We start from the raw sequence: 57671 nt of genomic DNA, 5'->3' as shown, positions 1-57671 counted from the left end.
TGACCGATAACAACAGTTGAAATAAGCACGGGCATAAAGAAAACTGTAAGGTAGAAACGCTCGCCCTTAGGTTTTCTTCCAAGTATAAGTGCAAGCAACAATGCAAGCGGTAACTGTATAAATACTGAAAATAGTGCCAATATAAGCGAGTTCTTCAATGAGATCATGAATTTAATAGATCCGTTGGTGAACAACTCCTGATAGTTGGCTAATCCTATGAATGTTCCTTCCGTAAACCCATTCCAGTCAAACAAACTTTTGTACAAAGAAACTGCAATGGGAGCAATTAAAATACTAACGAATAAAAGTAATCCGGGAAGCAGAAATACAAAGACTGCCAGTCCCTTTTTCAACTCCTTATTCCTCTTCTGATTTAACGCACTCTTATCTCTTTCCATACAAAATAACCTTCCAACAAAATACGGTTCCCCCTATGCTTCCCATTGGAAGCACAGGAAGAACCAAAATAAAATCAATTTAGATTAACAAACTCTTCAAAAAAGAATTACTTAATATCCTTAGCAAGACCTTCGATGAATCCTTTTCCATCGATCTGGCATCCATAAACCTGATCAACATATGAAAGGTATGTCTGAGCCTTATCTGCTGCCATAGCTGTATCTCCGAAGAGAACCATGTAATCAGACTTCTGAACGATATCTGCAACAGCCTGTGTAAGAGGATTTACAGAACTTGTGTCACCGTAAGGTGTCCATGCAGGAAGTCCGCAACCATCAAGGTAACCGTAGTGGCAGATAAGCTTACCAAGCTCGAATGTGTAATCAGCAGCTGCTGCAGCGTTAGGTGATGAAGCTGCAACTGCAAGTGTATCAGAGGGTCCACCGATGAGCTGGCCAAGCTTTGACTTGTCAGCGTTGATTACAGGGAACTCACCAACCTTAACCTTAGGTAAGAAGTCTGCATTTGCTGCAAAGTCTGCACAGTTCCATGTACCATTCATGTAGAATGCGTACTTGCCTGCCATGAAGTTAGCCTTAACTTCGTCGTTTGAAAGACCGATTCCTGAAGGATCGAAGTATCCGTCTTTGATGAGCTTCTGGAATGTATCAACGGCATCAGCAACGTCCTGATTGTTCCATGAATCAGTTCCTGCGAAGATAGCATCAAGTGTAGAAGCACCTGCGCTCTTCTCGATGATAGACTCAAGATACTCTGTTACGCACCATGTTTCCTTGCCGGCACATCCGAAAGGAATCTTGCCCTTAGCCTTAAGAGCATCACAGCACTTAATGAAGTCTTCATAAGTTCCGGGAATCTCATCATATCCTGCTTCTTTAAGGATATCCATGTTAGCGAAAAGACCTACAATATTCATTGTAAGCGGTACACCGTAGTGCTTTCCGTCAAATGTTGTGTTCTTAAGCATAGCTTCAGGAAGCTCATTCTTATACTTCTCGTATGCTTCGTCAAGGCACTGTACCTTTCCTGCGCTTACGAAATCACCAAGGAATGCACATGACCATGTAAAGAAAATGTCAGGCATTTCATTAGCTGATACTGCAGCTTTGATTTTTGTCTTGTAAGACTCGTTCTCAAATGCTTCCCAGTTAAGAGTTACATTAGGATGATTTGTCTCCATATCCTTAATAGCATTCTCGTAAGACTTACGGTTTGAATCACTCTCTGTAGCGATACACCACATGTTAAGAGTAATAGGTGTGCTGTCATCCAATCCAGCACCTGCTGCACTTGCTTCTGCTCCTGCATCTGCTCCTGCGTCTGCTCCTGCCTCTGTTGCTGCAGCTGCACCGTTGTCACCTGATTCTGCAGGTGCTGAAGCTGTATCTCCGCATCCAACAAGAGAAAGAGTCATTACGCCCGCCAATAACATTGAAACTAAACGCTTCTTCTCCATTTCATACCTCTCCTTCTTAATAATGGTTTTTGGCAGTCTTACTGCCATGATCTATCGTAAACGCGCCATGCGTTTCGATTACGTTGTACCCTCATCCTTCTTGGTCGTGTCTTTCTCCTGAGTCTTAACTAAAGGCCAGGGATAATCGATTGTAAGTTTCTTGCCGTCCAAAGAATAATAGAAAGTCGCATCCGGAATAGGTGCATCATACATAAGTTTCACACTGGAATTTGCTTCATCCACTGAATAGTGGCCATAGAAAGCATCCTCCTCACTAAACTCCAATTTAGGCGCGGGTAAAAATCTGAAAACATTATTACCGCAAGCCCAATTCCCAACAATTCCATCAGGATCCCCTTCATCCTGATAGTCATAAACCGATGCTATATAAAAAACCATTTTTTCATTATCCATGTAGTATCTGTGTTCTATCGAATTACCATCTTTATCGGTAAGGGTGATACTGTCATCATCCTTAACATATGTATAATTCTTACCTTCGCAAACAGCCTTTCCGTCATCATAAAGAGCAAGATACTCTTCACTCGGCTCATAATCCTTTGCCCAGGATTCAATTTTGTTTGCGGAACCGCAACCTGTGGGGATAAGCATCACCATAATCAAAGCAAGTATAATAGAAGTCTTTTTTAAATTTTTCATGCTTATCATCACCTCGGTGTAATTTTGATACTACTGATAATAATATAAACGATTAAGTAAATATTCTGAACATATTTTTTTTTACTTCATCAAGCACTTTTTTTACTTCTTGACCATAAATCATAGATTTTTCATGTTTTATTTGTGCATATTGCCATTGGTAGCGCTTCCATTTTGTCTAAAATGGATAAAAATAGACGTATGATTCTTACCAAAGTAAAAATCATACGTCATTTTGACACTTCTGTTAAATTATCACTTTTTCGAGAAATATTTCTGATAGACTTCCATAAGTCCCTTAGCGGTAACTTCGGGATCCTTGCCTACAGTTACGCTGCTCCAAAGCTTTTCGTTGAGCTGTTTGTTCAGTGTCGCGACAAAGCTGTCATACTTCTCACCGAAAACTTCACGTTTTCTCTCCTGAACGATCTTAACCTTATTGGCTTCGGTTTCCTCAAGATTGAATTTGCTGATGCACTTGATTATCGCATAACCTTCACTTGTCGCAAAGACACCGCTCACCTCACCGCCTCCGAGATTAAACGCAACGCTCTCATAATCGGGTTGTTCGCCGCCTTTTCCAAAAGAGAGTTCCGATTTATCGGACTCGTTATATTCAAGCATAAGTTCTTCGAAACTTGCTCCCTCGTCTTTAATCCGTCTGTATATACCGTCAGCTTTAGACTTGGCTGCCGCCTTGTCGGCCTCATTGAATTCTACCTTATTTCCGTTAGCGTCAAGCGAATACGTCTTTATCAAAATCTGCTCAATCGTTATCGTTCTGGCTTCGTCATCGCTTATCTCCGGATTTATATCTTTGATGATATCGTTGTAAAGCTTGTCTGCAAGAGCCTGATCCTTGTATATGCCCGCAATATCTTCCTGCGTTATTCCATCCATAGCCGCAATATCGGCTTCTGAAAGTGTAGCATAATACTCAGCCGCTGCTTCTTCAGCTTTTTTGTTCTCTTTGTCATCAAGCACAATTCCGTTATCCGCTGCCAGAATATCCATTGTCTTAATCTGAGCAATCTTCGCAAGAACAGAGTCTTTTAACCTGTCCTCGACAGTCTCGCTTCCGGTCTCGCGCCCCCATATCTCTTCTCCAAAGCTTGCCTCATAACCCTCCTGGGTATTTATGAGATATGCCTTGGCCTCCTTGAGGGTGCACACCGAATCTTCTATCCTGAATACTTCATCCTTTGCAAAACCCGTGGTAAAAACTATCTTTACAGGCTTTTCGGATGATCCGCATCCTGTTATAAAAACTAAGGAACAGGCGGCGACTGTTGCCGCAATTCTTTTTGCAATTTTTTTATTGTTAAGTCTACCGCTCTGCCTTTTGTTTTCCACTCTTTTTTCCTGATCCGATCTTTATTTTTCGCTGCAACGATACTGAACGGGAGTCATTCCGAATCTCTCTTTAAAGAGACGATTAAAATGTTCAACGTTCTGGTATCCGGATGCCTCAGCTACTTTCTCGACCTTCATGTTTCCGTTTCTCAAAAGAGTACTTGCCTTGTTAAGTCTTATCTGCTTTACATTCTCACCGAAAGTCATTCCCGACTTGTCTTTGATGAACTTGGACAAATAAGGCTTTGAAAGGAAGAACTGCTTGGACAGATCTTCAAGTGTGATAGTGAGATAATTCTCCTGAATATAATTCATGATCGCGTTGATCCTCACATCTCTCACATCCTTGTTGTTCTTAACGGCATCAAGCTGGTTAACGGCAACAACAAGAGCGTTAATTGAAGATTTGATAATATCCTCGTCAATTCCAACTCCCCAGTACTTCTTGCCTTCAACGGTGATTCCGACATATGTACATGCCTTGGATGAAGAACCTCTTGAAAGAGCGTGCTCCTCATATGTTGAAAGCTCGTATTTTATTCCAAAGTACTGCTTGATGGCATTACTTACAGCGTCAAGACGTCCGTTTCCGTTTGCCTCAACAACCTGCTGGGCGTCAAGATGATCTAACTTAACCTCTGCAAGTATTCCCTCTTTCTGCTTGAAGTGACATTCATCAATCTTAAATACATGATTGTTGTGAACGTACTTATCCTCAAAGATCTGATAGATACGCATGGGAGAAAGCTCCGCATGCTCTCTGTCGGAAATGTCTTTGATCGTGTAGCTGACATCTTCCTGCATTTCTCTGGGAACCATCATACCATAATTATTCTTAAGAATATAGCTTACGCCACCTTTTCCTGACTGGCTGTTGATTCTGATAACGTCTCCGTCGTACTCTCTTCCGATATCCTTGGGATCGATGGGAAGATAAGGAACCGACCAGATTCCGTTGTCTTTCTTAAGTTCATGCCAGTTGAATCCCTTGGAGATCGCATCCTGGTGAGAACCTGAAAATGCAGTAAAGACAAGCTGTCCTGCATAAGGCTGTCTCTCGTAAATACGCATTCTTGTAAGTTTCTCATATGTCTCACCGACCTGTGGAAGGTGTGAAAAATCAAGCCCCGGATCTACACCGTGCGAATACATATTAAGGGCAAGTGTAACGATATCAACGTTACCTGTTCTCTCACCGTTTCCGAAAAGAGTTCCCTCAATTCTGTCAGCCCCCGCAAGACATCCGAGCTCCGCATCACCGACGCCGGTTCCTCTGTCATTATGAGGGTGAAGAGAAAGAGTTACCGCATCACGATACTTAAGTGAATTGTGAATATACTCAACCTGTGTAGCAAAAACGTGAGGCATTGCATTCTCAACAGTTGTAGGAATGTTGATTATTACCTTGTTTTCTTTTGTGGGCTTCCACACATCAAGAACAGCGTTACATACTTCAACAGCGTAATCAACCTCTGTTCCGGGGAAGCTTTCGGGTGAGTATTCAAAAGAGAAGTTTCCTTCAGTCTCTTTTGCGAGCTTATCGAGAAGCTTTGCTCCTTCAACAGCGATCTTCTTGACCTCATCCTTATCCTTTTTGAACACCTGCTCACGCTGTGCTACGGAAGTTGAGTTATAAAGATGGATGATGGCTCTTGGAGCCCCCTTTACAGCCTCAAATGTTCTCTTGATAATATGTTCTCTTGCCTGTGTAAGAACCTGAACCGTAACATCATCAGGAATCATATTTCTCTCAATCAAAGTTCTCGCAAATTCATATTCTGTAACAGAAGCTGCAGGGAAACCAATCTCAATCTCCTTGAAGCCGAGCTTAACAAGCATTGTGAAGAATTCAAGCTTCTCCTCAAGACTCATAGGCTCAATAAGCGCCTGATTTCCGTCTCTTAAGTCAACACTGCACCAAATGGGGGGAGTCTCGATATGATCCTTTGTTACCCAATTGTATGTTGCCTTAGGAGGCATATAGTACTGACACTGATACTTCTGACAATTATCCATTATTCATCTGCTCCTTGATTTCTTGATATTTTTTATCATAATCGAATTAAAATATCTCAGTTTTGTTGATGGATATTATGATATCACATTTTTTCACAAATAAAACATGGCAAAATTAATCATTTTACTTGATGTTTTTTGCCATGTCGCTATACTTTTCAGTTTTTATCCCAATATATCAATATACTCTCCGTTAAGAGCTTTGTTCATGCTTCGTACCGCACAGAACTTACCGCACATTGAGCATGTATCGTCAAACTCGGGAGACCTTTCGTCTCTTATCTTCTTTGCAGTCTCGGGATCAAGTGCGCACTCCCACTGCTTATCCCAGTCAAGCACTCTTCTCGCATCACCCATCTTGTTGTCCACATCCATTGCATGAGGAATCTTCTTTGCAATATCAGCTGCGTGAGCTGCAATCTTGGAAGCAATGATTCCCTGCTTAACGTCGTCGACATTTGGAAGTGCAAGGTGTTCAGCGGGTGTAACGTAGCAAAGGAACGCTGCTCCCGATGCTGCAGCGATAGCTCCTCCGATAGCGGATGTGATGTGATCGTATCCTGGTGCAATATCCGTAACAAGAGGGCCAAGTACATAGAAAGGAGCTCCCATACAGATTGTGTTCTGAATCTTCATATTGGCTTCTATCTGATCCATAGGCATGTGTCCGGGACCTTCAACCATTACCTGAACATCTTTTTCCCAAGCTTTCTTGGTAAGCTCGCCGAGCCTTACAAGTTCCTCTATCTGGCAAACATCGCTCGCATCCGCAAGGCATCCGGGTCTGCACGCATCTCCGAGTGAGATTGTAACGTCATACTCTCTGCAGATCTCAAGAATTTCATCATAATACTCATAAAAAGGATTCTCGTTACCCGTCATACACATCCATGCAAATACAAGAGAACCACCTCTTGATACGATATTCATTTTTCTCTTGTGCTTCTTGATCTGCTCAATCGTCTTTCTTGTAATTCCGCAGTGAAGTGTGACAAAGTCAACTCCGTCCTCAGCATGAAGTCTTACAACATCGATGAAATCCTTAGCCGTAAGCTCAGCAAGATCTCTCTGATAATGAATAACGCTGTCATATACGGGAACCGTTCCGATCATTGCAGGGCATGATTCTGTAAGCTTTTTTCTGAAAGGCTGTGTATTTCCGTGGCTTGAAAGATCCATAATAGCCTCAGCACCCATGTTTACAGCGGCCATAACCTTTTCCATCTCAATATCATAATCCTTGCAATCTCTTGATACACCAAGGTTTACGTTGATCTTGGTTCTGAGCATTGAACCAACGCCCTCAGGATCGATACATTTGTGATTCTTATTTGCGGGAATCGCAATCTTTCCTTCCGCAACAAGTGCTCTTATGAACTCAGTATCACGATACTCTTTTTTGGCAACCGCCTCCATCTCCTTGGTCACGATTCCTTTGCGCGCCGCCTCCATCTGTGTTGAATACTCTCTCATTAAAACCTTCTCCTATTCTGATTTTTTATATTTATGGTGTAATAAACTGATTTTTCCATGTTTTATATTCGAATCGCCCCGTTTCTTCAAAGTTCTCACGATTCTATATCATACGTATACGTAGTCGTTGTAAACCGGCTGAAGCCCTTCGCTTTCAATATCCTTATACATTCTGTTAAGGCTTCGTCCGTCCGATATTTCAAACTGCTCATCTCCGGCCTCTTCACCTTTTTCTTTTCCCGAATACTTCTGTTCGTGATCGCCGATTCCCGTCGATACTCCCGCAGAAACCTTGGTAGCAGCAATCTTCACAATGCCGTTTCTAAATTCCGCCGTTTCCCTCGATGAAACCGTTATTCCGCAGAACGGCAGGAATATTCTGTATGCGCAAAGTATCTGGCAAAGCTGTCTCTCGCCTACATCAAGCGGATTTATGGTCTCGTTGTTGATGATGGGACGAAGCCTTGGGCATGACAAAGACATCTCGGCGTAAGGATATTTTCTTTGCAAAAAATATACATGAAGCGCCGAAGCTAGCGCATCCTTCCTGAAATCCGAAAGCCCCAAAAGCGCAGAAAAAGCTACGCCGCGCATGCCGCCCATAAGTGCCCTCTCCTGTGCATCGAACCTATACGGCCAGACTCTCTTGTTTCCCATAAGATGCAGCTGTTCATATCTGACTGTATCGTAAGTTTCCTGAAATACAGTGACGTAGTCCACACCGCACTCGTGAAGATACTTGTAGTCTTTAACATTCACGGGATAAATCTCAATTCCGACCATTCGGAAATACTTCCTCGCGATCTTACATGCCTCTCCGATATACTCAATATCCGAATTGGCGGGGCTCTCTCCCGTAAGGATCAGGATTTCCTCCATTCCGCTGTCTGCTATAACCTTCATTTCATGTTCAATCTGCTCGTATGACAGCTTCATTCTCTTAATTCTGTTATAGCAGTTGAATCCGCAGTAAACGCAGTAGTTCTCGCAATAATTCGCGATATATATCGGGGTAAAAAGATATACCGTATTCCCAAAGTGCTTGCTCGTCTCGCGCTGTGCCTTCTCAGCCATCTGCTCCAGAAAAGGCTCCGCCGCAGGTGAAAGAAGTGCTTTGAAATCTTCAATCGAACATCTCTCGCTATCAAGAGCTCTTCTGACATCTTTCGCCGTATACTTGCTGTAATCATATGACTCAAAGTGCTCCATTACATTCTTGCAAACATCGGATTCGATCACGTCCATTCCGGGCAGATAAGCCATGTGATCCGTCCTGAACGAAGGATCGTTCTCAATCCTGTGTTTGCGCTCAAGCCCTGCCTCGGACAATTCATCCGAATCAATCAAAAAATGATTTTCCATATCTTCCTCCTTAGTGTTGCTGTCCATTCTGTACAAAAATCGAAATATCTTACAACAGCATCACTAATGCAAGAATCCTATCAAAGGATCGGATGCGCTGGCTCCGCGGGTCAAAACTCTTCCGACTCCGGCAAGATATGCCTTTCTTCCGGCTTCAATGGCATCTTTAAATGCTGATGCCATAAGAGTCAGATTTCCTGCTGTCGCAAGCGCTGTGTTTGCCATTATCGCAGCAGCTCCCATCTCCATTGCTTCGCAGGCCTGCGAAGGTCTTCCGATACCTGCGTCAACGATTATCGGAAGATCTATCTCATCTATAAGAATCTGTATAAATTCTTTTGTAGCAAGTCCCTTGTTGGAACCTATAGGCGATGCGAGCGGCATGATTGACGCTGCTCCCACTTCCTTAAGCTCTCTTGCAACATTGAGGTCCGGGTACATGTAAGGCATTACCACAAATCCTTCTTTTGCAAGTATCTCCGTCGCTTTGATAGTTTCATAATTGTCGGGCAAAAGATATTTCGTATCGCGCATGATCTCAATCTTTACAAAATCACCGCATCCAAGCTCTCTTGCAAGTCTGGCTATACGCACTGCCTCTTTTGCATCTCTTGCTCCGCTCGTATTTGGAAGGAGCGTAACATTCTTGGGAATAAAATCCAGAATGTTCTCCTCATCCTTCGTATTTGTTCGTCTTACTGCAAGCGTGATTATCTCAGCGCCCGCATCACGTGTTGCAGCCTCGATAAGTTTCATCGAGTACTTTCCCGATCCGAGAATGAATCTCGAATTAAATTCTTTTCCTCCGATAATAAGTTTGTCTTCTGTCATTTTCCTTCTCCTACCCGATGTGCTGTAATATTGCCGATCTGAATATTTCATTGTCTGCTAAAACTCGGCTTGTCAGCTCATCAAATCATTCACGTTTCCGTTTCTCCCATCAATATGCGCAGCGCCATATGTGCTTCGTGTGCTGCACACACCATCACTCTCGAAGAGATCAATCCTATGCCGTCATTTACGTCACTAACGGAATCTCCGGATAAAAAGAACCTTTTCGAGATCTTTTTTGTCTTAATAAGATTGGCACTTCCAAAGCCCGCCATTCCGGAGCTTGATACAAGGTACTTTTCGGGAGCATTTTCAAGTATCGCATTTACAAGCATTGCTTTGTTCTCTGCCTTATCAAATGCCTCGCAGACTAAGTCTGCGTCTTTTGTAAGTTCGATGACATTTTCTTCTGTGACTTTCGTGTTATGCGTCTCGATGGTTATATATGGATTTATTTCTTTCAGATTATCCGAAAGAGCTTGTGTCTTCGGTATACCAACCTGCGCAGCCTTGTACTGCTGCCTGTGAAGATTGGATATATCAACCTTATCAAAGTCGATAAGTATCAGCTTTCCAACGCCTGCTCTTGCAAGGCATATCGATATATTTGAACCGAGCCCTCCAAGTCCGCAGATTGCCACTGTCGCCTTGTCAAATTTCTTTTGATTTTCGGCTCCGTGCCGCTCTATGAGCGCATTGTAGAACTCCTCTCTCGTCGGTGTCATATCAGCCACCTCCCACAAAGCTCACAACTTCTACGATATCTCCGTCCTTAAGAACAGTAGCATCGTAACATACCTTTGGTACGATTTCTTCATTGATCTCAACAGCAATCCTGGCCTTGTCGTAATTAAGTTCCTCAAGAACCGCAGTCAGCTGCTTGTTTTCATATTGGTATTCTTCTCCGTTTATTTTGACCATATACCCTCCTGCTTACTCCTATTTCATAAATCCACCATGTGATCAAGTGGTCCCGAACCCTTGCCCAGATTAAGTCCCGACGCGATTGCATCAGAGATATATGCTTTTGCATTTCGTATAGCATCTTCGAGATTCAAACCAAGTGCAAGGTTTGAAGCTATCGCGCTTGAGAGTGTGCATCCCGTTCCGTGAGTGTTGCTGCTCTCAATTCTTTTTCCCTCGAACCACGTAAGCTTCCCGTTCTCATAAAGAACATCGCTGGCATCTTCTATGCTGTGGCCGCCCTTTAAAAGAACCGCACATCCGCTCTCATTTCCAAGTTCTTCCGCAGCTTTTTCCATATCTTTTCTCGATGTTATCTTAAGTCCCGTAAGTGCCTGAGCTTCAGGTATGTTGGGCGTTATAACACGGCTTATGGGAAAAAGAAGCCTCGCCATAACCTCGGCTGTCGAATCCTTCATAAGGCTGCTGCCGCTTGTAGCAACCATCACCGGATCCACAACAAGATTTTTTACCTTATACTTGGTGAGCTTTTCGTGCACCACCTTAACCTGCTCTGCAGACGGAAGCATTCCGATCTTAGCCGCATCGCACGGAATGTCACTAAGGCAAGCTTCAATCTGCTCCCCAAGAAAATCGGGACTTGACTCCATAATATCCGTAACTCCTGTTGTATTCTGGGCTGTTAGCGCCGTTATCGCAGTCATCCCATATACCTTGTGTGCAGTCATTGTCTTAAGATCTGCCTGAATGCCGGCTCCGCCGCTACTGTCGCTTCCCGCTATAGATAAAACTACTTTCATTGAAAACCTCTCCCGATCGTATAATTTCTGATATGCAATAATCTGCATTTTTCATTGATAAATAGCTTTTATTCGCATTTATGTATAATCACAACTCTTCAATCGCTTTAATCAGTCCCTGCGCCGCTTCCCTTGGCGACTCAGATTTCATGATCGCAGACACTACGCAGATTCCGGCGATTGGAATGCCTTTTAATACACCAAGGTTGTCTTTATTTAGCCCGCCTATCGCATTTGCCGGAATCGGTACCGCATTGCAGATATCATTTAAAGTTTCAGTTGAAGTAAGAATCGTTTTTTACCTTTGTCGTTGTCGGATATATCGCACCCACACCCAGATAATCCGCACCTGCTTTGTACGCTGCAAGTGCCTGCTCGACAGTCTTGGTTGTTGCGCCAACTATCTTGTCTTTTCCCAGAATCTTTCTTGCCGTCTCAACAGGCATATCCTCTCTTCCGACATGTACTCCGTCTGCGCCTGTCGCAAGAACGACATCAACTCTGTCATCAACGATAAGCGGCACATTGTGCTTTCTTGTGATTTCAAGCGCCTTACTTACGAGATTTATATACTCCGCTGTCGACTTATTTTTTTCCCTGATCTGGACAAAGGTAACACCGCCTTCTATCGCCTCTTCAAGAGCTTTAAGGAATTCTTCGTCGCTCTTATCCGTGCTGTCCGTGACAAGGTAGAGCTTAAGCTGCTTTCTGTCTAGTACCATGTAACTTTCTTCCTTTCTTCAATGATGTCGTCATTTATTTCCGCGATAGCGTCAAACAATCGCATCAGGAACATGTTGCCCTCTGCGTTCTCTCCGCTTATCCCAAAAGCCGACGTCGCATTCACAACCGCTTCAATACTTGTATCTACCGCAAAAAAACTTGCGCACACTGCTCCGAGCATACATCCCGTTCCGGTTATGCTACCGAGCTTTTTCGTTCCGTTCTCGATAACCGCCGTTCTGCTGCCGTATGTTACTATGTCTTTTTCTCCGCTTGCAAGAACTATGGCATTAAGGTTATTTGCAAGTTCCTTGGCGATGTTGATTGTCTCTTCGAATGTGAGCTTCTTATCCGCATCAACTCCTGATGATTTATAGTCGATGTCGAAAAGAGCCCGTATCTCAGAGTAATTGCCTTTTATCAGCATCGGAGCTTTAGGATTTCTTTTACCTGTCATCTTTTTTACGATGCTTCTTCGAAGCTCCGAGCATGCAACGCCCACCGCATCTATGACAACGGGCAGCTCTTTTTGCATGGCCTCGTCATACGATATCGTCATTGCTTCCAGCCTGTCTCTCGTCACGTTTCCGAAGTTGAGCAAAAGAGCTTTCGCACTTGCCGTAATCTCACGAACTTCATCGGGATGCTCCGCCATTATCGGTCTTGCACCAAGAAGAAGCACGGCATTGGCACACTGCATTATTGAGATTGGGTTAGTGATGCAGTGAATTAGGGGCGATTGTTCTTTTAGTTGTTTGCAGATGTTTGTTTTCATATAAGGCTATCCTGTATCTTTCTAAGCATTCCTGTAGCGGACAGTCTCTTCAGAAGAAGGTACGCAATGCTTCCACCTATCAGCGTTCCCATGATAAATGAAGGGACATAGAAGAAAAGTGTTAGCCCAGTTTTGCCCCAAAGATAAGTCATAACGGGATATGATACGATCGCGCCGATAATTCCGGTTCCGATGATCTCGCCGATAACCGCTGCGATAATCTTGCCCTTTGAAAGCTTATACAAAATTCCGGAAAGAGCTGCGCCAAACACCGCACCCGTAAGCGCAAGCGGCGGAATCCCCATCGTCGTCATTCTTATCACGCCGATCAAAACCGCACATGTAAAGGCATACACAGGCCCCATAAACACAGCGCACGTGATATTGATAAGATGCGCCATAGGGCACATTCCCTCAACACGAAGTATCGGAGAAATCACAACTCCAAGCGCGACAAACATAGCAAGCGTAACCATTTTCAGCAATACTTTTTGATTTTTCATATCAATCTCCTTTTGACGGGCCTGAAAATCAATGCACGATAGTGCTTTAGCATCCGGCGGAGGCATCTTTTTTTTGCATCAAAAAAGCGGAAGCTCCCGTCCGGTAAGCTTCCGCATAAATCTCCTATTTCTACAAGGCATCCCTACGTTGGCATTATCCAAATCAGGTTCTCGGTCGAAGGTCACACCTTCCTCTCAGCCTGTAATACAAGCTCCCGTCTGTTTAATTTTTATAAATATGGTTATACACCATTATGAATGGAATTACAATATGGCGTTTTCTTAATTGATTCCGTTAATTTTTCACTCACTCCAGCTCATACACAACCTTCCGAATCTCCTCATTAAGCTCCTGCCTCCTGTCATTCAAAAGCAGTATCTTATTATATTTGTAATACGCTTCATTTCCCGTCTCGCGAACAAACTTAAGGCTGTAGTAAGCGTTCGAAAGCTCTGTAAGAAAAATGACCATCTCCTGGCTTCCCGAAAGAGACTCCTCATCGCCAAACACGCGATTTATAAATTCAAGGCTGTTCGTAAGATGCCTTCCGGCTTCTTCGCTTGCGTTTTTTCCTTGCAAGCTCGCGGCTGTTGAACCACTCTTTCACCACTGAGACAGGATTCTTATCGCAATCCTTGGCAATAATCTCTGCGCAGTTCTTTAGCTCTGCTGCCGCAATTCGCCTGTACTTCTCGTCATCGCGGCTCACCATTCCGGTCTCGACATCCTTCTTTAAAATCTCCAGCTCCTCATCAGCTTTTGACAATAAATACTCCGAAGCAGCATCGGCTTTTAAGGCATTCTTTTCACAGCAACCAAGAAACTCCTTCAAGACTGCGAACAAGCTCTTCTGAACCGCTTGATCTTTGGCATAGTCCCTAAACTCTTCCATCAGTTTATCTGTAAGAAGCCCGATAATACTGAGCTTTTCATCAAAGCTTCCGTTTCGAAGGGCATCCCTGTCCTCAAACGCCTCTCCCTCAAGAATCTTGGGAATCTTATAAAGCTCTCTGTACCTGTGATAAAGCTCATAATACGTTGCAAAATCAGAAGCAATATCCGCATTCTGAATATACTGACTGACAAGATTCTCATCCACAACAACGCCGAGTTTCTCATGAACCTTGATAACTCTCGATAAATCCTCCCAGCCTCTTGCGGTCACAAAACTTCTTTTCTCGAGCTCAGTCCTGATGCTGTAGAAATTATCTTTTTTAATCTCCAGATAAGCGAGGATCGCACCGTGAACGCCTGCCTTATATGCATATTCCTTCCACGCCTCAAAGTCCTCTTCAATATCAATCTGACGCACTCTGTCGAGAGTTACTATATCGAAATCTCTGACCGACTTGTTATACTTCGCAGGATTTCCGGCAGTCACAATTATATATCCGTCAGGAAGCTTATGTGTTCCGAAAGTCTTGTACTGAAGAAACTGAAGCATCGTAGGTGCAAGCGTTTCCGAGACGCAGTTTATCTCATCAAGGAAAAGAATTCCCTCTTTTACCCCGGATTTCTCTATCTGATCGTAAACAGCCGCTATTATCTCGCTCATAGTGTATTCGGTTACCGAATACTTCTTCCCACCATACTCTTTCTCAGAGATCATCGGAAGTCCGATGGCGCTCTGCCTCGTGTGATGAGTTATCGTATAAGATACAAGACCTATTCCAAGCTCCCACGCAATCTGCTCCATTATCGCAGTCTTACCTATTCCGGGAGGTCCCATAAGAAGAACGGGTCTCTGCCTGTTTACGGGAATCTCATACTGCCCGCTCTCATCTTTCGTAAGATATGCCCTAACGGCATTTTTCACTTCCTCTTTTGCTTCATTTATGTTCATGGTCAATCCCTCATCTATTGTTATGCAATTATCTTAAAAAAGACGTGTTTCAATTTACGCAGCATATTTCATAATCAAATGTATAAATCTATGCGCCATACTCAAAACCACTTTCTTATACATAGAGCTTCAGCGCCCACTCCGGCACCTTTGTATCATCGATGTCACCATCCTTCGGAAACGCAAACGCAACATCGTAGTCAGGGCTCTTTTCCGGATACTCTCCATACCCGTCGGTAAAATATATTAGCCCCTTCAGATTCTCAAACTCTCCCTTTTCGCGCAAGTTCTCGACATATTCAAACACAGGCCTAAAGTCCGTTCCAAAGCCGCCTTCAACCGTAATCTTACCGATGCGCCTCTCCATATCTTCAACGGATTCAATAAGCTCATCCTTCTGCACCCTGTCGTCGCACTCGATAAGATGCACCTTGATCTTCTGAAAAAAGCTCTCCTTGTCCAAAAGAATTTTCGCCGCCTCTCGAAGAAATCCCTCAAGCAGCGTATCCGTACAGGACGCCGAAGTATCCACCGCGATCACCAGCTCTTTTAACCGCTTAACTTCCCTGAACTCGTTCTCTTCAATAAGCGGCATATTTCCGTAATGCGTCATCCCAAAGGAATACATCCCGTAGTCGAAGCTATCAAGGTCGATACCGCCCTCTTCCCTAAGTATCATAAACCTCTTTAAAAATTCCCGGTAATCCGTCCTTGACGTATTCTGTATCTGCAGAAGAAAAGAGAGCTTCCCGACCTTATCCGACGCCCTGCTTGAAAGCGCATCTATCTCGCTCTGAAGACGTTTTGCCTCTTTCTCCCAGTCTTTTTCTTTATCCTTAATCTCCCTTAAAACAAGCGGACTTATCAGCTTTTCCTTAAGCTTCTCATCTTCGTCGTTTTCTTTCTCCGGCTCATCCTTCGGAATCCTTCTGAAAAAACCGTGATCATCAAGCTTAAACTCCCGCTCTGCCCGTTCAAGCTCATCTATCGAAAGTTCTTTTCCCTCAACAGAAAAAAATCTGTATAACTTCTCCACAGTCAAAACCTTGAGTTCATCCTCTAAAAGCGCATACATCCTGTCCCTGTAATCCGACGTAACCCTGTAGATGCAAGGATAGTCCATACCGTCGAGAATCGATTCGACCACGATATCGGCGCACAGATCAAAGAGTCTCTCATCCTCATAGAACGCTGAGGTGTACATATGCCTGAATATGCAGTGAAGTATCATGTGCAGATACGTTCTGTTAAGCTTCCCCGGCTCCTCGACAAAGAGCTTTAATATATACGAAGGATTGTACCTGATGTTCACCGCATCCGTACCTACTGTAACCGTCGAAAGATCCATCTCATACCGAAGGCTCATAAGCGCTGCCCCCATGAATCTCATAGCAATATATAGTTCCGTTCTCGAAGCCTCAAGTGCCTTTACACCTACAGCCTCAAGCTCCCTTCTTTTCGCACTTCCGGAAGTACCTTGATCCATGTCTTTCTCCATCTCAGCCTCCGCCTTTTACAAAAGATTGAATTCCTCGAAATTCCCACCGGGCTTTCTGCTCCGCTCGACAATAACCGCGCACAGCAAAGTCTTTCCGGCATCCGTAGCTCTTTTTATCCCCTCTTCGATATGCTCATCAAGGAAAAGAGCTCCGGTCGCACCCATCCTGTAATCAAGGAGCTTACCGATATACTCAAGATTCTCTTCAGTCTCAGATGCCTCATCTATCAATCTGTTAAAAATGCTTCCAAAATTATCGGAAACATACTCCTCATACTTTTCTCTGAATCTGTCTTCAAGTTTAAGCGGATACAAAAGCCTCCCCATAGCTATATCCTCAGCGATCTCGCTTCCGTCTATTATCGCCTTTTCAAAGAGCTTGTCATACTCCCTGAAATTGATGAAACTCCTGTCAACGCACTCCCTGTACGCATAGCCCGATCCGCCTATAGAGAACTGGATCGTCCTCGCCATTGTATTCTCATTGAAATCATAAAGAAACTCAGGAAAGGTCAAAAGAGCTTCTTCAACGTTTCCATCCTCTTGATGAATCTTTATCCAAAAGCTCAGTGTCCTGTCCACATCCGCGAGAAAATTTCGAATTATCTCGTATCTTCCGCTTTTTATAGTCACATCTATTTTTCTGAGACTGTCGCACTGCCTCAAAACGCCGTCGTAATAATCGATTATTCCATCGTACACGCTTATCTCTTTAAGCGACTTACAGTTGTGAAAAGCAAATCCGAAAACAGTCTTAATACTCTTGGGAAGTACAACACTTTCGATATCGTCTCTTCCTGAAAAAGAGTGATTTCCTATTTCCTCAACCAAGGCGCCGTCAATCTTATGAGGTATCACAAGTTTCCTGATGCTGCCCTCATATCCCGTTATCGCAATATATTCATGTCCGTCTTTTTTATGATTCTTTTTCTCATACAAAAACATTTCGCTTTAAAGTTCCTTCCTGCACTACTCGAAGTTTACCAAAACCACTACCTCGGCGCAACATTGTGGTCACAACGCTTTAAAACTTGTATATACAACTTACGTTTAATCGGTGATAAAATACATATATTATCTCAAGCTTATTATAAAGGGGAGCAATCATGGATAACCCAAAATCAACATCGCTTAAATATCAGCAAATAGAGGAAGAACTAAAGCAACTCATCTTGGAGGAAAAGATAAAACCCGGAGAAAAAAATGCCGTCCGAGAACGTGCTTACCGCAAAGTATGGCGTAAGCCGTCAGACAGTCAGAAAAGCCATCTCCAACCTGATAAATGAAGGCTTTGTATATGCGGTTCAGGGAAGCGGCACTTACTGCTCCGATGCTTCAAGATTTAAAAAAGACTCAAAGGATATCGCCGTTGTGATGACGTACCTTTCGGACTACATTTTCCCGAAAGTCATAAGCGGTATCGATTCCGTTCTTTCTGAAAACGGGTACAGTATTGTGCTCAAAAATACAAACAACTCAAGGACAAGAGAAATAAAGTGTCTGGAAGAGCTTATTGAAAAAAATATCGACGGCATAATCATAGAACCCAGTAAGAGTAACGTTTTTTGCAAGCACAAGTATCTGTATGACAAGCTTGATTCTTACGGAATCCCCTATATCTTCATTCAGGGCGCATACTCCGTTATGGAAGACAAACCGCATGTCATCATGAATGACGAGAAAGGCACATATCTTTTGACAGAGCACCTGATCAATCTTGGACACAGGAATATCCTCGGGGTATTTAAAAGCGATGACACGCAGGGGCAAAACAGGCACAAAGGTTATGCCAAGGCTCTCGCCAAAGCAGGAATCACATATGATCCGGAAAATGTCATATGGTTCTACACAGAAGACAGAGCCGTGCACCCCTACACCACTCTGCAGAAGATGATCAAAAGCGGTAAAAAAGTCGACGCCATCGTAGCCTACAACGATCAGATAGCCTTTCACCTCATCAAAGCTATACGCGAGCTCGGCCTTAAGGTTCCTGAAGACATTTCGATCACAGGATATGACAACTCGCAAACTGCAAGTAACACAGACATTACCCTCACAACCATAGCCCACCCCCAGCAGGAACTCGGCAAGATTGCCGCAGAGGCACTCCTAAAAATGATTCGCGGCGAAGAAGTCGACAAAACAATTGTCATAGAACCCAAGCTCATCGTCGGCAACTCCTGCAAAAGCATGTAAAAATTAACCCCTAAACGGTAACCCGCGCAGAATGTTTACAACTTGACCACTCGTACGTACAAGTTTGAAAATCAGATTATAACGTATTGTCTTTTTTGTGAGAAGGGAAAGCAATACATGGGGTAATAACGCTATATTTTTAAGGAGGGTTACACATGATCAAAACAAAGTCATACAAGTTTTGGTTTTGCACGGGCTCTCAGGATCTTTATGGGGATGAAGTCCTGAGACACGTTGCCGATCATTCAAAAGAAATTGTTGAAGAGCTCAACAAATCCGGAATGTTACCGTACGAAGTTGTATGGAAACCGGTTCTTATAACAAACCGGCTCATCAGACAAACTTTCAACGAGGCAAATGCTGACGAAACATGCGCAGGCGTCATCACATGGATGCACACATTTTCACCTGCAAAGTCCTGGATAATCGGACTTCAGGAGTTCAGAAAGCCTCTCCTTCACTTGCACACTCAGTACAATGAAGAAATTCCTTACGATACAATTGATATGGACTTCATGAACGAGAACCAGGCTGCACACGGCGACAGAGAATACGGTCACATCGTCAGCAGAATGCGTATTGAGCGCAAGGTTATCGCAGGATATTGGAAAGACACCGAAGTAAGAAGCAGGATCGCATCCTGGATGAGAACCGCTGTCGGCGTCATGGAATCAAGCCACATCAGAGTTATGAGAGTTGCCGACAACATGAGAAATGTTGCGGTTACAGAAGGTGATAAGGTTGAAGCTCAGATCAAGTTTGGCTGGGAAGTTGATACTTATCCCGTAAATGAAATTGCAGACAGCGTAGCAGCTGTAAATGCTGCCGACGTAAGCGCACTGCTCGATGAATATTATGACAAGTACGAGATCATTCTCGACGGAAGAGATCCCGATGAATTCAAGAAACACGTAGCCGTTCAGGCTCAGATAGAACTTGGTTTTGAGAGATTTCTTGAGGAAAAGAACTATCAGGCAATCGTAACTCACTTCGGAGACCTCGGTTCACTCGGCCAGCTTCCCGGACTTGCAATCCAGAGACTTATGGAAAAAGGCTACGGATTTGGCGCAGAGGGTGACTGGAAAGTTGCCGCAATGGTTCGTCTTATGAAGATAATGACCGCAGGCATGAAAGACGCTAAGGGTACTTCAATGCTTGAGGATTACACATATAACCTTGTAAGAGGAAAAGAAGGAATACTCGAAGCTCACATGCTTGAGATATGCCCTACTATCGCAGACGGCCCTATCAGTATCAGGGTTAAACCTCTTTCAATGGGTGACAGGGAAGATCCCGCAAGACTCGTATTTACTTCAAAGGAAGGAAAGGGTGTTGCCACATCACTTGTTGACCTCGGAAACAGATTCCGTCTTATCATCAACGAAGTTGAATGTAAAAAGACAGAAAAGCCCATGCCTAATCTTCCGGTTGCAACAGCATACTGGACACCGTATCCGGATCTTTACACAGGTGCTGAAGCATGGATTCTTGCAGGCGGCGCACACCACACAGCATTCTCTTATGACCTCACAGTAGACCAGATGGCTGACTGGGCTGAGATCATGGGAATTGAATCTGTAATAATTGATAAGAACACTTCTATACCGGCGTTTAAGAGAGACCTTAAACTCGGTGAAGTATTCTATAGATAACCCCACAAACCTCTTTTTTTCAGGGAAATACCGACCATTACAGTATTTCCTTAACCACTTCGCGGGATGCGCAAAACGCTTCATCAGCGCTTCCCAAAATTGCACGACTTATGCAAAAGGCTGACGCTTAGGTACCCCCATAGCGTCAGCCTTTTGCTTTATTAAATTAATTCTTTGTCCTTATAGTTATGGCTTTCTCGATAACAGATACATCCGTTTCCTTGTAGGATCCGCCATATTCGCCGTCCAAAGTCCATTCTACTTCTTCCGAAGCCTTGAACGTAACATGCTTAACCTGCTTATATGTAAGGTACGGGTTATCGGGCTGCTTCATCGCAAGTGCCGAGATTATTGAATTAAACTCAGCAAGATTCTTGGGCGCGTGTATAAGAATAAGCTCCATCTGTCCGTCATCCTGCTGTATCAGCTCATCTCCAAAGAGCGTCATTCCCGCAACAGATGATGAGTTGCTCACTGCTCCGAAAACGTAGTCACCGCTCTCTTTTACTCCGTCCGCTTCAATTTCCATATGACAGCTGTATCCGATATTCTGCGGAAGTTCTGCAACCGCACTGAGTAAGTATGCCGCATAACCAAGAACATTTTTAAGTTCCTGATCCGTTGCATAACTTACTTTAGAAAAAGCTCCGAACGCCGCAACATAATTAAAATACGTGCCATTCATCTTTCCTACATCATACTTGAACGGCTTTCCGTCTACCGCGGCCTCGATTGCCCTTGCTCTGACTCCCGGTATTCCCAGTCCCTTTGCAAAATCATTGGTACTTCCCGCCGGTATATACGACAAAACAGGCTTATTGCACATACGCATTATTGCATTTACAACATGATTGAGCGTACCGTCTCCGCCGCTGCACAGTATGGCGTCAACACGACCGTCATACTGATAAATGATAGTTTCCGAGGTAATATCATCCTCAGGCAAAATAGGGAATACAACCGGCTCATATCCTGCCTTCGCAAACCTCGTAACTATGTCCAAAGTATAATTTCCTGCTTTTCCAACCCCCGCAGTTTTATTTATCAAAATAAGAACTCTTTTCTCCATATGCGTTACCCCCGTTGTATCTTTATTTCTTTTTGTATGTCCTGTACGTATATGTTATGTCGAAATAAATCTGTTCCTCACTCTCTTCTACAAGTTCCCAGGCAGTGTTTTCATCAAGATTAGGGAAAAAACTGTCTGCCTGATATTCCTTATCGATAAAAGTGACAATCGCTGTATCACACTCATCAATAAATTCATTATACACGCTTGCTCCACCAATGATAAATATATCATCAGAAGGCACATCTTTTAAAAGCTCAGCAAGCTCTTCCTTATTGTGCGCAACAACAGCATCCTTTACTTCATAGTCTTTTCTTGTTGAAAGGATAATGTTATTTCTTCCGGGAAGCACTACCCCTCGAGGAAAAGTCTCAAGAGTCTTACGACCATACACGATAGTCTTTCCCATTGTTAAATTCTTAAAATTCTGCTGATCGGCTCTGATGCTCACCAAAAGGCGTCCCTGATATCCGATTGCCCAATTCTTATCCACTGCTACTATTGCTTTCATATTCTCCTCCAAAATAGAAGGGCTGCAAAATATTGCAGCCCTCATAGTCTATTATTTTATTACTTTACAGTAAGTGAATCCCATGTATCAGCCGGAACAAGTGTGATATATGTCTTACCAGTGTTGATCTGAATCTCTTCACCCTTATCGTCATAGTACTTAGTTACATGTGTCTCTCCGTCCTTAACCCATGTAATGTCCTTGGCAACACCGTTTGTGATATACCATCCGGGCTGTCCTGCTGCGATACAGTTATAAATAAGATAACCGTGATCATCATACTGATGGAAATCACATTTCTGGATAATTACGTTCTTGAAGCTGAGGGGCTCATTGTCCTCTCCGTCCTCATGACGTGAACCGTACTCATAATACTCATATTCCTTAGTCTCATCGTTATACTTAAGTGTTGAAGTATTGTGCCAGAAAGGAAGTGCAATCTCAGTTGCAGGATATGTTCTGTCATAAACCTTTGTAAGGTCTACTTCCTTACCGTAAGGAGCAAAGTTGAAGTGACTTCCTTCGTTCTTATACTCTGTATAAGTTGTTGAATATGCTGAATCACTCTTCTTGCTTGAGAAGTTCTTATCAAGGTCTCCCTCGCAAACATACTCTGTAAATTCTCTGGGCTTTCCGTTCTTTACTCTCTGGAATGTTCCTGAGAAATGCTGTGCCCAAGGATTCTTCAAATACTCATCGATATAGAAAGGGCCACCGTCATGGCAAAGAACCGCATTCCACTCAGCTGCAAGAAGAATGTTTGTGGGACGTGTACTTCTTACACTTCCCATCTGTTTAATCTGACCCCAATCCTTAACGATACACATAAGTCTTGTGATTCTGTCATTCTGTGTGCTGTTCATAAGCTCATAAACAACGTCTGCTTCCGATGTTCCGAAATGAGGAAGCGCTGTCTTCTCATTATCAACCATTACAGCGATTGGACGCTGATCTTTAAGTTCTTCACTGATAGGCTCACCTGTGATCTCACTGAGGTACATTCCTTCAGGAACTTCAAAGTTCTCTGCCTCTTCTGTAGAAGCCTCTGAAGAAGCCTCAGTTGTAACATCCTCAACCGAAACTGAGAGTGATGAATCATCAGCTCCCTTATCTTTTCCACAAGCTACAACGGAAAAAGCCATAGCTGTGCACATTGCAATCGCAATAAATTTTTCCTTTTTTTTCATAGTAAACATCTCCCAATTTTTCTTAACTAATTAAGTCAATGCAATTATTTTACCAAATATCGCCTATTTTTTCCACAAAGAAATTATGATATGCTATTTGAAAGGGGGAAACGCCATGAAACTTACCTTTATCGGCGCTGACCACGAAGTAACGGGCAGTTGCCATTTACTTTCCGCTTGTGGAAAAAATATTCTTATAGATTACGGAATGGAACAGGGCAAAGATTATTTCGAAAATGTTCCGATTCCCGTTTCAGCTCCCGAAATCGATTATGTATTTCTCACCCACGCTCACGTGGATCATTCGGGAAATCTTCCTCTTTTATACGCCAAAGGATTCAGGGGAAAAATATACTCAACCGACGCAACCTGCGATCTGTGCAACATTATGCTCAGAGACTGCGCACATATTCAGATGCAGGAAGCCGAATGGCGTAACAGAAAAGCTAAGCGAAATAAAGAAATAACGCGGATGGAGCCCACCTATTCCATGGAAGATGCAGAAAAGACGATCAAGTCTTTTATCCCATGTAAATACGGAGATGAGATATCTGTCTGCGACGGTATAAAGATACGCTTCACCGACATCGGCCACCTTCTCGGTTCGGCCAGCATTGAAGTATGGATTACGGAAAAAAATATCAGCAAGAAAATTGTCTTTTCCGGCGACATCGGAAACAAAGATCAGCCACTGATAAAGAATCCACAGCTTACAGATTCCGCAGACTATGTTCTGATAGAATCAACCTACGGTGACAGACTGCACGGAACTGAGAAACCCGATTACATAAAAGAACTGTCGGAAATTCTTGACAGAACTTTTGCAAGAGGCGGAAATGTTGTCATCCCCTCTTTTGCCGTCGGAAGAACTCAGGAAATGCTATACTTTATCAGGAAAATAAAAAAGGACGGACTCGTAAGATCCTTCCCGAATTTCCCGGTATTTGTAGACAGTCCGCTCGCCGTTGAAGCAACTGAGATATTCGATGAAAACCGCTACGAATGCTACGATGAAGAGGCTATGGAACTTGTAAAGCGCAAGATAAATCCCATAACTTTTCCGGGACTTAATCTTGCCATCACAACAGAAGAATCACGAGCCATCAACGAGGATCCTGAGCCAAAGGTTATCATCTCTGCATCAGGCATGTGCGAGGCAGGCCGTGTAAGGCACCACTTAAAGCACAACCTCTGGCGTGAAGAATGCACGATTTTGTTTGTCGGCTACCAATCGATCGGCACAACGGGAAGAACTATCATTGACGGCGCCGAACAGATAAAACTCTTTGGCGAAACTGTTGATGTCAAGGCAGATATCTGCAAGCTTGAAGGACTTTCGGGACATGCCGATAAAAACGGACTTATTGAATGGATAAACGGATTTAGCAAAAAGCGTCCCAAAAAAGTATTTGTCGTACACGGTGAAGACAGCGTATGCAACTCTTTTGCCAAACTCCTACGAGACGAGTACGGATTCGATACATATGCACCTTACAGCGGAACCGAGTTTGACCTTGTGTCCGGAACATTCATAAAAGAAGCTGTTCCCATTCCCAAGAAGACCAAGGAAGCCACTCTCGTATCCGATGTCTATGCAAGACTCAAAGCAGCCGGTGCAAGACTTGTCGGCATAATCGCAAAGAGCGAAGGCATGACAAACAAAGATAAAGCAAAATTTGCAGATCAGATAATCGCATTATGCGACAAATGGGGAAAATAACGTTATATAAATTTAGGAGGAACGGTATGTCAAAAGCCGATGAAATTTTTATTTCCATGTGCAACGATATCATGGAAAACGGAACATCAACAGAAGGTGAGAAGGTTCGCCCCCACTGGCCGGACGGAACTTCCGCTTATACCATAAAGAAATTCGGTGTCGTGAACAGATACGATCTTTCCAAAGAGTTTCCTATCATGACTCTCAGAAAGACCGCACTTAAAAGCGCAACCGACGAGATACTTTGGATCTACCAGAAAAAGAGCAACAACATAAACGATCTTCACAGCCATATCTGGGATGAATGGGCCGATGAAACAGGCTCAATCGGAAAAGCCTACGGCTACCAGATTGCTCAAAAAAGCATATACAGAGAAGGCGAGTTCGACCAGATCGACAGAGTCATCTATGACCTAAAAAACAATCCATTCAGCAGACGTATCATGACAAACACTTACGTGTTCTCAGATCTTCACGAAATGAACCTGTACCCCTGCGCTTACAGCGTAACTTACAATGTCACCCAGAAAAAGGGCGAAGACAGACTTACGCTCAACGCTGTACTCAATCAGCGCTCACAAGACGTGCTTGCCGCAAACAACTGGAATGTTGTTCAGTATGCAGTTCTTGTTCATATGTTGGCTCAAGTCTGTGATATGAACGTCGGCGAACTTGTACACGTTATCGCAGATGCGCACATCTACGACAGACACATTCCTCTTGTAAAAGAGCTTATTAAGAGAACTCCTCTTCCCGCTCCTAAATTCACATTAAATCCGGACATAAAAGATTTCTACGAATTTACAAGAAATGACGTGTCACTTGAAAACTACGAGGTTGCCGGAGAGCAGCTCAAAGACATTCCTATTGCAATCTGACGAGGCTGACTTAAACTAATGGACAATTTTGCAAGTTTCCGCAAATTATCAGGAAACACACTAAAAATAATAGCTTGCGTGACAATGCTTATAGACCACATAGGTGCAGCTATAATTGCTCCACTGGTAGAAGATGACATTTTACCCGTGGGGATGTCTTTTGACACCCTTAACACGATATATAAGGCGATGAGATTTATAGGAAGGACTTCTTTCCCTCTCTTTATCTTTCTCATCGCAGAAGGATTCCTACATACTTCAAGCAGACTAAAATACGCAATTAGTCTGCTTGTTTTTGCATTAATATCAGAGCTTCCTTACGACTATGCCTTTTACAGCGGACTACATCTTGAAAACAATAACGTATGCATAACTCTTTTTATTGCGCTTATCACGTTATGGAGTGTAGATGCCGTAAGTAATTATTTTCAAAAAAAGAATCTGAATGCCACTTATGCAATGGTCGCAGGCATCATCATTATCCTGCTCACATCCGGCGCTGCCGCTTTCATGCAGAGTGACTACAAATGCTATGGGGTCTTTCTTGCAGTGATATTCTGCTTCTTTAAGCCTCTTTTCCCTTTAAATGTACTTGCCGCATATTTTGTTATTGCTTCATACAACACAGAATGGCAAAGCTTTCCCGCCTTTCTCCTCATATGTCTGTATAATCAAAAACAAGGTAAAAAGCTTGGCAGATATAAATATCTGTTCTACGCTTTCTACCCTGTTCATCTCATCATTTTATACGTGATAAGGCTCCTTATCGCCGGTGCACTTTCAAACTGATTCAATTACCTGCAATGCCAGCCATAGCTTCCTGTGCTGCAGCAATATTCGTTGTAGACAGAGTATATGTCTGCAACATATCCGTTGAAAATCTGACAGTATTATACTTATCTACGGTAACAACCGCATATTCCGTATAACCCGAATCCTTATCTCCGGTAAGTATATAGACCTCATCGCCCTTTAATACATCCATCTCAACTTCAACGGTAGCCTTGTTTGGCAATAGATCATTCTGATTAAATGATATCTCATATGTTCCCGGATAAAATGAATCCGTATCTTTTGTTATCGTTCCGCTGTATGGGAGCATCTCATCATTATCGTCTTTAACCGTTACCCTCTGAGTAAACCTGCTGTTTGTAGACAAATCTGCAACTATTTCTTCGTCGCTATTGGAAGCATCATCCTTTTTTTCATCGACGCCCAAATACTTAAGAAGTGTTTCTTCTGCGGCATAGTATGCATCTTCGTTATCAGCTGCCTGCTGATTCGAACCGTGTCTGTTATAAACATGCAGACATACGGCTGACAAAACAGCTACAAATACCACAGCAAGAACAATAACCACCCATCTTGCTCTTTTCATCTTCACCTCAAAACAAACTTTATACTTTTTTAACCTTTATTTCACAGAATAAACTAAAGTTTATCACAATTTGGACACAGATTCCAATAGATTTTTTCAAAAATATTGCAAATTTTATTCAATTTCTCTACAAATGCCTTATCTACGCCATGTTTTAGGTTTCATGATAATAAATATCGGCAAAAGTTCGAGTCTTCCCGCCAACATATCAAACATAAGAACCAATTTGGACAAAGCAGAGAACTCTGAATAATTGCCCATGGGACCTACCATTCCAAGTCCGGGTCCTATATTGTTAAGAGTAGCCGCAACTGAGGTTACTGTGGTCTGAAAATCAAAATTATCAAGTGCAACGATTATTGTTGAAACAATAAATGTCATAACATACAGGCCAAGATACGCAGAAACAGACTTGACCGTGGTACCTTCAACCGTATGTCCGTCCATATATACTCTCTTGATAGCTTTGGGATGAACAATAAAGTTAAGTTCATTCCTAAAGTTCCTTACTACGATAATGGCTCTCGAGAATTTGAAACCACCGCCCGTCGAACCGGCACACGCTCCGACAAGCGACAAGATACACAGGATCATCTTGGAAAACATCGGCCACTTGTCAAAGTCAAGTGTTCCGAAACCTGTCGTAGTCATAACGGAAACAACCGCAAAGAGCGAATGGTGGAACGAAAGTCCTGCGTTATTAAGAACTCCCGCTCTGTAAATATTCACAGCAATAAGTGCCGCCGCTATAAACATTGTTCCGAAGTAGAATTTTACTTCGTCTATTGCAAAAGCCTCTTTTGGCTTCCTGTTTAAAAGGAAATAGTAAACGGTAAAGTTTACTCCGCAAAGTGCCATGAATACAATGATTATGGCCTGGCTTAATACGGAATATCCGCCCACACCGGCGTTATTAACAGCAAATCCGCCTGTACCAACGGTTGAAAAAGATATTGTTATCGCATCGTAAAGCGGCATTCCCGAAAGGAACAGGCATATGATCTCAACAACCGTGATTCCGAAATATATAAGATAAAGAATTTTAGCAGTATCTTTTACCTTGGGAACAATCTTACCTACAACAGGCCCCGGGCTTTCCGCACGCATAAGGTGCATACTGTAGCCGTCCGCCATCGGAACGATTGCAAGAAGGAATACCAAAACTCCCATTCCACCGATCCAGTGAGTAAATGTCCTCCAAAACTGTACACTGTATTCGATACCGTCAAGACTCGTGAGAATACTTCCTCCGGTTGTCGTAAGACCTGATATTGTCTCAAACACAGCATCAATGTAATTGGGAATAGCTCCGGTAATAACAAAAGGAACCGCGCCCAAAAGACTCATAAGTATCCATGCCACGGCCGTAATGGAAAAGCCTTCTTTTGCATAGATAACCTTGTTTGAAGGTTTTTTACGAGAGCCAATGACTCCGACAATCATGGCAACTGCCGCGAGCGCCAGGAAAGACACTGCGCTGTCGTATTCCTTATAGATTATTGCCACCACGAACGGCAACATAAACAGACATCCCATGACTCTCATAAGTCTGAAGAGAATGTATCTGATCATTGAATAATTCATTTTTTAGTTCTCCAAAATATCATTTATGTCTTTTAATCCTGTTTGTGTCGTAACAACGATAACAGAATCTCTGTCCTTTATCACACTTGCACCTGTCGGAGATATGATCTCTCCGTAGTGATTAATGCAGGCAATAAGAATACCTTTCTTAAGATTAAGCTGTGCAAGAGGAACTCCTATTACAGGGCTTCCGTTTCTGACAATAAACTCAAGTGCTTCTACACGCTCATCGTTGAGCTTGTAAAGTGTCTCGATATTACTGTCTTGGGAAGCAGACATTCCTCTTACGAACTGAACAATCCTGTCCGCCGTAATATTCTTGGGATAAATGACACTTCCTATATCAAGTGAACCGATTATATCGCCATAATTTACCCTATGAACCTTGGTAATGATCTTTGCCTTGGGATTTATGCTCTTAACATACATTGAGAGCATAATATTCTCCTCATCAAGATTTGTAAGAGCTACAAAAGAACCGACAGAAGTAATACCCTCTTCAAGAAGCATATCTTTGTCTGTTCCGTCTCCGTTTATTATAAGTGCCTGAGGAAGAAGCTCTGAAAGCTCCTTGCATCTTACAGGGTCTTTTTCAAAGAGCGTAACTTTGATTCCGATAGACATGAGCTCTTTTGCCAGATAAAAACCTGTCTCTCCTCCGCCTACGATTATCGTCGAAGGAACCTTTGCTGTCGGAAGTCCGAGTTTTCTAAAGAAAGCAAGTGTATTTCTGCCGGAACCGAAAATTGTTATCTCATCCCCTGCCCTTAATATAAAGTTACCATCAGGAATGAATACTTCATTGTCACGTGATACCACGGAGATAATGACCTGTTTCTTAAGGTCGTCTGGGATATCTTTCAAAGCCTTATCGCAAATTCTTAGATTCTTGGTAACGATAAACTTTACGAGCTCCGCTCTTCCCCTTGAAAAAGTTTCAACCTTCGTTGCAGACGGGAACTTAAGAAGTCTGTCCGCTTCTCCCGCCGCCGCTTCCTCGGGATTGATTACCATTGAAAGACCAAGTTCTTCTTTGATGAAATTGATCTCTTTTTTATAGATCGGATTACGAACTCTGGCTATTGTATGGCAATTACCTGCTTTCTTTGCTATAAGACAGCAAAGAAGATTAAGTTCATCCGACTCCGTAACAGCAATCATAAGATCCGCCGACTCAATACCTGCGTCCTTCATTATGGAATAGCTGGCACCATTACCCACTATTCCCATGACATCATAACTGTTAACCACATACTGAAGAACATTGCTGTTCTCCTCTATGACCGTTATATCATGTCCCTCCTTGCTAAGTTGTTGAGTAAGCGTCTGGCCGACATTTCCACAGCCAACTACTATGATCTGCATATAATTCCTCCATATAAAAGACTAAAAGGTTGCTCCAACAAAAAAAACCTGAGCAACCTCTATTATTATATTGTTTAATCAGATAATAATCAACCTGCGCAAAAAGCGCTAAAACATGGTTTTCTTGAACATAAAGGTCCTGAAAGTCGCTGTTTTATCGTTTTTTTTATAATAATTTCCCCTTAAGTTCATTGTATATATAGCATTCTGACAGTACAATTATGATGTCGGTGAAGTTTTTTTTACACCGACTTTTGTATATAATTTCATAATAAGGAGACCGAAAATGAGAAATATTTTCTCCCAATTTTTCCAAGGACGTTACGGTTCCTACGGAATGGACAAACTCACAAGGTTTCTTTTGATATTGTCAGTAATAGCTTTGATCGTCTCGCTTTGTTCACCATTTGGTTTCTTATACTATGTTGCCTTTGCGTTATTGATCTACTCATATTTCAGGCTTTTATCGAAAAATATCACTAAGAGATACAAAGAAAATGAGAGTTTTATCAAGGCCGAACAAAAGATCCGTTTATTCTTCGGAAAGAAACACAACAAAATTATACAGTACAGACACTATCACATTTATACCTGCCCGCAGTGCAAACAAAAGATACGCATACCAAGGGGCGCCGGAAACATTATGGTTCGATGTCCCAAATGTATGACAGAATTTAAGAAGAAAGCTTAACATGAAAAAATATCTGGTAGTTTACGCCAGTGAAACAGGAAACACCCTTATGCTGGCAAAAGAAATTTATAATGCCATAGCTTGTCCAAAAGATGATAAAGCGCTTGTGGACATAAGATCATGGAACGGGACTCTGGATGCAGAGCTTTATTTTATAGGTTTCTGGATTAACAGAGGTTCATGCAGCCTGGAGATAATTGACCTTATCTCCTCTCTGCATGGCAAAAACGTTGTTTTCTTCGGCACATGTGGTTTGGGTGACAGCTACGCGTACCATAAAGTTCTTGAGCAAAATGCCAGAGCATGGCTCGCTGCTGACAATAATTTTCTGGGTTCATTCTTTTGTCTTGGAAAAATGCGTCAGGAAATCAGAAACAAATATGAGTCTCTTCGCGGAACATGTGAAGATGTTCAGATAGATATAATGCTTAGTATGCTTGACGATGCATCAAATCATCCCGATAACCGGGATCTTTTGCAGGTAAGACTTTTTACGGATGAAATACTTGTGAAAGCCGAGAATTATACTGCGGCTTATATCTGATTTTTTTTAGAGTATATTAGTGAACTCTTATCGTACTTGCGCTTATCTGAAAGCTTTCTTCGCATTCATCGTCGGCAGCTCTCTGATAGGTTATTGTGAACGTACGATACTTGGATCTGATAATATACACAGTCTGATAAACAGCTTGAGAGCCTTCGGGTTCATAGTGGGCGTCTATCTTGTAACCGGGATAGCCGTCTATTTCTATGCGTTCAAAAGATTCCACTTTAAAACCTACATCTCCTCCATATTGTGCCGCATAACCGGCCGAAACAAGAGTTTCGTACTTATGCTTATCAAGCTTAGCCAAGCTGTCTATAGTCTTTTCGCCGCTTGCCTGCTCAGCTTTTTCCCTGTTTGTAAGCATAAAATCGTTGCTGTTATTGTGAACAACATAGCTTACGGAAGATGATTCCATAGGTCTGTACTTATTTACATAATAGCCTTTAACTCCGGCCGGAACAAATTCGGGATTAAGGACAAAAGTACAGCCGGTCGCTTCCTTAAGTTCCTCTCCTGCCGCCAGTTCAAGGCATAGAGCGTTAGTAACAAAAATGGCAAATGCCATTGATGCCGCAAGTATTACATTGAATAAAATTTTCTTTTTATTCATAAACATGACGCCCCGTTTCATTAAATGACCTGACCACATTACATGGCCAGGTCTTCAAAATATCTTTTACCAAAAATGTAAACTATCAAGCCTCATAACTGTCAATAAGCTCAAGAGTATGTTCTTCGTTCATCTTCTTGCACATCTCAACGAGCGCATCGAGAGGAACATTCTGAACCTGCTTGTTGGAACCGCGAACATTGATAGATACAGTATTCTCCTGCGCTTCCTTATCACCGACAACGATGATGTACGGGTCTTTGTAGTTCTTGAACTTTTTGATCTTCTCTTTCATGTTGTTGTCTGAGTAATCAGCCTCAACACGAATTCCTGCATTCATAAGAGCAGTTTCAACCTTCTTGGCATACTCATTGTGCTCAACACGGATGGGTACGATACCAACCTGATAAGGGCTGAGCCAGAACGGGAATACTCCCTTGAAGTTCTCAATAATGATACCGATGAATCTCTCAAGTGAACCGTAGATAGCTCTGTGAATAACTACAGGCATCTGCATCGTTCCGTCCTGCGCCTGGTATGTAAGGCCAAAATTATGAGGAAGCTGGAAGTCAAGCTGTACAGTACCGCACTGCCACTCTCTTCCGAGCGCATCCTTGATCTGAAGGTCGATCTTAGGTCCGTAGAACGCACCGTCACCTTCGTTGATCTCATATCCACCCTCGCCGTACTTCTCATCGAGGATTTCCTTAAGAGCAGCTTCTGCTCTGTTCCACACTTCAATATCACCCATGAAGTCTTCAGGTCTTGTTGAGAACTCGGCTCTGTAAGTAACACCGAATGTTGAGTAGATCTCATCAGCGATTGCGATAACATCGGCAATCTCTTCTTTTATCTGTGACTCCATTACGAATGTATGGTCATCATCCTGACGAAACTCCTGAACACGGAAAAGACCGTTCATCTGGCCTGACTTTTCTTTACGATGAAGAACATCATATTCACTGTAACGGATAGGAAGCTCTTTATAAGAGTGATTTGTTCTCTTATATGTCATCATCGCATTAGGGCAGTTCATAGGCTTTGCAGCCATTGTGTCGTCCTGCTCACGGTTATAAACAACAGAACCTGCCTGAATCTTAATATTCTTAGGCTCTTCTGTAGGTTCGTTGATATTCTCAAGAACTCCGGGAATCTCGGCATCTGCCTTGAGCCATCCCGAAACACCGGGAACCATGAACATGTTATTTACGTAATGAGCCCAGTGTCCGCTTATAAGCCAAAGCTTTTTATTATTTACAAGAGGAGCTGCGATTTCTGTATATCCGTGTCTCTCCTGTACTTCTCTTGAATATTTAAGAAGTGCCTGATACATCTTCCAGCCTCTGGGAAGCCAGTAAGGCATACCGGGTGCAGTCTCATCAAACATAAAGAGGTCAAGCTGTGCACCGATCTTCTTGTGATCGCGCTCCATTGCCTCCTGGATCATCTTGATGTGCTTTTTAAGCTCATCCTTGCTTGGGAATGCATAGAGATAGATTCTTGAGAGCTGATCTCTCTTCTCATCACCTCTCCAATACGCGCCTGAAACAGCCTTGATCTGATAAGCTGCGTTCATAAGCTCCTGCGAGTTACCTACGTGAGGTCCGCGGCAAAGATCAACATAATCATCGCCTGTATAGTAAACCGTCAAAATCTCATCTTCAGGAAGGTCCTGAATAAGCTCGGTCTTGAATTTCTGGTCTTTGAACATTTCAAGTGCTTCTGCTCTTGAAACTTCCTTGCGTGTAAAATCTTCTCTTCTCTTGATGATCTCGCGCATCTTATCTTCGATGGTCTTGAAATCATCCTGTGTCACAGCCTTGGGAAGTACAAAATCGTAGTAGCAACCGTCATCAATCTGAGGTCCGATTGCGTACTGTACTTCTTTTCCGTAAAGCTCGATAACAGCCTTAGCGAGAATGTGTGCCAATGAATGGCGGTAAACTTCTAAATATTCTTCTTTTGTCATTTCAGCTCCTTCTGCTATACCTACCGGGTACAGCCATGCTTTTTTTATTGTTAGGCGAAAAGGCCTGCTCTGTGGTCACGGCATAATGTGCAAAATCTTGCACATTATTGCCTTATGACCACAGAGCGGTCCTTTTCGCCATCTACTACTTCTTTATCATTCCCCAAATGGATTGATTATATTTTTGAATGTGTATTATGCGTTCTTGCCACAGCACTTCTTGTATTTCTTTCCGCTTCCGCACGGGCAGGGATCGTTGGGGTAGATCTTGACTTCTTTTCTGATTGTGTGAGAAGCCTTCTCTTCTTTGTAGAGGGCCTTTCTCTTATCCTCATCAAAGATCTCTTCCCATTCAGGAAGGTTGTAGAGCCAGTCTGCGCCGGCATTTACCATATTCTTGTAAAGGAGTTCTTTCTCGAAACCAAGGTTAACCTCAGTATCCTCCTCCATCTCTTCAATAGGGTTCTGCACCTTAAGGCTGTCGTTGATTCCGTCAAGGAAGCCAACCATAGTCATAAGGTCAACTTTGTACTTCTCTGCGAGCTCTTTAACTGTTCCCTTAACAACCTCATCAGGGTTCTTCAAAAGCTGCGCATAGATGTCGCGCTCTTTCTGGAAGTACTCTGTCCATAATTTCTGGAGGGTACCCTTATCTGTAGTCTCTGAATAAGCCATATCATGCCATTTTTTCAATAATGCCATATCCGTTACTCCTGTTTTTCATAATAAAATTCGTGATCAGGGCATAGTAATACCACTGACTTTTATACGTAAAATTTATTCTATCGTATTATCAGTAGGGTGTCAAAAATTGAGAATACTTCTTTTCAATCAAAAAACGCCGTCTCAAGCATCAGCTTAACAAAGAAAATCGACAATACCGCGATCATGACAGGTTTGACGATCTTGGAGCTGTTCTTCTCAAAGCAAGTAGCTCCGATATAATTGCCTGCAATGTTGAAAAGGCCTGCTACTGCACCAAGAGGAAGAAGTACCTGTCCATTGATCAGAAACACCACAAGTGCAGCGATATTGGTGGATAAGTTTATCACTTTGGTAAGTCCGTTGGCTGTTGTAAGCTTCATTCCCGCAAAGTAGGTCAAAAGAAGTATCAAAAACACACCGGTTCCGGGGCCGTAGAAGCCGTCGTATGCACCGATGGAAAAAGCCACAAAAGCACTTATAAATAAGGCCGCTTTGTCGGAACGGACCGTATTTGTTTCCAGATTTCCTTTGCGTGTAATAACATAGATTCCCGTGAGCGGGATGATTATCATAAGGATTGTCTTAAGAATATTGTCGGGAACAAGAAGTGAGGCCTTTGCTCCAAGCGCAGATCCGGCGAGTGCACAAGGAATGCACACCATTCCTATCTTCCATGGAATAAAACCTTTTCGTGCATATTTTGCCGTAGTTACCGATGTTCCCATGAATGAACTCATTTTGTTGGTAGCTATGCAGTTATGTACGGGAATTCCCGTAATCATATAAGCGGGAAGCGACACTAGTCCGCCGCCTCCCGCTACCGCATCTATAAAGCCCGCAATGAAGATAAGCGGGCATATTATCAAATACTTAGTGAGCATTGCTAAAAATAATGCCTTTCCTTTTCGCAGCTCTTTTTCCTGACAGATCAGAGCTTTTTGATTCTCTCAAGCGCTTCCACGCTGTTCTCGTAGCTTCCGAAAGCAGTAAGTCTGAAGTAGTGCTCTCCGCTGGGACCAAATCCCGATCCGGGTGTACCTACCACATTTGCCTTCTCAAGAAGGTGGTCAAAAAACTCCCAGCTTGTCATGTTATCGGGTGTACGAAGCCATACGTAAGGTGAGTTTACACCGCCTGAAACGTCGTATCCTGCCTCTTTAAGTCCGTTAAGAATATAGTTCGCATTCTTCATGTAGCGTGCAACCATATCTTTAATCTGAGCCTTACCTGCATCTGAGTAACAAGCCTCGCCCGCTCTCTGAACGATGTAAGGAGCTCCGTTGTACTTTGTTCCGTGTCTTCTTGCCCAAAGGCTGTGCATCTGAACTTTTTTGCCCTCAAAATCAACTGTAAGATCATGAGGAATAATCGTTGCTCCAAGGCGAAGTCCCGTAAATCCTGCGTTCTTTGAAAAAGATCTGAGCTCTATAGCACAAGTCTTGGCGCCCTCACACTCATAGATTGAATGAGGGACGTTGTCCTCTGAAATATATGCCTCGTAAGCTGCATCAAATATGATAACAGCGCCGACTTTGTTTGCGTAGTCAACCCAAACCTGAAGCTGATCCTTAGTGATCGCGCTACCTGTAGGATTGTTGGGGAAGCACAGATAAATAAGATCCGGTGTCTCCTTGGGAAGTTCAGGCGCAAACCCGTTCTCTGCTGTGCAAGGCATGTAGATCACATTGCTCCAGATTCCTGTATTCTCATCGTAATTACCTGTACGGCCTGCCATTACGTTAGAATCAACGTAAACGGGATATACGGGATCGCAAACCGCAATCTTTGCATCCTGTGAAAAGATCTCCTGAATGTTGCCGGAATCGCTCTTGGCTCCATCTGAAATAAAGATCTCATCGTCGGCGATATCGCATCCTCTGCTTCTGAAATCATTCTCGGCCATTGCGTGGCGAAGGAAATCATATCCAAGATCGGGAGCATATCCTCTGAATGTCTCGGCTACGGCCTGCTCGTCAACAGCCTTGTGAAGCGCCTCGATTACTGCGGGGCAAAGAGGCTGTGTAACATCTCCGATTCCGAGTCTGATTATTTTTTTATCCGGATTAGCCTGCTGATAAGCATTAACCTTCTTCGCAATTGTGCTAAAGAGGTAACTTCCGGGAAGTTTCAAATAGTCACTGTTAGGTCTAAACATTGATTCGTCCTCACTTTCATGCGAATATAAAAAAAGTTTACTACTTTTTTGTATAATTGTATACATTTTCTTTTCGGAATGAAATCAGCTATTTATAATTCGCTATAGAAGATACTGCTCTATCATATTCTTTATTACATAAGAGCTAATAGCATACTGCGAAGTTTCAAATGTCATGATCATGTTTTTCCCCTGATAAAACCCACTCTGTTCATAAGCATTTATCTTCGCAATATTCTTATTGGCATAGGCAATGTTATCCATCATTCCGAAATGTTCCCATATAAACTCTTTTCTGGTTCGTATATTAAGACACATAAAATCCGGGCGAACCGTTCCAATCCCCTTTAGTGTTATCGGATATTCATAGCGATATGGAACTTTGAATTGTTCAAGCATGTTAGCGATGATTATTTCCGACTTGGACCTAAGTCTTACTCCACCATTTGAACAATATACCGACATATCCCCTTCAAAGCCCATAGGTTTATATATCTCCCCTCTCCAGGCTTCTATATATTCCTTGTCGGTAACAAATACCGGAGTTATAAGTTCCTTTCTACCGGGCATCATTAAAGCAAATAAATCTTTAATAGATTTTGTATTTATGAAGTCCTCATAATGCTTAATTACTTCCAACTCTTCTTTTGCCAAGTCCAAAACCTTTCTGTCATATCCCTTCTGCGCCAGCTCACGCGCAGTCCGTTGCCTTTTCTTTGGAATGTAAATACCATTCGTATCTTTTGGATCAGTCCTTCGGTAATACTGCCATCCATTCGGCCTTTTAAGCACTCTGAGAGTCCCTTCCGGCGCTGATTTCAATGCCTTTTCCTTTTCGCTTATCAGGTATTTCAACATTTCTTTTCTTTTTTTAAGCAATTCCAACAGCTGCTCCTGCTGATCTATCTCTTCTATCCTTTTCATATTTCCTCCGATTTTGAGACTTCTTTGCCCTATTACGCCCTATTCAAGCGCACAAAACATATAATTCAAAATTGATTTGCCATTGTTATATGCTTTTCACCTCTGTTCCCACATTCAATAGGCATATAAAAAGCCTAAGCATGAAAAAAGTTATATGCTATCCTCCCTTACTCCCACCTCAGAAAAGCATATAAAAACCGCAATTCCTATACATTTTATTGCTCTTCACTTTATTTTTTTACCAAGTAGCATATAAGTCTGTTGCGTATTCAAACTTTATATGCTTTATACATCACTAAGCTTCTGAAAATGCGAGCAGATAATTTTCTCATTATGTAACCGCCAATGAGATTACCACTGTTCAGCTTTTATAAAAGCGTTTAAACTCATTAGTTTGGCAACGCAAAGACATTTTAAACAATTTGTTCATTATAGGTTATAATTGTGGGAATATATAGCTGCTTAAGAACAAGCAACATTCCTGATATCATATTAGATTATTCAAAAAAGACAAATAACAGAGAAAATGTACTATAAAAATCCAAAAAAGTAAAGCTCTTTCTTCGACTGATACACTACTCAGTCTTATATTGATACACTGCTCTATCTTACGATGATGCCCCGCATTTTCTTAAACTGCTACACTGCTCTTGATAAACAATCTTCACACAAAAGCACACTAATCAACGTTTACAAAATAAAAAGCACCAATTCCATACTTTTTGAACTTATAATACAATGTAGATAGCACTATAGTAAGCGCCAATACATTTGCGGTTTACTTTATAATACACAGAATGCGAGGTACCCAATATGAAATTTACCAAGATGCACGGCTGCGGCAACGATTATGTATATGTAGACGGAGGAAAAGAAAACGTTCCTTCCGAGAAAAAATCTAAGGTGGCACAAATGGTTTCAGACCGTCACTTCGGAATCGGCTCTGACGGTATTATCTTCATAAATCCAGTTGCGGACGATGATATTGATTTTGAAATGGAAATGTACAATGCTGACGGCTCCCGCTCTGAGATGTGCGGAAACGGCATCAGATGCGTTGCAAAATACGTCTATGACAAGAAACTCACAGATAAGACCACCCTTACAATAGTAAGTGCAGGTAAAAAGAAATACATCGACCTTAAGATCGGATCCGACGGACTTGTAGAGACTGTCAAAGTTGATATGGGTGCTCCGATCCTTGATGCTGCAAGTGTTCCTGTTTCAGTATCAGATGAACTTCTTTCGAATGATAATAAAAAACATGAAGCTCTTTCACCGAAATACGGAAGGCTCGCTGTAGATGTTCCGATTGAAGTTGCCGGAAAAACATGGCACATGACATGCGTATCAATGGGTAACCCCCACTGCGTTGTATTCCTTCCTGAAGGCGAAGATCTTGCTTCTTTTGAGATTGAAGCTGTCGGACCTCTGTTCGAAAATCACAAAGCATTCCCTAACCGCACCAACACAGAATTTGTAAAGATTGATGACAAAAACAACGTACACATGAGAGTCTGGGAACGCGGAACAGGCGAGACTCTTGCCTGCGGTACAGGTTGCTGCGCCACAACAGTTGCCTGCATACTTAACGGTCTTACAGACACGGAAGTTACCGTACACGTTCTCGGCGGCGACATCAAGTGCTCCTGGGATAAAAAGCCCGAATCTCCCGTGATCATGGAAGGCCCCGCAACTACTGTGTTTGAGGGTGAGATTGAGATATAACGCGACTTTGAGTTTTAATTTGATTTTGAGATTTAATGCGACTTTGAGATATAATTCGACTTTAAGTTTTAATTGAAACTGTAGTTTACATAAACCCCAAAATATTCTGCTTCAGACAAAAAATGACTAAACCACCATCTTTTAATGAGTTTAGTCATTTTTTTCACCATGTTAAAGTCACAGCTATTTTCATCAAGTGACTAAATAGCGCTCTTTTGTCTGATTTAGTCACTCTACGACTATATTTTGCTCTTCGCGTGCTTCTGTTGAGTGACTAAATCATGCTTCTTTGTCTGTTTTAGTCACTCTACAACTGTATTTGCTCTTCACGCGGCTTCAGTTAAGTGACTAAATCTTACTTTTTTATTCGATTTAGTCACTCTACGACTATATTTTGCTCTTCGCGTGCTTCTGTTGAGTGACTAAATCATGCTTCTTTGTCTGTTTTAGTCACTCTACGCCCGTATTGTTCTATTTCAGCCCTTTCGCTTTAACTCAAGGCTGTGCCGCCGCGTCACTTTGCTTTAAATCCCTCCTTCAGCGTTGTACCTATCGGCTCACTTCGATTCATCATGTCGCCGTAGCATGAACTCGGGCAATTATAATAACTGTTTACTTCATCGTCTTCATGAACGGTGTTGTAAACGATTATTCCGTTCATATCAATTCTTTCCGTCTCAGAATCAGGAAACGGAATCGGCGTCAGATAATAGCCGTCTTTTGCATGTTCAACGAAACGATCTTTGTCAACCTTAAGATATCTGGCTGTCCAGTTTCCGAAACATACAACCGCGATGGCTACCATCACAAATCTAAGAAATGTTTTCCCCCTAAATATATTCTCTGCAAGATCCATTGCCGCACAAATCGGAAGAAGCATCAGAAATGCCAGTCCGTACCTGATAAAAGGCGCAGTAAAGAACCACATCGCAATGTTGATAAACACGGTGATATAGAACATTGCAACATCCGCGCGGATCTTTTTTCTAACTTTCCTGATGATAAGATTAAGAAGCACCGCCCCCGCTCCCGCCACCTGAAACGCGAGAAGAAGTTTCTCATAAAACCTTTTCTTTTCCCACCAAATTGGAAGCCACTCGGATATACCGACTGTTATGCCTTCCTCTACACTTGTGATATCTTGAAGCTCTCTGCCCCAAACCTTGATCTGATTGGCATCAAACTTCATATATTCTGCAGGAACCTTCCATACAACATTAAACAAATCTATCGCTTCCGCAGGATATAAGAGCCATCCGGAGATTATCACGTTCCTTACAAGATACGGAAGGAAGGATAAAAATCCTATCACGATAAAAGAAATCGTCTCTTTTGTCATCTTCTTTTTTACCAGAAGAATAAAAGGAAGAACTGCAAGCACAACAAGCGCTGCCGCGGAAAGCTTCATGCTGACCGTAAATATAGAAAGAACCGCAAGATACCCGTAGACAGGAATATCATCGGCATCATCTTTTTTCTCAACTGCCTGCGTAATCCAGGCACACATGATGTAAAGAACCATGTACATCGCACCGTAGTCCGTTGCAGGAGACTGCAGATATTCAAGCGCCGTGATGCCATAGATGATTATCGCAAGTCTCGCCATATCAGCCGTATGGCTAGCGCGAGATGTCCACTTCATAAGGCCGCAAGCGGCATAACAGGTAAAAAGAGCCATGATAAAGCCCGTCATTGTATGAAGTGCAAACGGCAATATAAAGCTCATCGTAAACAGCGCACAAAGCGCAAGATACGAGCTGTTATATGCAAAATGCAACTGGAAATTACCGATACCCTTTATGACACCATACTCTTCAATTATCCTGATTGCCTGAGCATGATAGATGCCCGTATCCCTGTGGAAAACGCCTCTCGACGCATAAAAAGCGGATATAAGCACGATTATAAGACAAACAACGCCCTCTTTTGACCTGAATCTCTTTTTTACATTTATAAGAAGCGCGCTTACTTCCTTGCGACACTTATAAGCTCCGATCGCAAGAATCGTGAGCATCAAGGCATGACATACCGCTCCTACCTTGTAGAAGATACTGAAACACTCGGCATATACGGTTAGCGTCACAATGCCGGTGGTAACGATGCCTGTAATACCGATTCTATCTTCGTTCGGAACGGGAATAAATCTTGAAAGAACTTTTCTTATCGTCACTCCCGCAATAAGGCAGATTAAAAATATATAAATATAGCTGAGTAATACTACAACCATATATTAATCCTCTCTGTTATGCATTTATCTTTGCATATCAATACTTCTATAAATCTCTTTAATGCGGGAACAGACTCACTACTTTTACCGAAATTTTTTATGCACTTACATCGCATCTTTGCCGTTTTCACCCGCAACAATATAAATCCTCTCACTCTCCTCTGTCGGAGCCTCGTGGGTGTCCGCATCGTAACAGGCGATAAACTTAAGTCCCGCTTTTTCAACAAAAGACTTCATCTCATCGAGCGTATATCCTCTCTGATAATGAGTCTCAACAGAGCGCTTGAACACATCTCCCTCGCCGCACTTTGCAAATATCGTAAGGTCATATTCATTGATATGCTCTTCGTCATGATAATAATTATCCCAGATAAAGCTGCAATCCTCGCGGTTCTCCGCTATCGTCACATCACCGATGACATCTCTGTATTTGTGAAGCGTATTGAAATCAAATATGAATACTCCTTTTGGGAAAAGAAAATTATTCACAAGTTTAAATGTCTCGATAACGTCCTCATCCTCAAGAAGGTAATTGACGCTGTCGCACACGCTAAGCACCGTTCCGCAGGTACAATAAAGGTCAAGTTCTCTCATATCCTGCTCAAGATACATGACATTAAGTCCTTCGGCCGCAGTCTTTTTTCTCGCAATATCCAGCATATCGGATGACATATCTATTCCGATTATATCATAGCCGCGCTTTGCCATATTCAGGGTAAAAGAACCTGTCCCGCAACCAAGTTCCACGATAAGATTCTTCTCTTCTTCAAGCGCCTGCTCGGAATCTTCCTCAGTTGTATATTCACATATAACGCATTCATTTTCATTCTGCACCTTGTCATTTGCAGACTGTTCAGGAATATCATTGTCATCTGTATTATTAGCTTCATCATTTGAACATGTCGGACATCCTGCATTCTTCACAGGCTTAGTGACTCCGTATTTATTCAAAAGCTCCACTACAAAATCACCCCATACGTCGTATGGGGTTTCATCCATGAATGTGTCATATACATTTGCAAAATCTGTGTATGCTTCCATGTTTAATCCTTTGTCTCAACTAAATGTTCAGAACAAACTTACTATAAGTAATACTGCCTTCGTTCCAAGTCCCATTATAATACCCGCAAAAACCACACCACAGACAACTGCTTTAACGCTCTTCTTAAAATCCATATCGAGGATTGAAGCAGCAAGCGTGCCTGTCCAAGCACCTGTTCCCGGAAGCGGAATTCCTACAAATAAGAAAAGTGCCCAATACAAGCTATTTCCGGCTTTCTCTTTTAATTTTTCTCCGCCCTTATGTCCCTTTTCAAGGCAAAAAGTAAAGAATCCACCAATTATCGGCTTATCTTTTCCCCATTCAAGAACTTTTCTTGCAAAGAAGAAAATAAAAGGCATCGGAAGCATATTACCGATAATTGCGATAATATAGCTTGGAAGTACCGGAAGTCCAATTTTGATAGCGTAAGGCACTGCTACTCTAAGTTCTACCAAAGGGACCATTGATATCAGAAAAACAATTAAATAATTCAACATAATAAACTAATAACACTCCTTATAAATTTCATTTCAAAAACTCTTTTAACTTCTCAATAAGAATATTCATCTCTTCATCTGTTCCGATTGATATTCTGAGGTGATCCTTGATTCTGGGTGCATCCCATCTTCTTACGATTATGTTGTTTGCCCTGAGGTAATCAAAGATTTCTTTTCCTGACTTCTCTTTGTGCTTTGCAAAGACGAAGTTGGTCTTGGAATCTGCAAACTCAAATCCAAGCTCACGAAGCTCTTTCTTAACGCGCTCTCTCGTGTTGACGATCATGCTCACAGTCTTCTCAAAGTAAGCTCTGTCCTTTATTGCAAGAGAACCAAGCTCAAGTGCAGGCATATTCATTGTATATGAGTTATACGCAAATTTCACGTCAAGAAGGTATTTGATAAGCTTCTTGCATCCAAATGCATAGCCTATTCTCATTCCTGCCATTGAACGCGACTTTGAGAAAGTCTGAACAACCAAGAGGTTATCATACTTGTTTATCAAAGGCAAAACCGACTGTCCGCCAAAATCAGCGTAAGCTTCATCAACAATGACAACCACGTCGGGATTTCTTTTTATAACTTCCTCAACGGCATCTATCGGAAGCTGCGCGCCCGTCGGTGCGTTGGGATTAGCCAGAACAACACCGCCGTTCTCGCCAAAGTAATCCTCAATCCTTACAGAGAAATCATCAAGTAGCGGAATCTGCTTATAAGGAATTCTGAAAAGCTCTGCCCAGACATCATAGAACGAATATGTTATATCGGGGAAAAGAACCGGCTTATCCGAATTAAAGAATGTCATGAAAGCCATTGCAAGCACATCATCGGAACCAACTCCGACAAAGACATTCTCTTTATCAACCTCGTAAAAATCAGCTATAGTTTCCACAAGAACATCGCAGGTAGGATCGGGATATTTCTTAAAACTTTCCGCATCCATATTCTTAAGTGCCTCCTGAACCGCAGGTGCCGGCGGGTAAGGATTCTCGTTTGTATTAAGCTTGATTATATTCTTAACTTTGGGCTGCTCACCGGGTGTATACGGAACAACCTTACGTACGTTTTCTTCCCAACTCATAGTATTCTCCTCATCTTGCCATGCGCATTTATACATATGCACAGCAACGCTATTATAACAGAACAACGAGTTGCATAGCAACTCGTTGCACATTGAACGTATTCCCCATTTATTAAAAAGCGCCTATGCAGTTTTCTTTGCATAAGCGCCCTTAAATCTTTTATTCTTTTTCAAAATCTTATCAGTGTGTTGCTGTGGCAACCGCAGCAACTCTCACAAATGCAAGAGGCCCGTGCTGTGTAAGATTTACGGTTACATGATTATCTGTTACGGATGAAACAAGTACCTGAACCCAGTTCTTGCCCTGGAGCTGATATACAGCGATAGTATCGTTCGCATATACGCCCGTAACAGTGAAGTTTACTGTAGCAGTCTTAAATGAAACTCCGGGTGAACTTGTTGTTACGCAGTGAAGAAGTGTACCACCGACACTGCTTGCATACTGATTTGCAGAGCTCAAAACACCTGCTGTCGGAGCAGCGAGTGTAAATGTCACATTGCTCTTTCCTCCGTTAATCTGAACGTGTCCGCCCTGAGCAATATATCCGCCGTATCCGTCACCTATCGCATTGTTTCTGCTAAGCTGAGCAGCTCTTGAAGGAGCTTCATTCTTACCGTGCTTTGTCGCATTTTTATATTTTTCCTGATATTTGTCTCTTACAGTTATTGCATCATTAAGGCTCTTCTGAGTATTTGCAAGCTGCTTTGAAAGAGAATTTTTTTCGTTTGAAAGTGTTTCATAATTCTTTTCCTGTGCCTGTCTGAAAGCTTCAAACTGCTGCTGAAGAGTCTTGATCGTACTTTCATTTCTAGCGTTCTGAGACTGAAGCTCAGCCTTAAGATTTGCAATTTCCTCTGCCTGCCTCTCTTTTTCAGACTCAAGTCTTCCTATGTTCTGATTGGCAGTATTAAGCTGCTCCTGTAAATCCACCGTCGGTCTGCTTGGAATCGCAGTACTTCCCCCGCTTGTATTTGTGTCTGTATTCCCCTCGGTAATACCAATACCCTCCGTAGCAAATACACATACGGAACTTGTCATCATAAGTGTACCTGCAACTGCAAGTGCCAGAATCTTTTTCATAATTTTTTTGCCTCCGTTCCTTTATTAAACATTACTGATTTATCTGCAACTATTCAGCCTTATATCAAAGCATTAGTATTCTTCATTTCCGTAATCAATCTCGCGGTTTATCTTCCCTGCCGCATCACCTACAAGACATCCTACAACCACCGTCTGTTTACCGGGTTCTACCGTACTGTCTGTAGTAAGCGTAATAAGAAAATGCTCGGGAGAAAGCCCCGTTTCGCAGCCTTCCCTTATAATCTTATTCGCGTCGCCGTTATTATATATCTCGTCAATAAACTCAGAGCATCCCGAAGCATAAGAGAAATCATATTGCTCAAGGAGCCTTGTATTATCGCGCGTATAAGCGGCGATTATATAATATGTAAGGGAGTTGTCCTCCATATATACGTATGCATATTGGTGCTCATCAAAATAAGCTTTGTCCAAAAAATTATTAAGCTCTGCAAACCTGTTGCCATCCGCAGGTGACGCCCCGTGGATAACTTCGTTAAAGTCACACATATCATTCAGATTGGCTGCCTCAATATATATGGCGCCTTCTGCATCAGGCTCTTTTAACTCGTTATGCCCCTGATAAAAAGTGTCATCCCCTTCGGCATTTTGAAGTATCGGATAGTTGATATTTGTGTCGGGAATGTACAGCCACGCAAAAGCATCCTCGTTGAGCCTTTTTACACTGTCAAAACCCGACTCCTGCTCCGTTGGAAGCGTGCTCGTTTCATATCCCGTATTTCCTACGGAATTCGCCGCCTTCTTGGAACATCCGATAAGGCTAAAAGCAATAAGCAGTATAAAAAATCCTTTTACGGCTATCGTATCTATATCAATATATCGTCTTATTTTATACCTTACATTAGTTTGCGTCATCAATTTTTTCATAAAAAACATTTACTATAGCTTCATACAGACTATCTTCATCCGCATAAAATTCTTCATACTTGCCGTTTTTTGTAGTCTCTCCGTCAATCGTCACGATATCGTCCATATCAAACTTGTATGAAACCAGATACGGAGCCAGATAAGAAATCTCATCGGCAGAAATATTTGTTACCATCTTGTCTCCGATAGAGGTAAACAGTTCAACCGCCGCGTTATTATTCTCCCTGCACATAGTCCTTGCAGAATTAATAAAAGAATTTATGTACTGGCGCTGTCTCTCAAGTCTTGAGCCGTTCGAATTGGGAATATAAATATCTCTGCTCTTCACATAGTGAAATGCCGTCTCTCCCTCAAGATGAACCCTTGCGCCTTTTTTAAGCTTTTTATCAAACTTGGTAAGATCCTCAAGTACAACAACGTCCACGCCGCCTACCTGATCGTTTATCGTAGGAATCGCACTCATATTTATAGCCGCATATCCGTGAATCGGAAGCTGGTGAAAAAGATTCGACACTGCCTTCACCTGATACTCACAGGACTCTTCCATTCCATCGCCAAATCCATGCTGCAACGAAACCTGAGCCTTAGCGGTTGTCTGATATCTTCCATACTCATCGTAAACATCGACATCGGTCATTGTATTTCTGTTGATGCCGATAATGCTGATTGACTGAGTGTGCGGGTTAAGAGCAAGCAAAAACAATGCATCCGCCTGGCCTCCGTCAGTTCCCTCTGCCACCTTGGTAACGATCTCATCATCCTTGTCGATACCCATTATCAAAAAAGTGATTATATCTTCATTGTAATCATAAACAGCACCGTTATATCTGATCCAGTCGTCCTGCCACTTGGTACTGCCTGTTGTATTGCCCTCATAAAGAGCAGACTTCGCCATCACAGGTGCTGTTGTTGCCGATTTCGAATCAAGATTTGCTCTTCCGAAACCTCTCATTATTTCAAATCCAAGTAGCGCCCCCGATACAATCGTCATAAGCACTGCCCATATAATGAGAAAAATCTTTCCTTTTCCCCTCATCCTTGACTCCTAGTTACCGTTTGTTTCTTCTTCACTGTCGGCTGATGATGCCGCTGTCGTGCTGTCCCCGTCTTCAAAAGAAAGCTTGGGGTGCACACCGTCCTCTATCTTATCAGAGGAATCACCGTTAAATTCTATATCAGCAATATTTGCCGGAAAAACTCTCGACTGTTTTGTTACGTTTCCGCTGTGATCGGCCACTGCATAGTAAACTACCGCTGTTTCCGCATCTTTGTTAAGAACCACCTTCTCAACAACTATTCTGTCCGTGATGTCACCGTCCTTGGCATCATATGCATTGATCCCTACGATAAGGTCTTTGTCTTTTGTCTCCGAATCATAAATAAGATCAAGTGCCGAAAACCTGAACTCGGGAGCCATCTTGTCGCTCCTTCCGTATGCCAAAACTATAAGAGCGATCATCACTCCGCTCAATATGGTAAAAAATATACCGAGTATATTTCCTCTCACTTCTTCCTCCGAATGTGCTGCATGCAGCCTTTTTGCTGCCGATAGTAATAATTCTTATCTGTCTTTTCTGGTAACTCCGGCAAGGTAATTAAGCTCGTCAAGATCGTCATCATCAGGCTCCGGAACAGTTTCCTGCGTCTTTGGACGAGTCACCTGCATAGCTTCGCCTTCTCCGTACTTGCCATAATACTTGCCGTAATACTTACCGTAATATTTGCCGTAGTAATGACCGTAATGGCCGTAATAGCCTTTGCCGTTTATATCAACCTTGTTAAGGACAACTCCGAGCATCTTTGCCCCCGCCTTGTCAAGCTGGTCTTTTACCCTCTGTGCAAATCTGTAGCTTATTGAATTGCTCTCAATTACCATAACTGTTCCGTCGCACTGCTTGGCAACGACAGCCGCATCGATAACGCTTCCGAGAGGAGGCGTATCAACGATAATATAATCAAAGACCTGTTTCATATTCTCAAGTGCCTTGGCAAATATCCTGCCGCCCAGAAGTTCACTGGGGTTCGGCGGAACAGGGCCGCTGAATATTACGTAGAGGTTTGGTGTATCCGTCTCACAAATAACGCTTGATAGACGTTCTCTTCCGACAAGACAATGCGTAAGGCCGAGCCTTACAGAACCTGTCCTGTATCTTCCTACAAGGACAGACTTACGCATATCGGCATCGACAAGAATCGTCTTCTTGCCCGCCTCGGCAAATGCCCTCGCAAGCGCCATAGCAACTGTTGTTTTTCCCTCACCCGGAGTACAGCTTGTAACAGAGATGACTCTCACGTTCTGTCCACTGAACTCTACGTTACTTCGAAGTGTCTTATATGCTTCTTTTACCTGATAATTATTTTCTGCCTGACTGAAATGAAGTTTTGCGGTCTGCATAAAATCTCCATTCTAAATTTATTTTTTCTTTTTCTTTTTTCCCTGTTCATCCGAAGAAAGAGGGATAAGTCCGATGGTACTGAGCCCCAGATATCTCTCGACATCGTCGTTACTCTTAATGGTGTCATCCATAAGGAATCCCAGTACTACGAAAAACGCTACAATAACCGTTCCCGCAAATCCCGAAACAATCGTCCATCTAAAGACGCTCGGGCTTGCTTTTTTGGTCGGAACATTGGCCGTCTCCGCAACGTTGATGGCGTCTATATCCATAACATTTGTAATGTGTTCACTTGAAACTTCTCTGATACAGTTTGCTATCTCCATTGCCATAAGCGGATCTTCATCCTTGGCTGTAATGGCAACGATTCTGGTATCGGAAGGTGTATCAACCTTGACTACTTTTGCAAGGTCCTCATAGGTTGTGTCAACAAGATTGAGCCTCTGTATTGCTTCTTCCAATACATATCTGCTCTTTATAAGTTCCGCATAATCCGAAGTAAGCTGCGTAGATATCTGAACATCGGAATATGTCACCGTCTGATTTTCCTCTTTGTTAAGTATGTAAATCTTGGTCGTAGATTCAAAAACGGGATGAATAACAAATTTACTCACAAACAGTCCTACCAGGGCAAAAAACAATCCTGCGCTGATTATGAGAAACGCTCTCCCTAAAAGGATTGAAAAAAGTTCCCCAAGATTAATTTCAACGATGTCGTCTCTTTTATCCATCAATTACTCCAACAAACATTTTTTCATATTAAGGGAACCGTCGATTACATCCGTATTCCCTCAGATAACCTCATTTTTTATGACACTCATGGGATTATCATAAAAAATCTTTCTCCCGTATTCCTCCCCAAATTTCCTGTCCACAAAGTTTCTGCAATCAAGAATATCAGGCGCTCTCTTTGCCGTATCGTGAGCATCGGTCGCAACGAAGTGTACCAGCCCCTTTTTGAGAAGCTTTTTGGTAAAAAGACCTATTCCAAAACCGTACTTGCCCATAATACTTGATGAATTAACCTGGATGTAGCATCCCATATCACGAAGTTCTTCCACATAAGAAGGATGTGAAACAACATCGCTGTATCGTTCAACATGAGCTATTATCGGCATATATCCGGCACACTGGATCCTGTATACCGCATTGTGTATTGCTTTAAAAGTATTGGTCGGATGAAACTCCACAAGTACATACTCAGAATCTGCAAGTGTTGTTATCTTGCCGGATTCAAGTTCTTCCTGAGTCTCATCACTGTAATATACTTCATTTCCGGGATACAGACTGATATTTATTCCAAGTTTGGATGCTTCCTGCCGGAGCTGTTCCGTATAACTTCTGTTATGCAAAGGGCTCACATTATGGTGCATGGGCTTATGATGCGGCGTAAGTATAACATGAGTTATCCCATTCTTTTCCGCAATCTTAAGCATCTTAAGACTTGTCTCAATATCCCTTGAGCCATCATCCACCCCCGGCATTATATGACAATGAATATCGATTGATTTTTGCATATCATTCGCTTTCAGTAATAATCACTTAATTTTCCCGCTTATATGATTAAAGTACACAAAACAGGAAAGCTAATATATCAGATATAATCAAATAAAATAAACTCTTATATCACATTAAATTATACACCAACAAAATAGGCACTTTCAACATAATGTGCTGAATTATGCATTATTGATGTTCAAGAATGCATAATTTTTAGGTAGACGATTTATCATTATTTCCCGATTTTTGATATCTCTTCCTCGGTTAAATCGTGATAATCAATATCCAATTTCTCAGTTCCATTTGTATAGTACTTAAGCCACGCCTGATATTTATCATCATCTACTGCAAATTTCAAATTATCACTAGAATAATGAGAATCAATAAAATAGACATAACCATTTCCGTCTTTATCCACATTTGAGAGAAATGATGTTTCATCTGATGGCCAAGCTTCAGACCATAATGCCTCAACATAACCGGCCCTGTCATATTTGCCTGTATTTTTGTTAAACACATATAAATTATAAGGCCAAAAATCACCTGTATACAGAGCACCATGAGACAGGCCGTCTTCAATAGCACCGTTCTCATAAAATTCAAGCCCATAATATCCATGATACTCTTCATATAATTCATGTTTTGTAAAATCATATCCAATAACTTGTTCATACTTAGAGGCAGAAATGCTAGCATTAAATCTAAAAATCAATTCATCATACCCATCTCCGTCAAGATCAAACACACTAAAATCCGCAACAAAACTATTTGAATCTATATCATGCATATCATTCTCTTCTTCCTCACACAGCCATTTCCCTTTTGCCACAAAGTCTCTGAGTGCTTTTTTGTATGCATCATACATCTCGTCAGCAGAACCTTCTTTTCCATATAAAGCTATTGTCTCACTGTCGGAAGCCGTACTATTGATTGCAGTATCTGAAAAAGAAGATGATTCACTATCAAGAGCCGCATCATCACTCGTAGTATCTGCAATAGCAGATGATTCACCGTCAGACTCACCCTCTATCGAAGTTGAAACACTACTATCACCTTGTTCTTTTTCATCAGTAAATAATTCGTTGCCTACCTTTGTCTTTTCTAAAATCTTCTCTGCATCAGCCTTAGCCTCTCCACAGGCAGTAAGCAAAAAACACACCGTTGCTGCCAATATTAGTTTTTCTCTCCTAAACATATTCCGTCTCCTTGCCATGTTGCATCTTGTTTTCAAGCTCAAATATCGTATCATGTAATTAATACTATTAACAGTGCGAAAGCACATTCTCCGGGAGGTTCACTATGTTACCGAAAGATCCTGTTATGCTATTAAGTTATATGAATATGAAACTGAGAGACAACTATTCAAGCCTCGATGCGCTCTGCGACGATCTTGAAATTAATAAAGAAGAGCTTGCCGAAATCATAGGCAAACTCGAAGGAATCGGATATAAGTATGATTCCGGAAGAAATCAATTTGCATGACATCTTAAATGAAATTACAGAAATCCGCACTTGCTGCGGATTTTGTGAGAACATGAATCAGGAGTCAGCCAAGCCCTATCGACGAAGTCGATTCAAATTGGCTTGGTTGATGCATTCTTAAACTTCATGTTCAAGAATGCATAGATTTTTATCAGTCGCCATTGCTAAGTGTATTAGAACTGCTCTGTAGCGATTGGATATATTTTGCCTATTTTCCAGATAAACTTATCATTTATCCTTTTTTATCTGCGATTTTGGGCTATTTTTTCAACCCATATCGCAAAAATACAGATAAGAAAAGCAGCTTATACCCAGCTTATCTGGAATTTCATGCTCTTTTTCTATGAACAGACCTTAAATCCACAGATAAATCTTCTATCTTCTGCAAAATCTATCTGGGTTTCATCGCTTTTTTTACATGAACAGACCTTAAATCCACAGATAAACCTTCTATCTTCCGCAAAATCTATCTGGGTTATGACGCTATCATTAAATAGATAAATCAAAAACCACAGTCCGGCTATAAGGGAAGTTTTCGCAGCATTTACATATGTTGCCATATTCAAGAGCAATAAAAAATACGCTTTTCATTCTGTTTTTGCTCCAACTGTTTGAGCCCATTTATGGGCGAGTTTTGGAGCAAAGAATGAAAAGCGTATCTTTTTTTATGCCTTGAATATCAACATATGTAATAGCAAGAGAACTTCCCTTATAGCCGGACTGCAGTTCCTTGCATCAGTGTTTCGCCGAAGCGATAAGTTCGCCGCCTTGCACATCAAATTCGATGGTGTCGTGAGGTTTTACTCTGTCTTCGAGGATGAGCTTTGCGGACAAGGTCTCAACATACTTTTGCACATATCTCTTAAGAGGTCTTGCGCCGTAGATCGGATCGTATGCCTCATCAATTATATAGTTCTGCGCCGCATCAGTCAGTCTTATCGAGATCTCGCGCTCTGAAAGTCTGCTGTTGAGATCATCAACGATAAGTTTGATGATTCCGCCGATGTTATCTTTTGTAAGAGGCTTGAACATGATAGTCTCATCAAGTCTGTTGAGGAACTCAGGTCTAAAGTGGCTTCTTAAGTCCTCCATCGTCGCTTTTTGTGCTTCTTCGCTGATATTTCCGGCGCCGTCGATTCCGTCAAGAAGATACTGCGCACCTATATTTGAAGTCATGATAAGAATCGTGTTCTTAAAGTCTACGGTTCTGCCCTGAGAATCAGTAATTCGTCCGTCGTCCAGAACCTGCAGCAGGATATTGAACACATCGGGATGCGCTTTCTCAATCTCATCAAAAAGAACTACCGCATAAGGTTTTCTTCTCACTGCTTCCGTGAGCTGACCGCCCTCCTCGTAACCAACGTATCCGGGAGGCGCACCGATAAGACGTGACACACTGTACTTCTCCATGTACTCACTCATATCGATACGGACCATGTTGTTCTCATCGTCAAAAAGTGCCTGAGCAAGACTCTTTGCAAGCTCTGTCTTTCCGACACCTGTAGGTCCGAGGAAAAGAAACGATCCTATGGGCTTTCCGGGATCTTTTATTCCCGCTTTTGATCTCATTATCGCTTCTGAAACAAGTGTTACCGCATCATTCTGTCCGATAACTCTCTGATGGAGTTCATCCGCAAGATGAAGTGTCTTGTTTCTCTCACTCTCAGTCAGCTTATTTACAGGAATTCCCGTCCATCTGCTGATGATTCCCGCGATTTCCTCATCGGAAACTCTCTCATGAACAAGCGTTGTGTCTGCTTCTTTTTGATGTGCAAGTTCCTCCGCTTCTTCAAGTTCTTTCTTAAGAGCAGGAAGCTTACCGTACTGAAGTTCTCCGGCCTTCTCGTAATCACCGTTTCTCTGTGCGATCGCAATCTCGGAATTGATCGTATCTATCTGCTCACGCATGGCGGCAAGTCTGTCAACTGCCTGCTTTTCATTCTCCCACTGAGCCTTTCTGGTATCAAAATCTTCCTTTAGATCTGCGAGCTCTTTTTGCAAATTGGCAAGTCTCTCTGCACTAAGAGAATCATCCTCTTTCTTAAGTGCCGCTTCCTCAATCTGCATCTGCATGATCTTGCGGTTAAGCTCATCAAGCTCTGCAGGCATAGAATCCATCTCTGTCTTTATCAGAGCGCACGCCTCATCCACAAGGTCAATTGCCTTATCGGGAAGGAAACGGTCCGAAATATATCTGTTTGAAAGAACCGCCGCACTTACAAGCGCGCTGTCCATAATCTTAACGCCGTGGAAGACTTCATATCTCTCCTTCAATCCTCTCAGAATACTGATCGTATCTTCAACCGTGGGCTCATCCACCATGACAGGCTGGAAACGTCTCTCAAGAGCTGCATCTTTTTCTATATACTGTCTGTACTCATTGAGCGTTGTCGCACCGATACAGTGCAGCTCGCCTCTTGCAAGCATGGGCTTAAGCATGTTGCCCGCATCCATTGCACCGTCAGTCTTACCTGCGCCGACTATCAAATGAAGCTCATCGATGAAAAGAATTATCTCACCGTCAGACCCTTTTACATCCTCAAGTACAGCCTTAAGTCTCTCTTCAAACTCGCCTCTGTACTTAGCTCCCGCGACAAGAGCTCCCATGTCGAGTGAAAAAATCTTTTTATCCTTAAGAGCAGAAGGCACATCCCCGCTCGCAATTCGCTGCGCAAGTGCCTCAACAACCGCAGTCTTACCGACACCCGGTTCACCTATGAGAACGGGATTATTCTTGCTCTTTCTTGAAAGAATCCTTATTACGTTTCGAATCTCGGTATCACGTCCGATAACGGGATCCAGCTTTTGCTGCTTTGCCTTCTCGACAAGCTCCGTGCCGTATTTGCTGAGCGTATCGTATGTTGCCTCGGGATTGTCGGTCGTAACATTCCTGTTACCTCTTACCTCCGACAGAACCTGAAGAAATCTGTTCCTGTCGATTCCAAATTGAGCAAAGATCTCTTTTACCTCTTTATTTGGATGCTTTAAAAGAGCCAGAAAAATATGCTCGACAGAAACGTACGAATCTCCGAGCGCCTTGGCCTCGTCCTCAGCGGATAAAAGAGCTTTATTAAGCTGCGCGCCTATATATGGCTGTCCGCCCTGCACTTTGGTTCTCTTGCCGATTCCCTGTTCAATCCTTGTGATAAAAGATGCAGTATCAACGCCCATCTTTTCCACAAGTCTTGAAATAAGACTATCTTCTATTGTCATAAGGGCATAGAGAAGATGTTCCTGTTCTATCTCCTGATTGCCGTATTCAACCGCAATCTTCTCGCATCCGCTCACAGCCTCTATGGACTTTTGTGTAAACTTCTGGATATTCATAATTCCCTCCTCATGTAACGCACACTTACAAGGAAGTTCCGATAATTATTCGCAAATTTCGGAACTATTTTTCATAATTCTAGTTGTTCTACTACAACTATAACACGTTATTTTCTATTGTCAACTCCCGCGATGCCAAAAACCCGAAGATGCTGACTTCTCTAAACAACGTGATAGGAAGCATCTTCGGGTTTTATTATAGTATGAAAATCACTGCGCAGCCGTACACAGCGCATTTCCGAATATATACCTTTGCGGCCGGGCGTACGGATTGCCAATACACTCAATACTTGCCAAGCCAGTCTGCATATTCCTTCGCTAAACGTATCAGTACTCTATCCCTTCTCTGGCTTCAATCCCCTTGTCATAAGGATGACGGATTTTTTCCATATAAGTTATATAATCCGCCCTGTCCGCAAGGAGCTCGTCGGCATTTCTTCCCGTCATGACAATCTCCATGCCTGACGGCTTATTATCTATCAGCTCTTCAAGCCTCTTTTTATCAATAACTCCGTAGTTGTACGGGTAAGTGATCTCATCCATTATGAGAACATCGCATTCTCCCGCCTGAATAAGTTCCAAGATTCTTTCAAGGATTTCATTATGCACAACGCGAAAAGCCTCACACTGCTCGTCATCATCACGGTGCAGCCATCCAAGTTCCTTGTCGCTTCTGACAATCGTAATTCCCGGAATAAGCGAAAGACTGTTTAACTCGGAAGTCTGTCTTCCTTTCATGAATTGTGAAAAGACAACCTTCCGGCCCGCGCCTGCTGCCCTCACGGCAAGCCCGATTGCAGCGGTAGTCTTACCTTTCCCTTCTCCGGTATAAAGATGTATCAGTCCCTTTTGGCGCTTAGTTCCCTGCTTTGACGCGCTCTTTTTCTTCTGCGGTTCTTTCCTCATAGGACAACTCACCGCGCTGCAACTTGCGCAGTCAGAATGCTTCTCGGTTCTCTCCTTATGAAGCTTCGCCGAGAACACAACACTCTTTTTCGGAACAAGAACAAAAGACTCATTGCACTTTACGATCTTCTGCCCAAGCTTAGCCATAACCGCCGCAAGCTCTTCAATCGGCATCTTATCACTTCCCGCAAATACATAGCTTCCGACATATAGGCCAGTCTTTTCAAATATCTTTTTATCAACTTCTTCATATGCAAGTGACAACATTTCTGTTCCGAGGCAGTCTATTATAAAGGCTTTCTGTATCTCGCCTCTTTGCAAAAAACTGTCCTGAAAACTGTCAAACGCATCTCCGAGCGTCACAACAACATAGACGGTATCACCCTCGATCACATGATGGAAACTCGCATGTACCCTTGGATGAAGCTGCCTGTAGAGCATCACGATATCTTTTTTCTCACTTGCTTTAAAATGGTAGCGCTTGATGAAGCTCTTAATCCCGCTCTCATCAAGAGCTACCGATAACGGTTCAAAAGTCATATTTTTTCTTTCACAATAACACTATCAACAATATTTTTGAATGTATTCGCCAAAAAAAGGCAAGGTGATTTCAGCAATTCCATAAGACTGTGCACTATCTGCAAGAAGCCCCATTTTCTTAAGCGCGTTGCTGTTCACCTGGTAATTTCCCTTTCCATCCATCTCTGCAATAACATCTTTACGTTTCTTTGGGCCTGAAGATACTATCTTCAATATCTCACGTTCACCTTCAGGCAGCTCTTTCCAGATTTTTTCGTAGCATTGCGAAAACAACTCGCTTTTTGCCTGCTTTACCACATATTCTTCGCCTTTATCTTTATACTCAAAATACGCGCTTCCAAACACTTGATATGCATATGCAAATCCTTTTGTCATTTTAGCAAAAGAAATAGCCATATCTTCTTCCATTCCCGTCTTATCCTCATATTTTATAGCCATAGCAGGCATTGGGAAGGCCTCTGTTTTTAGTTCCACTGCACGCTTAAAGAAAGTAAGATTCGGAACTTCTCCGAGTTCATAAAAATTCTGATATACACCGGAACATATGAGATATACAGGCCATGGAGCAGCAATTTCATCATCCATCACATTTCTTATAAGCTTAGCATATACTGAACAGAACTCCGCCATTTCATCTGTCTTTGCGATATCATCTATCCCGATCATAATTTTCTTCTTTGCCTTTATGAGTATTCCGACAAGTTGCTCAAGCCGAACTTCCTCATCGATATCGGTTTTAGAATCAAACCCTGCGCTTATCCCAACAATCGGTATCGAAACACTTAAATTGGTCTTCTCTGACAATAATACTTTCTTTACTTCAGACTCAAGCAAAAGATATGAAATAAGCGTATTTATAGGCCTTCTGGCAGATGACAAGTCATAAACCAACCATCCATCCGCTTTCATATCCGCAGTCTTGTAATGTCTTAATATATTTCCAAATATTACAGTTTTGCCGGATCCTCGAATTCCGGTTATCTTATATACACATTCTGACGGTTGCTGATATCTAAAATTATCATACACTTTTTCTTCGATAGTTGTGACAATATTAGCATCTCCAACTCTGCCCGGTGTATGTGTAAAAGGGTTCTTCATGATATTTATATCTCCATTACAACTATTTACAGGTTTGATATCATTTTACAACTCTTTACAAGTTTGTACAACTGTTTACAGGTTAGATGCATTTTTTAC

At 42.4% G+C, this 57671-nt stretch carries 55 protein-coding genes and 1 riboswitch (1 of these 56 cut by a window edge); of the genes, 8 read left to right on the top strand and 47 right to left on the bottom strand.

The genetic code is table 11. The features are described from left to right. The 19 genes from CD00_RS0116030 to CD00_RS18820 all read right to left on the bottom strand — a co-directional run. Window positions 1-398, bottom strand: partial view of a carbohydrate ABC transporter permease gene (locus CD00_RS0116030; protein ID WP_051199223.1) — the 5' end (the start) only. Its footprint begins 517 nt before the window's first position; the window shows 398 of its 915 coding nt (coding positions 1-398); its start codon is at window positions 396-398; the stop codon falls past the left edge of the window. Between the two features lie 107 nt (window positions 399-505). Next, window positions 506-1876 carry an ABC transporter substrate-binding protein gene (locus CD00_RS0116025; RefSeq protein WP_026656883.1) on the bottom strand — a complete coding sequence of 457 codons (1371 nt, stop codon included), beginning with the start codon at window positions 1874-1876 and terminating at the stop codon, window positions 506-508. Between the two features lie 78 nt (window positions 1877-1954). Further along, window positions 1955-2536: a hypothetical protein gene (locus CD00_RS0116020; RefSeq protein ID WP_026656882.1), complete on the bottom strand. Its 582-nt coding sequence runs from the start codon at window positions 2534-2536 to the stop codon at window positions 1955-1957. A gap of 255 nt (window positions 2537-2791) precedes the next feature. Continuing rightward, a complete protein-coding gene (locus tag CD00_RS0116015) occupies window positions 2792-3889 on the bottom strand; it encodes a peptidylprolyl isomerase (RefSeq protein ID WP_026656881.1) in 1098 nt (365 codons plus the stop codon). A 21-nt stretch (window positions 3890-3910) separates the two neighbouring features. Beyond that, complete coding sequence (locus CD00_RS0116010; RefSeq protein ID WP_026656880.1) at window positions 3911-5905, bottom strand: 2-isopropylmalate synthase; 1995 nt, start codon at window positions 5903-5905, stop codon at window positions 3911-3913. Window positions 5906-6070: 165 nt separating this feature from the next. After that, window positions 6071-7378: a phosphomethylpyrimidine synthase ThiC gene (gene thiC / locus CD00_RS0116005; protein ID WP_026656879.1), complete on the bottom strand. Its 1308-nt coding sequence runs from the start codon at window positions 7376-7378 to the stop codon at window positions 6071-6073. Between the two features lie 108 nt (window positions 7379-7486). Beyond that, window positions 7487-8740, bottom strand: coding sequence for a 2-iminoacetate synthase ThiH (gene thiH, locus CD00_RS0116000; protein WP_026656877.1), 1254 nt, complete (start codon window positions 8738-8740; stop codon window positions 7487-7489). Window positions 8741-8803: 63 nt separating this feature from the next. After that, window positions 8804-9571, bottom strand: coding sequence for a thiazole synthase (locus tag CD00_RS0115995; RefSeq protein WP_026656876.1), 768 nt, complete (start codon window positions 9569-9571; stop codon window positions 8804-8806). Window positions 9572-9660: 89 nt separating this feature from the next. After that, complete coding sequence (gene thiF / locus CD00_RS0115990; protein WP_026656875.1) at window positions 9661-10296, bottom strand: thiamine biosynthesis protein ThiF; 636 nt, start codon at window positions 10294-10296, stop codon at window positions 9661-9663. Between the two features lies 1 nt (window position 10297). Next, complete coding sequence (thiS, locus tag CD00_RS0115985; protein WP_026656874.1) at window positions 10298-10492, bottom strand: sulfur carrier protein ThiS; 195 nt, start codon at window positions 10490-10492, stop codon at window positions 10298-10300. Window positions 10493-10515: 23 nt separating this feature from the next. Then, window positions 10516-11295, bottom strand: coding sequence for a bifunctional hydroxymethylpyrimidine kinase/phosphomethylpyrimidine kinase (gene thiD, locus CD00_RS0115980; protein WP_026656873.1), 780 nt, complete (start codon window positions 11293-11295; stop codon window positions 10516-10518). Window positions 11296-11383: 88 nt separating this feature from the next. Further along, entirely contained in the window at window positions 11384-11524 is a 141-nt protein-coding gene (locus CD00_RS21435; RefSeq protein WP_334291142.1) for a hypothetical protein, read from the bottom strand. A 46-nt stretch (window positions 11525-11570) separates the two neighbouring features. Beyond that, window positions 11571-12017: a thiamine phosphate synthase gene (thiE, locus tag CD00_RS18840; RefSeq protein ID WP_330370473.1), complete on the bottom strand. Its 447-nt coding sequence runs from the start codon at window positions 12015-12017 to the stop codon at window positions 11571-11573. Beyond that, entirely contained in the window at window positions 12008-12793 is a 786-nt protein-coding gene (thiM, locus tag CD00_RS0115970) for a hydroxyethylthiazole kinase (protein WP_026656872.1), read from the bottom strand. The genes thiE and thiM overlap by 10 nt, the downstream gene beginning before the upstream one ends. Further along, window positions 12790-13296 (bottom strand): energy coupling factor transporter S component ThiW, encoded by a 507-nt coding sequence (thiW, locus tag CD00_RS0115965; protein ID WP_026656871.1) that lies wholly within the window; start codon window positions 13294-13296, stop codon window positions 12790-12792. Before thiW ends, thiM begins: the two co-directional genes overlap by 4 nt. 123 nt (window positions 13297-13419) lie before the next feature. Continuing rightward, window positions 13420-13522: riboswitch (TPP riboswitch) on the bottom strand. Window positions 13523-13603: 81 nt separating this feature from the next. Continuing rightward, on the bottom strand, window positions 13604-13807 hold the full coding sequence (locus CD00_RS21295; protein WP_034462178.1) for a hypothetical protein: 204 nt from the start codon (window positions 13805-13807) through the stop codon (window positions 13604-13606). A gap of 13 nt (window positions 13808-13820) precedes the next feature. After that, complete coding sequence (locus CD00_RS18830) at window positions 13821-15140, bottom strand: ATP-binding protein (RefSeq protein WP_081811949.1); 1320 nt, start codon at window positions 15138-15140, stop codon at window positions 13821-13823. A gap of 115 nt (window positions 15141-15255) precedes the next feature. Beyond that, window positions 15256-16638 (bottom strand): vWA domain-containing protein, encoded by a 1383-nt coding sequence (locus tag CD00_RS18825; RefSeq protein WP_034462177.1) that lies wholly within the window; start codon window positions 16636-16638, stop codon window positions 15256-15258. A gap of 15 nt (window positions 16639-16653) precedes the next feature. Continuing rightward, window positions 16654-17583 carry a leucine-rich repeat protein gene (locus tag CD00_RS18820; RefSeq protein WP_051199221.1) on the bottom strand — a complete coding sequence of 310 codons (930 nt, stop codon included), beginning with the start codon at window positions 17581-17583 and terminating at the stop codon, window positions 16654-16656. Between the two features lie 258 nt (window positions 17584-17841). Between CD00_RS18820 and CD00_RS18815 the strand changes: the two genes are divergently transcribed. Next, window positions 17842-18834: a GntR family transcriptional regulator gene (locus CD00_RS18815; RefSeq protein ID WP_330370472.1), complete on the top strand. Its 993-nt coding sequence runs from the start codon at window positions 17842-17844 to the stop codon at window positions 18832-18834. A 155-nt stretch (window positions 18835-18989) separates the two neighbouring features. After that, window positions 18990-20486: an L-arabinose isomerase gene (gene araA / locus CD00_RS0115940; protein WP_026656869.1), complete on the top strand. Its 1497-nt coding sequence runs from the start codon at window positions 18990-18992 to the stop codon at window positions 20484-20486. Window positions 20487-20652: 166 nt separating this feature from the next. Here araA and CD00_RS0115935 read toward each other — a convergent pair whose 3' ends face one another. The 3 genes from CD00_RS0115935 to CD00_RS0115925 are packed head-to-tail and all read right to left on the bottom strand — an operon-like array spanning window position 20653 to window position 23253. Further along, entirely contained in the window at window positions 20653-21555 is a 903-nt protein-coding gene (locus CD00_RS0115935) for a diacylglycerol/lipid kinase family protein (RefSeq protein WP_026656868.1), read from the bottom strand. Window positions 21556-21577: 22 nt separating this feature from the next. Next, on the bottom strand, window positions 21578-22066 hold the full coding sequence (locus tag CD00_RS0115930) for a dihydrofolate reductase (protein WP_026656867.1): 489 nt from the start codon (window positions 22064-22066) through the stop codon (window positions 21578-21580). 59 nt (window positions 22067-22125) lie between these two features. Further along, window positions 22126-23253, bottom strand: coding sequence for a DUF3048 domain-containing protein (locus CD00_RS0115925; protein WP_242838996.1), 1128 nt, complete (start codon window positions 23251-23253; stop codon window positions 22126-22128). Between the two features lie 115 nt (window positions 23254-23368). On the opposite strand from CD00_RS0115925, the gene CD00_RS0115920 reads away from it, so the two are divergent. Genes CD00_RS0115920 through CD00_RS0115910 form a run of 3 tightly spaced genes read left to right on the top strand, consistent with a single transcriptional unit; the run spans window position 23369 to window position 26640 of the window. Beyond that, window positions 23369-24973, top strand: a complete 1605-nt coding sequence (locus CD00_RS0115920; RefSeq protein WP_026656865.1) for an MBL fold metallo-hydrolase RNA specificity domain-containing protein — start codon at window positions 23369-23371, stop codon at window positions 24971-24973. A gap of 26 nt (window positions 24974-24999) precedes the next feature. Next, on the top strand, window positions 25000-25851 hold the full coding sequence (gene thyA / locus CD00_RS0115915; RefSeq protein ID WP_026656864.1) for a thymidylate synthase: 852 nt from the start codon (window positions 25000-25002) through the stop codon (window positions 25849-25851). A gap of 18 nt (window positions 25852-25869) precedes the next feature. Beyond that, window positions 25870-26640 (top strand): TraX family protein, encoded by a 771-nt coding sequence (locus CD00_RS0115910; protein WP_026656863.1) that lies wholly within the window; start codon window positions 25870-25872, stop codon window positions 26638-26640. 1 nt (window position 26641) lies between these two features. Here CD00_RS0115910 and CD00_RS0115905 read toward each other — a convergent pair whose 3' ends face one another. The 3 genes from CD00_RS0115905 to trkA all read right to left on the bottom strand — a co-directional run bounded on the left by CD00_RS0115905 (window position 26642) and on the right by trkA (window position 30178). Continuing rightward, the gene (locus CD00_RS0115905) at window positions 26642-27229 is read right to left on the bottom strand and encodes a hypothetical protein (protein ID WP_026656861.1); all 588 of its coding nucleotides are present in this window, start codon (window positions 27227-27229) and stop codon (window positions 26642-26644) included. 138 nt (window positions 27230-27367) lie between these two features. Next, on the bottom strand, window positions 27368-28813 hold the full coding sequence (locus tag CD00_RS0115900; RefSeq protein ID WP_026656860.1) for a TrkH family potassium uptake protein: 1446 nt from the start codon (window positions 28811-28813) through the stop codon (window positions 27368-27370). A 3-nt stretch (window positions 28814-28816) separates the two neighbouring features. After that, window positions 28817-30178 carry a Trk system potassium transporter TrkA gene (gene trkA / locus CD00_RS0115895; protein ID WP_026656859.1) on the bottom strand — a complete coding sequence of 454 codons (1362 nt, stop codon included), beginning with the start codon at window positions 30176-30178 and terminating at the stop codon, window positions 28817-28819. A 692-nt stretch (window positions 30179-30870) separates the two neighbouring features. On the opposite strand from trkA, the gene CD00_RS0115885 reads away from it, so the two are divergent. After that, window positions 30871-31413, top strand: a complete 543-nt coding sequence (locus CD00_RS0115885; RefSeq protein ID WP_026656857.1) for a flavodoxin family protein — start codon at window positions 30871-30873, stop codon at window positions 31411-31413. A gap of 16 nt (window positions 31414-31429) precedes the next feature. Here the strand turns inward: CD00_RS0115885 and CD00_RS0115880 are convergent, their stop codons facing one another. The 6 genes from CD00_RS0115880 to CD00_RS0115855 all read right to left on the bottom strand — a co-directional run bounded on the left by CD00_RS0115880 (window position 31430) and on the right by CD00_RS0115855 (window position 37779). Beyond that, on the bottom strand, window positions 31430-32026 hold the full coding sequence (locus CD00_RS0115880) for a hypothetical protein (protein WP_026656856.1): 597 nt from the start codon (window positions 32024-32026) through the stop codon (window positions 31430-31432). 85 nt (window positions 32027-32111) lie between these two features. Beyond that, on the bottom strand, window positions 32112-33995 hold the full coding sequence (locus CD00_RS0115875; protein WP_026656854.1) for a threonine--tRNA ligase: 1884 nt from the start codon (window positions 33993-33995) through the stop codon (window positions 32112-32114). 195 nt (window positions 33996-34190) lie between these two features. Further along, window positions 34191-34697: an SEC-C metal-binding domain-containing protein gene (locus tag CD00_RS0115870; protein WP_026656853.1), complete on the bottom strand. Its 507-nt coding sequence runs from the start codon at window positions 34695-34697 to the stop codon at window positions 34191-34193. Between the two features lie 125 nt (window positions 34698-34822). Next, on the bottom strand, window positions 34823-35581 hold the full coding sequence (locus CD00_RS0115865; RefSeq protein ID WP_026656852.1) for a sulfite exporter TauE/SafE family protein: 759 nt from the start codon (window positions 35579-35581) through the stop codon (window positions 34823-34825). Between the two features lie 47 nt (window positions 35582-35628). After that, window positions 35629-36855 (bottom strand): LL-diaminopimelate aminotransferase, encoded by a 1227-nt coding sequence (locus tag CD00_RS0115860; protein ID WP_026656851.1) that lies wholly within the window; start codon window positions 36853-36855, stop codon window positions 35629-35631. Between the two features lie 102 nt (window positions 36856-36957). After that, a complete protein-coding gene (locus CD00_RS0115855) occupies window positions 36958-37779 on the bottom strand; it encodes a hypothetical protein (protein ID WP_026656850.1) in 822 nt (273 codons plus the stop codon). 813 nt (window positions 37780-38592) lie between these two features. On the opposite strand from CD00_RS0115855, the gene dapF reads away from it, so the two are divergent. After that, a complete protein-coding gene (gene dapF, locus CD00_RS0115850) occupies window positions 38593-39507 on the top strand; it encodes a diaminopimelate epimerase (RefSeq protein WP_026656849.1) in 915 nt (304 codons plus the stop codon). A 514-nt stretch (window positions 39508-40021) separates the two neighbouring features. Here dapF and CD00_RS0115845 read toward each other — a convergent pair. The 12 genes from CD00_RS0115845 to CD00_RS0115790 all read right to left on the bottom strand — a co-directional run bounded on the left by CD00_RS0115845 (window position 40022) and on the right by CD00_RS0115790 (window position 51411). Beyond that, on the bottom strand, window positions 40022-41734 hold the full coding sequence (locus CD00_RS0115845; protein ID WP_026656848.1) for an LIC_10190 family membrane protein: 1713 nt from the start codon (window positions 41732-41734) through the stop codon (window positions 40022-40024). 105 nt (window positions 41735-41839) lie between these two features. Beyond that, complete coding sequence (locus CD00_RS0115840) at window positions 41840-42775, bottom strand: class I SAM-dependent DNA methyltransferase (protein WP_026656847.1); 936 nt, start codon at window positions 42773-42775, stop codon at window positions 41840-41842. Between the two features lie 27 nt (window positions 42776-42802). Next, window positions 42803-43273, bottom strand: coding sequence for a COG2426 family protein (locus CD00_RS0115835; protein WP_176756622.1), 471 nt, complete (start codon window positions 43271-43273; stop codon window positions 42803-42805). A 28-nt stretch (window positions 43274-43301) separates the two neighbouring features. After that, window positions 43302-44354: a histidinol-phosphate transaminase gene (gene hisC / locus CD00_RS0115830; RefSeq protein WP_026656844.1), complete on the bottom strand. Its 1053-nt coding sequence runs from the start codon at window positions 44352-44354 to the stop codon at window positions 43302-43304. A 181-nt stretch (window positions 44355-44535) separates the two neighbouring features. Then, on the bottom strand, window positions 44536-45435 hold the full coding sequence (locus CD00_RS0115825; RefSeq protein ID WP_026656843.1) for a hypothetical protein: 900 nt from the start codon (window positions 45433-45435) through the stop codon (window positions 44536-44538). 72 nt (window positions 45436-45507) lie between these two features. Further along, the gene (locus tag CD00_RS19635) at window positions 45508-46320 is read right to left on the bottom strand and encodes a class B sortase (RefSeq protein ID WP_207640515.1); all 813 of its coding nucleotides are present in this window, start codon (window positions 46318-46320) and stop codon (window positions 45508-45510) included. Further along, complete coding sequence (locus CD00_RS0115815; protein ID WP_026656842.1) at window positions 46295-47356, bottom strand: LCP family protein; 1062 nt, start codon at window positions 47354-47356, stop codon at window positions 46295-46297. The genes CD00_RS19635 and CD00_RS0115815 overlap by 26 nt, the downstream gene beginning before the upstream one ends. Window positions 47357-47365: 9 nt before the next feature. Continuing rightward, complete coding sequence (locus CD00_RS0115810; RefSeq protein WP_026656841.1) at window positions 47366-47827, bottom strand: hypothetical protein; 462 nt, start codon at window positions 47825-47827, stop codon at window positions 47366-47368. 54 nt (window positions 47828-47881) lie between these two features. Further along, complete coding sequence (locus CD00_RS0115805; protein ID WP_026656840.1) at window positions 47882-48715, bottom strand: polysaccharide biosynthesis tyrosine autokinase; 834 nt, start codon at window positions 48713-48715, stop codon at window positions 47882-47884. Between the two features lie 18 nt (window positions 48716-48733). Then, the gene (locus CD00_RS0115800) at window positions 48734-49447 is read right to left on the bottom strand and encodes a YveK family protein (protein ID WP_026656839.1); all 714 of its coding nucleotides are present in this window, start codon (window positions 49445-49447) and stop codon (window positions 48734-48736) included. A gap of 60 nt (window positions 49448-49507) precedes the next feature. Beyond that, a complete protein-coding gene (locus CD00_RS0115795) occupies window positions 49508-50233 on the bottom strand; it encodes a CpsB/CapC family capsule biosynthesis tyrosine phosphatase (RefSeq protein WP_185750481.1) in 726 nt (241 codons plus the stop codon). Between the two features lie 215 nt (window positions 50234-50448). Next, complete coding sequence (locus tag CD00_RS0115790) at window positions 50449-51411, bottom strand: hypothetical protein (RefSeq protein ID WP_026656836.1); 963 nt, start codon at window positions 51409-51411, stop codon at window positions 50449-50451. A gap of 104 nt (window positions 51412-51515) precedes the next feature. On the opposite strand from CD00_RS0115790, the gene CD00_RS0115785 reads away from it, so the two are divergent. Then, window positions 51516-51698, top strand: a complete 183-nt coding sequence (locus CD00_RS0115785; protein ID WP_026656835.1) for a DUF4250 domain-containing protein — start codon at window positions 51516-51518, stop codon at window positions 51696-51698. Between the two features lie 341 nt (window positions 51699-52039). On the opposite strand, the gene CD00_RS20460 is transcribed toward CD00_RS0115785, so the two are convergent. The 4 genes from CD00_RS20460 to CD00_RS0115765 form a co-directional block, all read right to left on the bottom strand. Beyond that, window positions 52040-52258 (bottom strand): hypothetical protein, encoded by a 219-nt coding sequence (locus CD00_RS20460; protein WP_026656834.1) that lies wholly within the window; start codon window positions 52256-52258, stop codon window positions 52040-52042. A gap of 175 nt (window positions 52259-52433) precedes the next feature. Beyond that, window positions 52434-55025, bottom strand: coding sequence for an ATP-dependent chaperone ClpB (clpB, locus tag CD00_RS0115775; RefSeq protein ID WP_026656833.1), 2592 nt, complete (start codon window positions 55023-55025; stop codon window positions 52434-52436). A 327-nt stretch (window positions 55026-55352) separates the two neighbouring features. Then, window positions 55353-56471 carry a cob(I)yrinic acid a,c-diamide adenosyltransferase gene (locus tag CD00_RS20795; RefSeq protein WP_242838995.1) on the bottom strand — a complete coding sequence of 373 codons (1119 nt, stop codon included), beginning with the start codon at window positions 56469-56471 and terminating at the stop codon, window positions 55353-55355. Between the two features lie 24 nt (window positions 56472-56495). Then, entirely contained in the window at window positions 56496-57572 is a 1077-nt protein-coding gene (locus CD00_RS0115765; RefSeq protein WP_026656831.1) for a hypothetical protein, read from the bottom strand. Between the last annotated feature and the right edge of the window lie 99 nt (window positions 57573-57671).

The sequence above is a fragment of the Butyrivibrio sp. AE3003 genome (genome assembly GCF_000686065.1).
GTDB classification, from domain to species: domain Bacteria; phylum Bacillota; class Clostridia; order Lachnospirales; family Lachnospiraceae; genus Butyrivibrio; species Butyrivibrio hungatei_A.
The sequence above is the reverse complement of the archived record's forward strand: the minus strand, read 5'-3'. Positions and strand labels throughout refer to the sequence as shown.

Coding starts and splice junctions, on each gene's coding strand:
- CD00_RS0115800 (WP_026656839.1), bottom strand. CDS start 49,447: ATGGATAAAAGAGACGACATCGTTGAAATTAATCTTGGGGAACTTTTT.
- CD00_RS0115835 (WP_176756622.1), bottom strand. CDS start 43,273: ATGTTGAATTATTTAATTGTTTTTCTGATATCAATGGTCCCTTTGGTA.
- CD00_RS0116010 (WP_026656880.1), bottom strand. CDS start 5,905: ATGGATAATTGTCAGAAGTATCAGTGTCAGTACTATATGCCTCCTAAG.
- araA (WP_026656869.1), top strand. CDS start 18,990: ATGATCAAAACAAAGTCATACAAGTTTTGGTTTTGCACGGGCTCTCAG.
- CD00_RS0115875 (WP_026656854.1), bottom strand. CDS start 33,995: ATGACAAAAGAAGAATATTTAGAAGTTTACCGCCATTCATTGGCACAC.
- CD00_RS0115880 (WP_026656856.1), bottom strand. CDS start 32,026: ATGAATAAAAAGAAAATTTTATTCAATGTAATACTTGCGGCATCAATG.
- hisC (WP_026656844.1), bottom strand. CDS start 44,354: ATGAGTTGGGAAGAAAACGTACGTAAGGTTGTTCCGTATACACCCGGT.
- CD00_RS0115995 (WP_026656876.1), bottom strand. CDS start 9,571: ATGACAGAAGACAAACTTATTATCGGAGGAAAAGAATTTAATTCGAGA.
- CD00_RS0115815 (WP_026656842.1), bottom strand. CDS start 47,356: ATGAGGGGAAAAGGAAAGATTTTTCTCATTATATGGGCAGTGCTTATG.
- CD00_RS0115785 (WP_026656835.1), top strand. CDS start 51,516: ATGTTACCGAAAGATCCTGTTATGCTATTAAGTTATATGAATATGAAA.
- CD00_RS0115825 (WP_026656843.1), bottom strand. CDS start 45,435: ATGAAAAAGATTCTGGCACTTGCAGTTGCAGGTACACTTATGATGACA.
- CD00_RS0115935 (WP_026656868.1), bottom strand. CDS start 21,555: ATGGAGAAAAGAGTTCTTATTTTGATAAATAAAACTGCGGGGGTTGGA.
- CD00_RS0115920 (WP_026656865.1), top strand. CDS start 23,369: ATGAAACTTACCTTTATCGGCGCTGACCACGAAGTAACGGGCAGTTGC.
- thiF (WP_026656875.1), bottom strand. CDS start 10,296: ATGACACCGACGAGAGAGGAGTTCTACAATGCGCTCATAGAGCGGCAC.
- CD00_RS0115765 (WP_026656831.1), bottom strand. CDS start 57,572: ATGAAGAACCCTTTTACACATACACCGGGCAGAGTTGGAGATGCTAAT.
- thiM (WP_026656872.1), bottom strand. CDS start 12,793: ATGAAAACAAACATCTGCAAACAACTAAAAGAACAATCGCCCCTAATT.
- thyA (WP_026656864.1), top strand. CDS start 25,000: ATGTCAAAAGCCGATGAAATTTTTATTTCCATGTGCAACGATATCATG.
- CD00_RS20795 (WP_242838995.1), bottom strand. CDS start 56,471: ATGACTTTTGAACCGTTATCGGTAGCTCTTGATGAGAGCGGGATTAAG.
- CD00_RS0115865 (WP_026656852.1), bottom strand. CDS start 35,581: ATGCTCACTAAGTATTTGATAATATGCCCGCTTATCTTCATTGCGGGC.
- CD00_RS0115805 (WP_026656840.1), bottom strand. CDS start 48,715: ATGCAGACCGCAAAACTTCATTTCAGTCAGGCAGAAAATAATTATCAG.
- thiD (WP_026656873.1), bottom strand. CDS start 11,295: ATGAAAGTAGTTTTATCTATAGCGGGAAGCGACAGTAGCGGCGGAGCC.
- thiC (WP_026656879.1), bottom strand. CDS start 7,378: ATGAGAGAGTATTCAACACAGATGGAGGCGGCGCGCAAAGGAATCGTG.
- CD00_RS19635 (WP_207640515.1), bottom strand. CDS start 46,320: ATGAAAAAATTGATGACGCAAACTAATGTAAGGTATAAAATAAGACGA.
- CD00_RS0115855 (WP_026656850.1), bottom strand. CDS start 37,779: ATGAAAAGGATAGAAGAGATAGATCAGCAGGAGCAGCTGTTGGAATTG.
- CD00_RS0116020 (WP_026656882.1), bottom strand. CDS start 2,536: ATGAAAAATTTAAAAAAGACTTCTATTATACTTGCTTTGATTATGGTG.
- thiW (WP_026656871.1), bottom strand. CDS start 13,296: ATGAAAAATCAAAAAGTATTGCTGAAAATGGTTACGCTTGCTATGTTT.
- CD00_RS0115860 (WP_026656851.1), bottom strand. CDS start 36,855: ATGTTTAGACCTAACAGTGACTATTTGAAACTTCCCGGAAGTTACCTC.
- CD00_RS0115905 (WP_026656861.1), bottom strand. CDS start 27,229: ATGAAAAGAGCAAGATGGGTGGTTATTGTTCTTGCTGTGGTATTTGTA.
- CD00_RS20460 (WP_026656834.1), bottom strand. CDS start 52,258: ATGGCAACATATGTAAATGCTGCGAAAACTTCCCTTATAGCCGGACTG.
- CD00_RS18820 (WP_051199221.1), bottom strand. CDS start 17,583: ATGTTTTTGTATGAGAAAAAGAATCATAAAAAAGACGGACATGAATAT.
- CD00_RS0116025 (WP_026656883.1), bottom strand. CDS start 1,876: ATGGAGAAGAAGCGTTTAGTTTCAATGTTATTGGCGGGCGTAATGACT.
- CD00_RS18815 (WP_330370472.1), top strand. CDS start 17,842: ATGCCGTCCGAGAACGTGCTTACCGCAAAGTATGGCGTAAGCCGTCAG.
- thiS (WP_026656874.1), bottom strand. CDS start 10,492: ATGGTCAAAATAAACGGAGAAGAATACCAATATGAAAACAAGCAGCTG.
- CD00_RS0115885 (WP_026656857.1), top strand. CDS start 30,871: ATGAAAAAATATCTGGTAGTTTACGCCAGTGAAACAGGAAACACCCTT.
- thiE (WP_330370473.1), bottom strand. CDS start 12,017: ATGGTACTAGACAGAAAGCAGCTTAAGCTCTACCTTGTCACGGACAGC.
- trkA (WP_026656859.1), bottom strand. CDS start 30,178: ATGCAGATCATAGTAGTTGGCTGTGGAAATGTCGGCCAGACGCTTACT.
- CD00_RS0115795 (WP_185750481.1), bottom strand. CDS start 50,233: ATGCAAAAATCAATCGATATTCATTGTCATATAATGCCGGGGGTGGAT.
- dapF (WP_026656849.1), top strand. CDS start 38,593: ATGAAATTTACCAAGATGCACGGCTGCGGCAACGATTATGTATATGTA.
- CD00_RS0115925 (WP_242838996.1), bottom strand. CDS start 23,253: ATGAAAAAAAAGGAAAAATTTATTGCGATTGCAATGTGCACAGCTATG.
- CD00_RS0115790 (WP_026656836.1), bottom strand. CDS start 51,411: ATGTTTAGGAGAGAAAAACTAATATTGGCAGCAACGGTGTGTTTTTTG.
- CD00_RS18825 (WP_034462177.1), bottom strand. CDS start 16,638: ATGGAGAAAGACATGGATCAAGGTACTTCCGGAAGTGCGAAAAGAAGG.
- CD00_RS0115840 (WP_026656847.1), bottom strand. CDS start 42,775: ATGGAAGCATACACAGATTTTGCAAATGTATATGACACATTCATGGAT.
- CD00_RS18830 (WP_081811949.1), bottom strand. CDS start 15,140: ATGAACATAAATGAAGCAAAAGAGGAAGTGAAAAATGCCGTTAGGGCA.
- CD00_RS0115930 (WP_026656867.1), bottom strand. CDS start 22,066: ATGAAAGCAATAGTAGCAGTGGATAAGAATTGGGCAATCGGATATCAG.
- clpB (WP_026656833.1), bottom strand. CDS start 55,025: ATGAATATCCAGAAGTTTACACAAAAGTCCATAGAGGCTGTGAGCGGA.
- CD00_RS0115910 (WP_026656863.1), top strand. CDS start 25,870: ATGGACAATTTTGCAAGTTTCCGCAAATTATCAGGAAACACACTAAAA.
- thiH (WP_026656877.1), bottom strand. CDS start 8,740: ATGGAAAATCATTTTTTGATTGATTCGGATGAATTGTCCGAGGCAGGG.
- CD00_RS0115900 (WP_026656860.1), bottom strand. CDS start 28,813: ATGAATTATTCAATGATCAGATACATTCTCTTCAGACTTATGAGAGTC.
- CD00_RS0115845 (WP_026656848.1), bottom strand. CDS start 41,734: ATGGTTGTAGTATTACTCAGCTATATTTATATATTTTTAATCTGCCTT.
- CD00_RS0115870 (WP_026656853.1), bottom strand. CDS start 34,697: ATGGCATTATTGAAAAAATGGCATGATATGGCTTATTCAGAGACTACA.